We start from the raw sequence: 56,886 nt of genomic DNA, 5'->3' as shown, positions 1-56,886 counted from the left end.
AACGGAAGCTCATCTTCCAAGAGAAACCCGCCATCGAGCGGGTTTTTTGTTTTTGGGTTCTACGCATTGCGCGTATTTGACGGCGGCGATCGTGGGTTTCCCGCATCATGCGCTCATTTGACCAGCCCGAGCATCCACGACGTGCGCTTCCTTTCGCAGTAGTGCATCAGTCACGACCGGTTCGTATTCGACCGCTCCGGCTGTTCGCTTCGGCTTGTGTTGCCGAAGAGATGGACGCTTGTGGTCCGCTGTAGCGCGAGTGCATCGTCTATCACGGTTTTCAGCTCGCGCGAACAACTGCGCGAGTTTCACGCGCTGTTGTTCGCCTGCCTTCCGCTTCCCGATTGGTACCTCGACATCTTCCCGGCGGATGCCGTGACGGTGCAGTTCGTGAAACTCGGTATCGTCGCGCAGACGGGACAGTCAATTGATCCAGGCGCAATCGCATGTCCAGATCAAGTTATCGCAGCTGGCGTGATCACTGGCCCATTGCCTTCAACTTCAGCCATCTGAGCGGCGCGGTGACGCGCCAACTTGATGAGGCAAGGAGTGCATGCTTCTCGCGCTCAAGTTCGTCAATGCGCTTTGCACCGGAGGCAACTTGAATTTCGAGGCTATCCCGCTCTGCATCATGTGACGCGAGTTGCGATCGAAGCTGATTCGATTCCGCTTCGGCTGCCGCGCGATATGCATCGAAATCGGCTGCGACGCGATGCGCTTCGGCAAGCACGTATGAGGCCCGATCGAGAGTTGAAAGCCGTGCGATGAGGTCGGTCCGGTCGAACCCGGCGACGAGATTCGGAAATCGGAATTGCAGGGTATGCTCGTAGCCGACTACGTATGCATCGTCTTCTGCGGTCAGATCTAGATAACGAGTACCGTCGACGGCATATACGTACGGGAAGATGCTCAAAAGCCGCTCACGAAATTCCGGATAGGTGATGCGCCGGAACATATTGAGGCAGAAATGGTTCATTTCCAGCACAACACGAGGCTTGAAGCGCTGTAGCGTCTCGCGACCGCCTTCGAATACATCGAGTTCAAACCCTTCAACATCGATCTTTATGAAATCGATGCGGTCAAGTCCGAGCGAAGGGAATGCCTCGTCGAGCGTGCGCACCGGAACATCAACTTGGAAATACCCCGTATTGGCGATATGAAATTGGTTGGCGACGAATGCGCCAGCTGAATCGCCTTCGGAGCCTTGCATAGGCAGCGTTCCGGTCTGTTTTCCGAGGGCGAAATTATGTATCGCTACGTTGGAAATCATGCCAACGTTCTTGGACAGATTCGCGAATGTCCGCGGCACCGGCTCAAACGCGACCACTTTGCCGTCACTGACAATCTGCGAAAGCGCGAGCGCGGTGCAGCCGATATTGGCGCCTATATCGAGTACTTGCGCACCGCTGTCGCACAATACCGCAAGCATCGATACAAGTTGCGGTTCGAATGGGTCAGTCAGCTTTGCTATATAGCTGTCGCTGTCGTTGCCCTGGATGAGCCATCGTCTTCCGCCAATGCCAACACTGCGTTCCATAGTTATCTCTCGAAAGAAAGAAGTTTGTGGATTGCCGTTGAAGCCGGTCGAAAGTATAACGTCAACACTATCTCAAGCCGCCTCGCAGCCGCTTTTCCGTTACGGGGCTCGGCGAAGAGCGATCTTGCGAGGAGCGCCGCGAGGGTGAGGCCCATTCGACTTCTCGATGCCGCAACTCGGTGCCGTCACGCCATTCGAGCGTTGTTGCCCGGTCACCTCTGCGTCGTTCGTGGACCCGCAAAGCAAAGCGGTCGTCGCGGCATGCCCATTGCCCCGCACATTGGCGGAATAAGCCAGTGACTTGGCGTAAAGCGCCAATGCTTGACATACTTACATTCGTGTAATGTATCGGTTCCTCGTGCCCTCAGCTTTGCAGGGCCGTTCGGTCCCGACGACCTGGAAGGCGTCGGGGCATTTTTTTGGCGGCGGCGCCGTCGTGCGGCATCTCATGCGATTCGCGATTTGCGATTCGGCCCGCAGTCGAAACAATCGGCTTCTACGAGCACAACGGCTGGCGATTGACGGGCGTCGAAACCAGCTTCATCGACCGGACGTCGGTCACCGACCGGATTTACGTGATCGAGGCCTGGCGGCCTGTCGGCGTCGAATCGAACGGCTGCCCGCTGCACGACCCATTCCGCAAACGACGAAGCGTCGCGTCCGTCACTCGCCGCAATACCGCACGAGCAGATCCGCCTCCGTTTCATGCACCTCGACGGGCAGGCTCGTCGCCCCCGCATACGCCAGATAGCGCGCGCGATGCTGGCCGTTCCGGAACGACGCGACGCCGACTTTCGACAGGCCCGGAATGCCGAGCAGCGTCCGCGTTCTTGTTTCGCGAAACGTGATGAACGGCATGTCGGGAATCCGGGCCTTGGCCGGGTCGAGGAAATCGCGGATGCCGGCGGCCTTGCCGGGCGCCCAGTACTGAACCGACGGCAGCACGTAGTCGGTCGTGTCGCGGTCGGCGCAAGCGAGCAGTTTCGTCAGGTCGACCGTCACGACGCGATGCCGCGAGTCGTCGGATGCGAATACCCGCTTGAGATGCGTATAGGCATAGGCGGCATGTCCGGGAAGCTGGATGATCCAGACATCGACGCCGTCATGTTGTGCCCGAGCGAGTGTCATGGTTTCCTTGGGTGGGGCATGTGATCTTTGTGGCCCGAGTCTAGCAGTGCGGCGGCGGAGCACGCAGATGTCCGGAACAGCAGGAGTGAAATCACGCGCGAAAGAACGCGGCGCGGAATCGGACACGGAACGGATGCGGCCAGACATTTTCAGTCGATGTCGACAGTTTGCGAGATTATCGCGATATGACGGGAGCGTTCCGGTTGAAAGAGTGAGTTGCCGCACAGACGGTTGCACGGGCCACGATCACACTCTGGCCGGTTGACCGTTCTACCCCGGCCCGGTCAACCGTTTCCCCGCTCGCTCGCGCAGGAGCGGGGGCTTTTTGCCCGCCCGACGCATGCAGGCCGCGTCGGCAGAACCGGACAGGCGTTCGGCAGGCGGCGCTTCGCGTCCCGGCATCCGTTCGCCTGATCCGCATGAATCGCTTTCCTCGTGCCTGAGCAATCGCTTGGGCCCATCGCCGGTTACGGCCGGCGATGCCTGGGTCCCGGCGGCGCGCGATCGCGCTGCCGGGATGCTTTTTGACCCGGACCCGTCAAGGCCCGGTCGCGCGCAACGCGTGTGTCAGCCGGATCAGCCTGCCTGCTCGACGCTGGTTTCCCAGCCGTCGTATTCTCCGCCGAGCGAGCGGATCTCGCGATTGATCTCGAGCGTATGGTGCGTGATGTCGGCCAGCGCCATCGTGCCTTCGTGCGCAAACCGCACGGCCGATTTGCCATCCTCGGTCGGTGCGACCGATTCGACCAGGTAGCCTTTCGACTCGGCCCAGTCGGCGAACTGGTGCGCGTCGCTCGGCTCCGGGAAGTAGGCCCAGTGCATCACGCGCCGGCGGATATCGCTCACGTCGCCTTTCTGCCGCAGTGCTTCGAGCACGCGCATGTCGCGCATCAGCTGCCAGTCGTCGTCGGTCGGATAGAGCGTGCGCCAGTACGTTTCCTTGTCCGGATCGTCCTGGTATGCATACTGAAGTGCGTAGGTCGTCTGTTCGGCCAGCGAGTCGATGATCTCGGCCGCGGCTTCCTCGTCGAACGGCACGTAGAACAGGAAATCCTGGTTGCCGTCGACCGTGATGCGGCCGACCTGTACGCCGTTTTTCGCGGTCACGGCGGCGTCCAACAGATCCTCGATCTTCGTGAGATCGGCGAACTCGGCACCGCTCGGCAGGCCGTCGGGCGTCAGATGCGCAAGCGTGACGCGCACGCTGAGCAGCGACGTGCGCGGGTCGCTTTCGGCGATTTCCGCAAAGCCGTGATTGAAGCTGATGAAGGCCTGATGGTCGCCCATTCTGGCAGGGAAGGTTCCCCAGGCGTCGGTCATGTGTTTCTCCCGTGCACGATTGTCTGTTGACGGTTACAAAGCGTCCCAATGTATCATCGAAAATCGCGCTGGCCGACGCCGCGCGGACGATCCCGCATCCTGCCGGCCGCGGTGGCGGTCGAATTCGCGTGATATCGCGCGATCGCCGGCTTCCATCGTCAGGCGTTCGCTCGGCAGCAACCGTTTCGAAGGAGATTCCGATGTCGATGTTCGCGGTGAATGGTGTCCGAATCGATGTGCTCAGTGCGCGCGTGACGCATGTGCGCTGGGCAGCCGTCAATCCGGCGGACCGGTCGTGGGCGGCAACGCCGAGCGAGGCGTCGGTGGCGGAAGTGGCGCGCGCGCTTGCGGCGGGCAACGACGTTCACGCCGTATTCGACGAAGCGGACGGAACGGCGGTGGGGCCGAGGCTGAAGCGCGTGCTGTATCGCGACGCGTCGGAAGGGATCGAACTCGACATCGACGCCACGAACGAGTCGCGTACGCTGCGTGATCTTCCACAGATCTGAGCGGCGTTCGACGCGTGTTCACGCAAGCCGTCCACAAAAACGAATCACGCTGCCGCGCACGAAACCGCGGCCAGATACACAGTCACCCCGTTGGCCACTGCACTCTGCCTGATGCTCGCGGCCTGTCAGACTGAATCGGTACAGCCCTCTCGCGAGACCGCATCGGCCGCGGTTCCCGCATCGTCGCCGGCGATGCCGATTCGCGGAATCGGTCTCGCACCGCACCTCGCGGGCAGAGTCGCTGGGCGGTCGGTCAATGCACGTCCAACGGCGCGGTCAAGGTAGGCAATTGACGGGAGCGGCCGACGCGATGAACGAACAGGCAAGCGCAACCAAGGATTCCGTCTGGCATGTCGATCCGGTTGCGGGTACGGTGACCGGCGCGTTGCCGATGGCCCTGCGGGTCGACGGCCGCGGTTTCAGAAGCAAGGCGATCATCAGCGCGGTGCTGGCCGGCCTGTCGCGAGCGAATAAAAAAATCTCGGCACGCGTGTCGATTTCCGTCGAGCCCGTCCGTCGTGGCATTGGAGGCGTGCGCATCGTGCGTCCGTCCCGATTTTCGACACGACAACCGACTGAAGGAGCGACACCCATGGCCACGTCCGTCAACCCGATCCCGGAAGGGATGCGCACGCTGACGCCGCATCTGATCTGCGCCGGCGCAGCCGCAGCCATCGATTTCTACAAGCGTGCGTTCAACGCGACCGAACGGTTCCGCCTGCCGACCCCGGACGGCCGGCTTGCGCACGCGTGCCTCGCAATTGGCGATTCGACGCTGATGCTCGTGGATGAAATGCCGGAGCATGGCGCACTCGGACCGAAGGCGCTGAAAGGCACGCCGGTCTGCCTGCACCTGTTCGTGCCGGACACCGACGCGGCGATCGCGCAGGCCGTCGCGGCCGGCGCAACGGTCAAGATGCCGGCCGCCGACATGTTCTGGGGCGATCGCTATGGGCAGGTGGAGGATCCGTTCGGCCATCGCTGGTCGATGGCGACCCATCAACGCGATCTCACGCCCGAGCAGATCGCGGAAGCGATGGCGAGCGCGCCGCCGTGCGGAAGCTGACCGCGCCGGGCGAACCGGGCTGACGTGGCGCGCGGTTCGTCCGCGCTCAGGCGCCGGCGGCCTTGCTGCGTTGCTTGTCCTCGTACATGCGGCGATCGGCCGATTCGAGCAGGTCGGCCACCGTGTGATGCCGCGCGGGATCGTATGCGACGTGGCCGACACTGAACCGGATCGCATAGCCGCGTGCGTCGGCCGCGTTGCGCAGCGCGAGTGCCCGCGTGACGCGTTCGATCGGCTCGCCGACCTCGGCCGGATCGGCGGCGCTCGACAGCACGACGAATTCGTCGCCGCCGAGCCGGGCGATCACGTCGCTGTCGCGCAGCGCACCGGTCAGCGTGTCCGCGAAAGTCTTGAGCGCGCGGTCGCCTTCGGCATGACCGAAGCGATCGTTGATCGCCTTGAAGCCGTTCAGGTCGAAGAACAGCAATACCGCGTGCCGGCCCGTGCGATCACACAGGCTCAGCACGTGACGCGCGAGAATCTCGAAGCCGCGCCGGTTCGTCAGTTGGGTCAGCTCGTCGGTCGTCGCGAGATGCAGCGCCGCGATTTCGCGTTCGGTCATGTGCGCGAGATCGCCGAGCAGCGCGAGTTCCCGATACGGCCGCGTTCCACGACTGCATGTCGAACAGCATCGCGCATTCTCCATTGCACAGCCACGATGGGGCGGGGCAGGCCGTCGGTGCGATGCAGGTGCTTCACACGTCATGCGTAGCTGCACGACACGCAACTTGATGTCCGGTGCCTCAAGCTGTCCGACGTGACGCCGTAAACAGGGTGAGATCAATCGTTCATCTATCGCACCATGGTTCGGATTCTGTACGCGGGGTATCTCGCGTTTGCGCTGTACCTGCTCTATCCGATGGTCCAGAACACGCTGGCCATCAGCACGGACTGCGTACTCGGCGCGCTGCCGGGCGGCAATCGCGATCTGCCGAAGCTTTCGGCAAGCGATGCGCATGCGCGGGCGGGCCGGTGTGTCGTCGCGCAGATCGCCGAGCGAGCGCCCGACAATCACCGATTGCATTGATGCCGCTGATCGCGGTGCCGCCACGCCTGGCGTGCCGGCCACTCGGCCAGGTTGATTGGCGCGTCATGCACGCCGATCATTGACGACATCACGGAGCGAATGCATGCAACGACGCGCGTCGGCCGCGCCGCACGCCGATTGCGATCGCGTGCTGGCGATGCGTCAGTACGACGAGCGGTACGGCGCGCCCTGGTCGAAGCGGCTTTGCCAGTGCGCGAGGTAGCGCGACGCGAGCTGCGGATTGTTCCAGACCACGACGACGTTTTCGGAGTTGCGGCTGGCTGCCGATGCGCTGTAGTTGAACGAGCCGGTCTCGACATGTTCGGCATCGATCACGAGGTACTTGTCGTGGTGGATCGCGTAGGCGTCGATCGTGCGCGTCGGAATGCCGGCGTTGACGAGCAGGTTCAGCGCCTGCTTGCTGCTCTTCGCGCGATTGCCCTTGTCGTCCACGACGACCGCGACATTCACGCCGCGCCGCTTCGCGGCGAGCAGCGCGCGCGTGACGGGCGGCGACGTGAACGAATAGGCGGCCACGCGAATCGAGGTGCGCGCGGCGCCGATCGCCTTCAGCACGAGCGCCTCGGCACCGCCATCGGGCGAAAATGCCGATTCGACGGCTTGCGTCGCGGGTGCTTCATGGGTCGGGGCGGGCAGCAACTGCGCGATGAAGTCGATCGCCTGCTGCAGCAGCGATTCGTTGTGCGTCTTGCCGAAGGCGGCAAAGGGTGTGGCGAGCAGGGAAGCGGCGAGGCAGGCGGTGGCGAGGCGTTTGCGCGACAACATCGTGGACAGCGAATGATTTTGAGACAGCGGGCCGTGAGTGTAACGCAGACATGGCGGCGCGGTCACGTTCGGATGCGAACGGGAGCGATGACATGGTGGCCTGCAGTGGTCGACGTGGCGAAGCTCATCATGCCGCGTGGTATCTGCATCGGCCGGATGGTCGCGCCGGTTGGCGGATGTCGATGATGAACGGGCGCGTGCGCAAGTGGAACGACACGGCCCCGCATGACGAAATGCGCGCACGCGCTCGTGCAGATTCAATACGCTGTGCGATTGATGAGGTTGGAACAGCAGACCGGGCGCGGCAACACGAATGCTCGGCAGGTGCAAACGCATGCAACACGCGGATGCATGATGGCCGCGCTGCGATGCGATGCGCGCGCGGCAGGCTGCGCTGCAGCGCTGCATCAAGGGTCAGGCATCGAGCGGTCCCGTTGCCTCGCATGCGCGCCATCGAACCTGTCCGCGTTTTTGTGGGCGAGGCGGTTGAACGGCACGTTATCCGCGCGCCTGCATAAATCGCTCTCCGAACAGGATAGCAAACTGGTTCATCGCTGATTTCCAATCGAAGGCGGACCGCACGGTCTTGGCCAGCACGTTGCGCAGCGCCAGCCAGAGCAGCTTGATCGCCGCCTCGTCATTCGGGAAGTGGCCCCGGGTCTTGATGATCTTGCGCAACTGCATGTTCAGACTTTCTATGGCGTTTGTCGTATATACAAGTCGTCGAATCTCCGGCGGGAACACGTAGAACGGTACGACGTGCTCCCATGCTCGCTGCCACGATTGCACGATGGTCGGGTATTTCTCCCCCCAAGGGCCGTCAGCGAAGTCCTGTAACGCCTGCCTTGCGGCGTCTTCGCTGGCGGCCGCGTAGATCGGGCGCAGTGCTGCGGCGAGTACCTTCCGGTCCTTGTAGCTGGCGTACTCCAGACTGTTGCGGATCAGATGCACGATGCAGGTCTGAACGGTGGTCCGTGGATAGGCTGCGCTGATGGCCTCGGTCAGCCCCTTCAAGCCGTCGACCACGGCGATCAGGATGTCCTGGCAGCCGCGCGTCTTGAGTTCGTTGAACACCTTGAGCCAGAACTTGGCGCCCTCGGTCTGCTCGATCCAGAGGCCCAGCACGTCGCGCTGGCCATCGGCCTGAATGCCCAAGGCCAGATAGACGGCCTTGTTACTGACCACGCCGTCGTCGCGGATCTTGACCCGCAGCGCATCGAAGAACACGACCGGATACATCGTCTCAAGCGGGCGACTCTGCCAGCTCAACGCTTCGGCCATCACCTCGTCAGTGACCGAGCTGATGAAGTCGGGCGAAACCTCGGTGCCATAGTGCTCGGCCAGAAATCCCTGAATCTCGCGCACGCTCATGCCGCGGGCGTACATCGCGATGATGCGTTCGTCGAAGCCGGTGAAACGGCGCTCGTGCTTGGGGATCAGGATCGGCTGGAAACTGCCGTCCCGGTCACGGGGCACGTCGACCCGGACCGGACCACGATCGGTGATGACCGTCTTGCCGCTGGCGCCGTTGCGTTCGTTGGCCTGACCAGAAGGCTTGGGCTGGCCGGGAGGGTAGCCCAGATGCAGATTCATCTCGGCGCCCATCGCGCGCTCGATGACCGCCTTGTTGAACGCCAACATCAGGTCCTGCACCTCGGCCGGCGTCATCGGCCCCTTGACCAACTGGTCCAGCAGTTCCTTGGGCAGCTCAGGCAGCGGCCCTCGGGCCGCTGCCTGACGCGCTACAGTTTGTCTTTTCTTCTTCATCGGCATATCCATGGCCTTTACACCTCATGATATGCCTCGCCCACGAAATCACGGATAGGTCCGCGCCATCCGGGCCCGGGTTCCGGCTGCACGTCGTGCGCATCGAGTGGCTCGCCGCACGCCGAGCACACTGCAACTGCGTGCATCAGCTGACCACAGGTGCGATGGCGCAATTGCACCGGCGGCCCCTGGCCGTCGTCCTTCCAGCGGTCGCCCCATGTCATCAGCGCGAGCAGGGCCGGATAGAGGTCGAGGCCTTTTTCCGTCAACCGGTATTCGAAGCGCGGCGGGCGCTCCTGATACGCGCGCTTGACCAGCACGCCTTCGTCGACCAGGCGCGCGAGCCGCTCGGCCAGTACATGGCGCGTGAGGCCCAGTTGCGCCTGGAACGCATCGAAGCGGCGGCAGCCGAGAAACGCGTTGCGCAGGATCAGCATGGTCCAGCGATCGCCGAGCACGGCGAGCGTGCGCGCGACCGAACAGTTCAGCGTACCGATGTCATCCCATTTCATCGTCGAGTCTCTAGCGTCGGTTCAGCGAAATAGCGGGTTCGATTATAGAACCCGCCTTCGGTTGCAACAGGCGCGGCCGCGTTGACAATGGCCGGCACCGTTGCCGATAATGAGTTCCAATTTAGAACTTAATAGCGCGGCGACGCGCCTTCAACCCGGAGACAACCCGATGAATCCGCTTTCCCTGTCCGGTCTCGATCTGCTGCGTGCCGCGGCGGCCGGCGACGCGCCGCTCGCGTCGATTTCCGAGACGATCCCGATGCGTCCGCTGGGCGTCGAGCTCGGCTATGTGAAGTTTTCGGCGCGTGCGGACGGCCGCCACCTGAATCCGCTCGGCGGTGTGCACGGCGGGTTCGCCGCGACGGTGCTCGACTCCGTCACGGGCTGCGCGGTGCATTCGATGCTCGACGCGGGCGTTGGCTACGGCACGGTCGACCTGCATGTGAAGATGCTGCGCCCCGTGCCGCGCGACGTCGACCTGATCGCGGAAGGGCGCGTGATTCACCTGTCGCGTTCGCTCGGCGTCGCGGAAGGCACGCTGAAGACGCCGGACGACAAGATCGTCGCGCACGCATCGGCGACCTGCTTCATTCAGCGGCCGCAGTAACGGAGCGGGGGGTGACGTGCGCGCCGGCCCGGCCGTCCGACGTGATCCGAACGGCGCGCACGCCGAGGCGGTCGTAGCGGCGGTAACCTGCATGAGCGAGGCGCGCACCTTGGGCTGCGCGAAGCCGTGCGCATCGGCCATCTGAAGCATTCGCTTCAATGTGATAGCGTTCCTGCTTTCCACTGACGCGACAGGAACAGCATGGAATACCGCACACTCGGCGATTCGGGCATCGAGGTCAGCCTGGTCGGCCTCGGCACGATGACGTGGGGCGAGCAGAATTCGGAGCGCGACGCCCACGAGCAGATCGATTACGCGCTCGGGCAGGGCGTCACGCTGATCGATGCCGCGGAGATGTATCCGGTGCCGCCGAAGCCCGAAACCCAGGGCCGCACGGAGCAGTACATCGGCACCTGGCTCGCGCGGCATCGCGCGCAACGCGACCGGATCGTGCTCGCGACGAAGATCGCAGGCCCGGCGCGGCAGCCGCACAATCCGCGCCACATCCGCGGCGAAGGCAACCAGTTCGACCGCAAGAACCTGACCGAGGCGCTCGACGGCAGCCTCGAGCGCCTGCAGACCGACTATGTCGACCTGTACCAGCTGCACTGGCCCGATCGCAGCACGACGACGTTCGGCCGCCCTGCGTATCCGTGGGTCGACGATGCTTATACGGTGCCGATCGAGGAAACGCTGGGCGTGCTCGCGGAATTCGTGAAGGCCGGCAAGGTCCGAGCGATCGGCGTGTCGAACGAAACGCCGTGGGGCGTCGCGCAGTTCCTGCGCGCAGCCGAGAAGCTCGGGCTGCCGCGCATCGCGAGCATCCAGAACCCGTACAGCCTGCTGAACCGCACGTTCGAGAGCGGCCTGTCCGAATTCACGCACCGCGACGGCATCGGCCTGCTCGCATATTCGCCGCTCGCCTTCGGATGGCTGTCCGGCAAGTACGAGAACGGCGCGCGTCCGGCCGGCGCGCGCATCACGCTGTTCGAGCGCTTCCAGCGCTACAGCAAGCCTCAGGCCGTCGAAGCGACGTCGCGCTATGTCGCGCTCGCGAAGCGCCACGGGCTGTCGCCCGCGCAGCTTGCGCTCGCGTTCGTCAACAGCCGGCCGTTCGTGCGCAGCAACCTGGTCGGCGCGACGTCGCTCGCGCAACTGAAGGAGAACATCGGCAGCATCGACGTGAAGCTGTCCGACGAGATCCTTGCCGAGATCGACGCGCTGCACGAACTGCAGCCGAACCCTGCGCCGTAAACTGCGAGCGGCCCGCGCGGCAGGCATGCCGCGACGGGCCGCGCTCGACGCGCATCGCGGCGCAGTCGTTTCCTGCGTGACCGCGGTTACCGCATCCCGAGCCGCGTGCGCGCGACCAACAGCGCAGCGAGACTCAACACCGCGCAGCCCATCAGGTACAGCGCCGGCGACAGCCGGTTGCCGGTGGCGCTGATCAGCCACGTGATCACGAACGGCGCGAAGCCGCCGAACAGCGTGACGCCCGTGTTGTAGCTGACCGCGAGACCGGTCGCGCGGGTCTGCGCCGGGAACAGCTCGGCCATCAGCGCCGGCAGTGCGCCGCAGTACGTCGCCTTCAGCACACCGATCCAGATCAGCGCGGCGAGCATCGTCGCGAACGAAGCGTGATGCGTGAGCCACACGAACGTCGGCCAGACGGTGGCGAGCATCAGCACGGCGGCGGCTGCCATCACGCGGATCCGCCCGGTGCGATCGGACAGGTGGCCGACGAGCGGCGTGACCAGCGTCAGCACGAAGCCGGTCGCGAGCGTCGCGGCGAAGCCCGTCGATGCCGGCAGCCCGAGCTGCTTGATCGCATAGGTCGGCATGTACAGCACCATGTAGTTGATCGCGGTCGAGATCACGAGCACGCCGATCGACAGCAGCACGCGCATCTTCTGGTCCGCGAACAGCTCGCGCACGGGCGCTTCGGAGCGCGCCTGCGTCTTGAACTCGATCCCTTCGTCGACGTAGCGGCGGATGTAGAGCCCGACCGGGCCGATCGCGAGGCCGAACAGGAACGGCACGCGCCAGCCCCAGCTTTCGAGTTGCGCGGCGCTCAGCGTCGAGGTCAGCAGCGCGCCGAAACCCGATGCGAGCAGCGTCGCGAGCCCCTGGCTCGCGAACTGCCAGCTCGACATGAAGCCGCGCCGCTGCGGCGCATGTTCGACCAGGAACGCGGTCGAGCTTGCGAATTCGCCGCCGGCGGAAAAGCCCTGCATCAGCCGCGACAGCATGATTCCGAGCGGCGCGAGGATGCCGATCGACGCATAGGTCGGCATCAGCGCGATCAGGAGCGTGCCGGCCATCATCATCCCGATCGACAGCAGCAGCGATGCCTTGCGCCCCGCGCGGTCGGCATAGGCGCCGAGCACGAAGCCGCCGATCGGCCGGATCAGGTAGGACAGCCCGAACGTGCCGAGCGTGAGCAGCAGCGACGTCGCCTCGCTGGTCGCGGGGAAGAACAGCTTGGCGATCGTTACCGCGAAAAAGCCGTAGACGATCAGGTCGAACCATTCGAGCGCATTGCCGATCGACGCGGCGAAGATGATGCGCCGGATCTTTGCTGCGCTGGGGCGCGCGGCGTCCTGCGTGGTCAGGGTGGTCGTATTCATCGTGTGAGCAGGTCCCGAGAAAGGAGCGAAGCGCGTTACAGGGCGGCGCCGGCCGCGGCGGGTGCCGCGCGGCGAACGGGCGGCGCGGCGTCGCCGAGATCCCAGAAGAGGCCGGCCATCATCTGCAGTCCCTCGCGCACGACACTCGCGAGCAGGTGCTCGTCCGGCGCGTGCTGCGAGCACGCCGGATACGAGTGCGGCACCCACAGGGTCGGCAGCCGCAGCGTATCGGCGAACACTTCGTTCGGCAGCGTGCCGCCGAGGTTCGGCAGGATCGCGGGCTTCTTGCCGGTCGTGCGCGCGAGCGACGCGACGGCCCAGCGGACCCACGGATCGTCCGGCGGCAGGCGCGTCGCTGGTGCGCCGCGCTCGACGTCGATCTCGATGGCGGCGAAGCCGTGCGCATCGAGATGCGCGCGCAGATGCGCGTGCAGCGCTTCCCAGTCGGTGCCGACCACGAAACGCAGCTGGCAGTGTGCATACGCGACGGGCGGAATCGCATTGACCGGATGGTCGGGATTGCCGGCCTTGAACGCGAGGATCTCGAACGTGTTCCAGCCGAACACGCGCTCGGCGGCGGAGAGGCCGGGCTCGCCCCAGTCGGCGTCGAGCGCCGGATCGCCGGGGCCGCCGCCGACGGACAGGTCGGCGAGTGCGGCGCGCACGGCCGCCGGGATCGGCGGCGGGCGCAGCCCCGCGACGCGGATCGCGCCGCGCGCGTCGACGAGGCTCGCGAGCGCGTTCGCGAGCACGGTCGCCGGGTTGCGCAGCAGCCCGCCCCAGTTGCCGGAGTGATGGCCGCCGTCGCGTGCGCGCAGGCTCAGCTTGAAGTTGACGGCGCCGCGCGAGCCGAGGAACACGGTCGGGCGCTCTGCGGTGACGCGCGGTCCGTCGGACGCGATCAGCACGTCGGCCGCGAGTGCATCGCGCTCCTGTCGGCACAGCGCGTCGAGGCCCGGCGACCCCGTTTCCTCGCCCATCTCGATCAGCAGTTTCGCGTTGAAGCCGAGCCGGCCGCCGCGCGCGTCGAGCACGCTCGCCAGCGCGGCCAGGTTGATCGTGTGCTGGCCCTTGTTGTCGGCGCTGCCGCGCCCGTACCAGCGATCGCCGTCGACGGTCAGCGTCCACGGCGACAGCGGCGCGCGCCATTGTGCGTCGTAGCCGCGCACGACGTCGCCGTGGCCGTAGATCAGGACGGTCGGCAGCGCGTCGTCCTCGTGGCGCGACGCCAGCAGGAACGGGCTGCCGCCGTCGACGGGGTTCTCGACGATCCGCGACGTGAAACCGAGGCGCGCGGCCTCCGGTGCGATCTCGTCGGTCAGGTAGGCGCGCAGCGCGGCACCCGCGCCGCTGTCCTGGCTTTCGGTGCGCAGGCCGACGCGGCGGCTCAGGGTCGTGAAGAACGCGCCCGATTCGAACTGGTTCAGCGCGTGCTGGATGGCGGCGGTACGGCTCAAGACTGTCTCCTTCGTCGGTTTTCCGGCGGGCGCGGCGCGCGCAGCCGGGAGTGCGATCGATTCTAGAAAGCCGTTTTTTTTGTCACAATGATCGAATTTCGAACATTTCGTTGCCGAAAAGGCAAAGTAGAGCGGCCCGGACGTCGGGCTCGGAGACAGAACGATGGCGGCTTTCCTGCATGGTCTTGCACTGCGGTACTTCGTCGAAGTGGCGCGCACCGGGTCGATCAGCGACGCATCGGCGCGGCTGCACGTGGCCGTCTCGGCGATCAGCCGGCAGATCGCGAAGCTCGAGAGCGAGCTCGGCGCGCCGCTGTTCGAGCGCCGGCCGCGCGGGATGGCGCTGTCCGAGGCCGGCGAACGGCTGCTGGGCTTCGCGCAACGCAGCCTGCTGGAGGCCGAGCACGTGATGAAGGAAATCGGCGGGCTGGAGGCGCTGCACGGCAGCCTGCTGAAGATCGCCTGCTCGGAAGGGTTCGCGATCGATTTCCTGCCGGGCGCGCTTGCGGGCTTCAAGGCGCGCCACCCGGGCGTCGAGTTCTCGGTGTGGGTCGTGTCGCCGGCGGAGGCGACGCGGCGTGTGCGCGACGGCGATGCCGACATCGGGCTGACGTTCAGCCTGGCGCCGGAGCAGGGCGTGCGTGTCGAACACACGGAGCGTGCGCCGGTCTTCGTGCTCGTGCGGCGCGACCATCCGCTCGCGGCGCGTGACGCGGTGTCGCTCGCCGATGTCGCGCGGCATCCGCATGTATTGCCCGAGGCCGGCACGACGGTGCGCCAGCTGATCGACATCGCGTGCGTGCTCGACGGGATCATGCTCGAGCCGGAACTGACCAGCAACAACACCGCGGTGATGTACCGCTACGCGCAGCGCACCGGTGCGGTGATGTTCACGGGGCTGCTGTCGGTGCGCGACCGCTTCGACGCGGACGGCTTCGTCGTCGTGCCCGTCACGAACCCGCAGCTGCGCGAGCGCAGCATCCAGGTGCAGACCATGGCGGGGCGCGACCTGCCCGCGTCGGTACGCGCGTTCCGCGACCATCTGATCGACGCGATGAGCGCCGCGTCGCCCCCGCCGGTGGCCGCGCGCGGCCCGAGACGCCCGGGCGTGAGATAATCGCGAATCCGCCTTCCGTGTCCGTGCGGCTCACCGAGCCGCATCGCCCCTGTTCGACGCCAAATTGAAAAACCTGATTGTCACCCTCGATCGCGCCGGCGAGTTCGACGAGATCATCGACGTGCGTACGCCGCTCGAGTTCGCCGAGGACCATATTCCCGGCGCGCTGAACGCGCCCGTGCTCAGCAACGAGGAGCGCGTCATCGTCGGCACGATGTACCGCCAGGTGTCGCCGTACGAAGCGACGCGCGTCGGCGCGGCGATGGTCGCACGCAACATCGCGCGCCATCTCGACACCACGTTTGCCGACCGCCCGCGCAACTGGCGGCCGTTGATCTACTGCTGGCGCGGCGGCAAGCGCTCGGGTTCGATGACGAACTGGTTCAACCTGATCGGCTGGCAGGCGCGCCAGCTCGACGGCGGCTACAAGGCGTACCGCCAGTCGGTGTGCGCGACGCTCGGCACGCTGCCGACGCGGTTCCGCTACATCGCGCTCGTCGGTCATACGGGCTGCGGCAAGACGCGGCTGCTGAACGCGCTGCGCGACGAAGGGGCGCAGACGCTCGATCTCGAGGCGCTCGCGTGTCATCGCGGCTCGCTGCTCGGTGCGTTGCCGGGCAAACCGCAACCGTCGCAGAAGGGGTTCGATTCGGGGCTTGTCGAGACACTCGGGCGTTTCGACCCCGAATGGCCGGTGTTCGTCGAATCGGAAAGCCGCAGGATCGGGCTCGTGCACCTGCCGATCGCGTTGATCGACGCCTTTCACGCCGGGCCGTGGGTGCAGGTCGACGCGGCGCACGACGAGCGCATCGCGTTTCTCCTCGACGACTACGCCCACCTGTTCAACGAGCCGGCCGCGTTCAAGGCGCAGCTCCATCGGCTGATCGGCCTGCACAGCCGTGACCAAGTGGAGCACTGGAATGCGCTGATCGATGCCGACGCGCGGGCCGACCTGTTCACCGAACTGATCGACAAGCATTACGATCCCGCCTATGCGCGCACCTATCGCTCGACGTACAACAAGCCGAACCGCGCACTGACGTTCACGTTCCGGCCGAATGCGGCAGACGGGCGCCAGCAGGCGCGCGCGCTGCTCGACGCGCTCGCGCAGGCCGGGCTGCCGGCATCGCCCGCCGCCGGCGCGGCGGCGCGAGTCGACACCGACAACAACCCTACGACCACCACACGATGACGACCACACGCACCCAACCCAGTCCGGCACTCGGCTGGATGACCTTCCTGCTGATCGCGGTCGCGGGACTGTTCTACGTGAAATGGTTCCCGTACTACAACAAGGCGTTCGTCGCCGCCGAGCATCATTCGATCGGCCAGTCGATCCTGATGGGCTCGTCGGCGAGTGCCCCCGAGCCGTCGCTGAAGGCGGCGCTCGACTATGCGTGGGCGTACGGCAAGGCGATCTGGCAGGCCATGGTGCTCGGCCTGCTGCTCGGTTCTGCCGTGCAGGCGCTGCTGCCGGCGCACTGGGTTGCGCGCGTGCTCGGCCGCACCGGCTTCGGCAGTGTCGCCGCGGGCGGCCTGCTGTCGCTGCCCGGCATGATGTGCACGTGCTGCGCGGCGCCGGTCGTCGCGGGCCTGCGTGCGCGGCACGCGTCGCCCGGCGGCGCGGTCGCGTTCTGGCTCGGCAACACGGTGCTGAATCCGGCCGCGCTTGTGTTCATGGGCTTCGTGCTCGGCTGGCACTGGAGCGCGCTGCGGCTCGTGCTCGGCATCGCGATGGTGTTCGGGATCGGCTATCTGCTGAACGGTATCGCCCGTCCCGAGGACCGCAGCATCGACGACGCGCGGCTTGCCGCGCTGGTGGCCGAACAGGCCGCGGCCGGCAATCCGTTCATCCGCTGGATGAAGCTGCTCGCGCGCATGGCCGTGCGGCTCGTGCCCGAATACATCGTGCTCGTGCTGCTGCTCGGCGCGGCGCGCGCGTGGCTGTTCCCGCACATCGGCCCGGACATCGGCAACCATCTCGGCTGGATCGTCGCGTTCGCGGTCGCGGGCACGTTGTTCGTGATCCCGACGGCCGGCGAAGTGCCGATCATCCAGGCGATGCTGTCGCTCGGCATGGGCGTCGGCCCGGCCGCCGCGCTGCTGATGACGCTGCCGCCGATCAGCGTGCCGTCGCTCGCGATGCTCGCGCGTTCATTCAAGCCGACCATGCTGGCGATCGTCACGGGCCTTGTCGTCGCGTTCGGGATCGTGAGCGGGCTGCTCGCGATCGCGTTCGGGTTCTGACGGGCACGCGGACGGGACGGCAAGCGGGCGCGACAGCCGGACGACTCCGGCTCGCGTGCCCGATCGGCCAGCGGGGCACGACATGCCTGGCAGCTGCAACCCGCGTGATGGCTGCCGCGCCGCGCGCAGACCGATCCCGCCGCGCGATCGTCGTATTCATCCGGCACCGCCGCTTCGCACGTGCGGTGCCCTTTACAAGAAGCAAACAGGAAAACGCATGACCCAACCGAAGATTCATCCTCGACTCGAAAAGGCGCTGACGCGCGGCGATCTCGCGATCCGCCAGGCCAATTCCGCGCGGGCGACTGCCGTGCTGAACGCGCTCGGCACGATGATCATCGAAGCCTCCGCCACGATCGGCGTCGAGGCCAGCATCGAGATTCCGCAGGGCGACCGCATTTACGATCCGGTAAACGGCCTGTGGCCGCAGAAGATGCTGGTGTCGTTCGACGGCCCGGTCGACGAAGCCGACACGGAAGAACTGCGCGCGGTCTATCTGGTCGCCGACGATCCGGGTACGCAGTTCCGCGTCGAATGGCATCGCGCGGACGGCAAGCTCGGCCGCCAGGAAGGCGGCCCGCTGGCGACCGTCGCGTTCCTGACCGACGTCGAGATTCCGTGGAGCGACGACGACGAGTAACGGCGTCTCGATTTCGTGGTATCAAGCCGGCGCCGTCCGCGCCGGCCGTCAGCGCATCATCCGCCGCCGGAACAGCCACGCGGAGACCACGAATCCACCGACCGCATAGCCGGCGAGCACCGCGAGATGCAGGCCGACGTCCGTCGCCGGCCGGCCGAGCATCGCGGGCCGGATCAGTTCGACCGCGTTCGCGAGCGGCAGCACGTGCGCCGCGTGCTGCGCGATCGGCGGCAACTGCGTGATCGGGAAGAACACGCCCGACAGCAGCAGCATCGGCGTCAGCACGAGCGTCTGATAAAACATGAAGAAGTCGTAGGACGGCGCGAGTGCGGTGACGATCATCGCGGTGCTCGCGAACGCGAGGCCGGCGAGCGCGACCACGGGCAGCGCCGCGAGCATCGACGGAAACTGCGCATAGCCGAGCAGGCCCGCGACGAGCATGATCGCGACGCCCGACAACAGCGCCTTGCTTGCGCCCCAGACAATCTCCCCGAGCACGATGTCGCCCAGCGCGAGCGGCGTGTGCATGATCGCCTCCCAGGTGCGCTGCACGTGCATCCGCGAGAAGCCCGAATACATCGACTCGAAGCTCGCGGACATCATCACGCTCGAACCGACCGTGCCGGCCGCGAGGAACGCGATATACGACACGCCGTCGACGTGGCCGAGCATCAGGCCGAGCCCGAACCCCAGGCCGAACAGGTAAATCATCGGATCGGCGAGATTGCCGAACAGCGATGCGAGCGCGAGCTTGCGCCACACGAGATAGTTGCGCCGCCACACGGCGATCCAGTTGGTCGCATTCGCGGGCAGCGCGATCGCGAAGCGGGACTCGCGTGGCGGTGCGGACGGCGCGGCGGCGGAATAGTTGCGTACGTCCATGATCGGTCAGTCCTGCATTTCGCGGCCCGTGAGCCGCAGGAACACGTCTTCCAGATTGGCCGGACGATGCAGATAGCGCAATCCCGTGCGACCCTTGAGTCGCGCACTGAGCGGCTCGGGATCGGTCACGTAGCAGAACAGCGTCTCGCCGCTGATCTCGGTGTGCTTCGCGAACGGCGCCAGCTCGTCGCGCAGCGCGACCGGGTCGGGCCCGTAGATCTCGATCACGTCGCAGCCGATCTCCGATTCGATCAGCGCGTGCGGCGCGCCTTCGGCGATCTTGCGGCCTTCCTCGATCACGCACAGCCGGTCGCACAGGCGCTCGGCCTCCTCCATGAAATGCGTGGTGATCAGGATCGTCTTGCCGCGCGCGAGCAGCGAGCGCAACCGCTCCCACATCAGGTGGCGCGCCTGCGGATCGAGGCCCGTCGTCGGCTCGTCGAGCACCAGGACGTCCGGATCGTTGACGAGCGCGCGGGCGAGCGTCAGACGCCGTTTCATCCCGCCGGACAACTCGCCGACCTTCGCATCGGCCTTGTTTTCCAGCTTCGCGAATTCGAGCAGCGGCTGCACGAGCGCGCGTGAAGCCTGCGCCGATATCCCGAAATAGCGGCTGAACACGAGCAGGTTTTCGCGGACCGTGAAGTCGGGATCGAGGTTGTCGAACTGCGGGACGACACCGACGCGCTGGCGCGCATGCCGCGCGCGCGACGGAACCGGTTCGCCGCACAGTGAAATGGCCCCGGCATCGGGATACGCGAGGCCGAGCAGCATCTTCAGCGTCGTGGTCTTGCCGGCGCCGTTCGGCCCGAGCAGGCCGTAGCATTCGCCGGCCTGCACGTGGAAGGACAGGTCGTTGACGACGAGCTTGTCGCCATAGCGCTTTTCGACGTTCCGGAAATCGATCGGTGCAACGGACATGGGCAGGTTGTCGTTGTAAGCGGGCGCGGACGCGTTTCGCGGCGGGCCGGATGGGCATGCCGGCCGGCGAACGGATCGGGCGAATGCGTGTCACATGGGCATGACCGGGGCGAATGCGCGTCGACGGCACGAACGGGCCATTCTAGTGCATTGGCTGCGTCTCTTCAGGGCATGCCCGCGCGGCAGGGTGCATGCGCGCACGGATCGTGCACTGCATCATCGCCGACGCGCCCCGCGTGGCGAATCAGCGTTTTCCATCCCTTGCGTCCGGAATTGCGGCGCACCATGATGAGTGCATAGGGCACGTAGTCGCGATAGGGAGGTTTCATGGCTAGCTACAACAAGATTCTGCTGTGCTACGACGGCACACTCGAAGGACGCAAGGCATTGCGGTGCGGTGCCAATCTCGCGCTGGACCTGAAGGCGGAAACGCATTTGCTGTCGGTCGTCGACATGCGCTCGAGCATCGCGCAAAGCGCGGGGCTGCTGACCGACGTCGCGTGCGGCCGCTTCGAGGAAACCGCGCGCGAGATCCTGCAGGAAGGCGTGAACTGGCTGCGCGAGCGTGGCGTTCAGGCGGAAGGCCATTTCGCGTTCGGCTATCCGATCGACGAAATCGCGAATCTCGCGACGGAGTTGAAGGCCGACCTCGTCGTCGTCGGCCATCGGTGCCGCAGCGGGTTGTCGAGATGGTGGATGGGGTCGGGCAACACGCAACTGCTTGATCGCGTGAGTTGCAGCATTCTGGTCGCGTGTTCGTCGGCGGAAGAGCAAAAGGCCGAGATCGCGCGCGAACGCGAAGCGGCCACCTCGAACGGCAAGTGACGCTGCGATTGCGTGGCCGGCCGGGTTGTGCCGCGATTCAGGCCGATCGCGCGTTGTGTCGCATCAGCGGCATCGACCGCGATCGCGACTGCTCAGGCGTGCAGGTCAATCGCGGATAGTTTCCACGAGAACAGGCCGAAGCGGTGGAAGATCGCCGCATAGCGCGTGCCGTCGGCGTTGCGCTGGTAGGTTACGACGAATTCATCGATATTCCGGTAGCCGGCATGCGTTTGCTGCGGATGACCGGCATCGCTCGGGCTCGCTGGCGCGGGTGCCGGCGCAGCCGAGGCGGTGGCGTTGCTGCCCGGTAGGGGTGCGCTCGCCGGATTGGCCGGCGGCGTGGCCGGTGCGTTGCCGGGCGCACCGCCTGACGGCGGGCCCGGCCATTCAGGTGGCCGCTCGCCCGGATTGCCGCGCGGCGGGATGCCGCTCATCAGCGCGGCCACACCTTCCGGTGTCGCATAGACATCGACCAGCGGGCCGATCAGTGCAGATCCGATCAGCGCGCCAATCACCGCGAACGGATTGTCCTTTTTCACCGCATCGATCCGGCGCATCAACTCTTCCGTGACCTGCTGCTTCAGGCTGATGCGCAGCGACGGAAAATCGACATATCCGCTGACCGCTTGCGCATCGCGCGCATCGATCGCCGATTTCAGGCGACCGAGCGCGACGTACGGCGAGGCGTACGCATAGCCGATCGCCATCAGGACGGCGACGACCAGCGTGACGATCAGCAGGGGCTTGAGCCGCCATGCGCGGCCCGAAGATCCAGTCACGATGCCTCCGGTGCGGACAGGTTCCGCAATCAGAGACCGCCGTGCGTGGCCGATCGTTCCTCGGCAATGCAGCGATCGATCATCCGGCACACGGCATCGATCGTCCCGACCATGATCAGGCGCGACCGACCGTGATAGACGCGCACGGGCGCACGGCGCGCCGGTTCCGCGTGATTCAGGCCGGCGTTCAGCGACACCCGCGCGAATGCGGGAAGCGCCGACGGCAGCAGCGACGCCTGCCGTTCAACTGCGACTTCTTGGCTCACCACGGGCGCTGTGGCGGACAGCGGCGCGCAGGGCGTGCGGCCGCGCAGGTGACGCAGGCGACCGAATTGACGGAAAGGCAGCAGACGGGAAAGGCGTTCCATGGTGTTCTCCTCAGCGAGACCGATTGTCAGAGTTCGCCCGAGCGGATCAGCCCGACGGCGATGCCTTCCAGCGCGAATTCCGCGCTGCCGGCCTTGACGAAGATGTTTTCGTAATCCGGGTTCTCCGCGATCAGCTCGAGGCCGCCGGGCCGGCGCATCAGGCGCTTGACCGTGACGTCGTCGCCGAGACGCGCGACGATGATCTGGCCGTCCTTCGCTTCGGTGCGCTTCTGCACGGCGAGGAGGTCGCCGTCGAGAATGCCGGCGTCGCGCATCGACAGGCCGCGCACCTTCAGCAGGTAGTCGGGCTTGCTGGTGAACAGTGCGGGATCGCACACGTAATGCTGCGAGATGTGTTCCTGCGCGAGGATCGGGCTACCGGCCGCCACCCGGCCGACGAGCGGCAGCGACAGCTGCATCAGGCCGGCATGCGGCAGCGTGAACTGGTGCGGCGCATCGTCGATGCCAAGCAGGCGGATGCCGCGCGACGCGCCGGCGGCCAGCTCGATCACGCCTTTACGCGCCAGCGCACGCAGGTGTTCCTCGGCCGCATTCGGCGAGCTGAAACCCAGCTCGGCCGCGATCTCGGCACGCGTGGGCGGGAAACCGGAGCGCTCGATCGCGCGGCGGATCAAGTCGAACACTTGCTGCTGACGGGCGGTGAGTTTGGTCATGGCTCAACTGTATGGATAGACAGTGAGCTGTATTTTTATACAGTACTTCGAGAATTTCAAGTGTTACTTGAGGTTCGACGCGATCGCGCCGGTTCCGGCGCGATGTCGCGACGTCCGGACGCCGGTTCGTCCGCCGCAACCGTCCGTCCCGTCTGCGTTAGCACTTTTGAGTATTAAAAAATGAAGAACGATTATTTTTAATCATGTAACCCGTTCGTTAGACTGGCCCGACATCGCAATACCGACAACACTGGAGAACCAAGGATGGCGAAGCGCAATACGGGGCTGGTGGGCGGAGTGGGCCGCCTGATCGCAACACTCGCGCTGGGCGCGGCGGCGGCGCTGGGCGTCGCGACGCATGCCCAGGCCGATACGACGTTCCTGAACGTATCGTACGACCCGACGCGCGAGTTGTATCAGGACTTCAACCAGGCGTTCGGCAAGGAGTGGAAGGCGAAGACGGGCGAGACGGTCAACTTCAAGCAGTCGCATGGCGGCTCGGGCGCGCAGGCGCGCTCGGTGCTCGACGGCCTGCAGGCCGACGTCGTCACGCTGGCGCTCGCCTACGACATCGATGCGCTCGCCAACAAGGGGCTGGTGAACAAGGATTGGCAGAAGCGCCTGCCGGACAACGCATCGCCGTACACGTCGACGATCGTGTTCCTGGTGCGCAAGGGCAACCCGAAAGGGATCAAGGACTGGGACGACCTGACCAAGCCGGGCATCTCGATCGTCACGCCGAACCCGAAGACGTCGGGCGGCGCGCGCTGGAACTACCTGGCCGCATGGGCGTACGCCGTGCACAAGCCGGGCGGCAACGAGCAAAGCGCGAAGGAATTCGTGACGAAGCTCTACAAGAATGCAGGCGTGCTCGATTCGGGCGCGCGAGGCGCTACGACGAGCTTCGTGCAGCGCGGCATCGGCGACGTGCTGATCGCGTGGGAGAACGAGGCGTTCCTGTCGATCAAGGAATTCGGCACCGACAAGTTCGAGATCGTCGTGCCGTCGGTGAGCATCCTGGCCGAGCCGCCCGTCGCGGTGGTCGACAAGGTGGTCGACAAGAAGGGCACGCGCAAGCTGGCCGAGGCCTACCTGAATTTCCTGTACAGCCCGCAGGGCCAGGAAATCGCGGCGCGCAACTACTATCGTCCGCGTTCGAAGAACGTGCCGGCAGAGCTGACGAAGCAGTTTCCGAAGCTGAAGCTGTACACGGTCGACGACACCTTCGGCGGCTGGACGAATGCGCAGAAGACGCATTTCGCGGACGGCGGCGTGTTCGACTCGATCTACAAGCCGCAGTAACGCCAGGCAGCAACCCATAACGACAGCGGCGCGCCACGACAGCGCGCCGTATCCCCGGCGCAAACGCCGGCGCGGCTCACCGCGCCGGCGTTTGTGCCGGACCCGTGAGCAGCATCGACCCAGCAAGAGCATCCGATGACGACGTACACCTTTCGCAAGCCGAGCGCGCTGCCCGGTTTCGGCGTGACGCTCGGCATCACGGTGGCCTATTTGAGCCTCGTGGTGCTGATCCCGCTCGCCGCCACGTTCCTGAAGACCGCGACGCTGTCGTGGGACCAGTTCGTCACCGCCGTCGCGTCGCCGCGCGTAGTCGCGTCGTACCGGCTGACGTTCTCCGCGGCGCTCGGCGGCGCATTGATCAACGCCGTGTTCGGCTTTCTCGTCGCGTGGGTGCTGGTGCGCTACACGTTCCCGTTCAAGCGCCTCGTCGATGCGATCGTCGACCTGCCGTTCGCGCTGCCGACGTCGGTCGCCGGCATCTCGCTCGCTGCCGTCTATGCGACCAACGGCTGGGTCGGCCAGTATCTCGCGCCGTTCGGCATCAAGATCGCGTTCACGCCGGTGGGCGTGCTGGTGGCGCTGACCTTCATCGGGCTGCCGTTCGTCGTGCGCACCGTGCAGCCCGTGCTCGAGGATTTCGAGCGCGAGCAGGAAGAGGCCGCCGCGTGCCTCGGCGCGTCGCGCTGGCTGACGTTCCGCCGCGTCGTGCTGCCGGCCGTGCTGCCGGCGCTGCTCACCGGGTTCGCGCTCGCGTTCGCGCGCGCGCTCGGCGAATACGGGTCGGTGATTTTCATTGCCGGCAACGTGCCGATGAAATCCGAGATCACGTCGCTGCTGATCATCACGAAGCTCGAGCAATACGACTACGCGGGCGCGACCGCGCTGGCGGTCGTGATGCTGGTCGTGTCGTTCCTGATGCTGCTGCTGATCAACACGCTGCAGTGGTATCTGCAGCGCCGGACGAGCCGTGGCTCGTCCGGCAAGGGAGCGAGCGGCCCCGCGCCGTCGACCGTCACCGTTGCCGCGACCGCGGCAGGAGGCCAGCAATGAGCCAGGAGTCCAGCGCCGTGCTCAACCACCCGTCCGCCGCGCGCGTGCGCGCCGCGAAACAGCTCGACCCCGTCAGCGAGCCGCGCGCCGTGCGCTGGCTGCTGATCGGCGTCGCGCTGGCGTTCCTCGCATTCTTCCTCGTCGTGCCGCTCGCCGCGGTGTTCTTCGAGGCGCTGCGCAAGGGCGTCGGCTTCTATCTCGAATCGCTCGCCGATCCCGACGCATGGTCGGCGATCAAGCTGACGCTGACCGTCGCCGTGATCGCGGTGCCGCTGAACCTCGTGTTCGGCGTGTGCGCATCGTGGGCGATCGCGAAGTTCGAATTCCGCGGCAAGGCGTTGCTGACCACGCTGATCGACCTGCCGTTCTCCGTGTCGCCGGTGATCTCGGGCCTGGTCTACGTGCTGCTGTTCGGTGCGCAGGGCTGGCTCGGGCCGTGGCTGCAGGACCACGACGTGCAGATCATCTTCGCGGTGCCGGGCATCGTGCTTGCGACGATCTTCGTCACGTTCCCGTTCGTCGCGCGCGAACTGATCCCGCTGATGCAGGCGCAGGGCACCGACGAGGAAGAGGCCGCGCGCGTGCTGGGCGCGTCGGGCTGGCAGATCTTCCGGCGCGTGACGCTGCCGAACGTGAAGTGGGGCCTGCTGTACGGCGTGATCCTGTGCAACGCGCGCGCGATGGGCGAGTTCGGCGCGGTGTCGGTCGTGTCCGGTCATATTCGCGGCGTAACCGACACGATGCCGCTGCACGTCGAGATCCTGTACAACGAATACAACTTCGCGGCGGCGTTCGCGGTGGCGTCGGTGCTGGCGCTGCTCGCGCTCGTCACGCTCGCGCTGAAGCTGCTCGCCGAGCGTCATCTTGCTGCCGAGCTGGCCGGCGCACGCGATGACGTTCCCGCTCATGCCGGCCCCGTCGCCGCCAATTCGTCGAATTCGTAAAGAGGCAATCAGAATGGGTATCACCGTCCGTCACCTTCACAAGCGCTTCGGCGATTTCACCGCCCTCGACAACGTGTCGCTCGACTTTCCGCCGGGCGAGCTCGTCGCGCTGCTCGGGCCGTCCGGCTGCGGCAAGACCACGCTGTTGCGCGTGATCGCGGGCCTCGAGCACGCGGACGCCGGCCAGGTCGTGCTGCAGGGGCTCGACGTCGCGTCGGTCGGCGCGCGCGACCGCCAGGTCGGCTTCGTGTTCCAGCATTACGCGCTGTTCCGCCACATGACCGTATTCGAGAACGTCGCGTTCGGGCTGCGCGTGAAGCCGCGCCGCGAGCGGCCGTCGGAAGCGGTGATCCGCGACAAGGTGCACGAACTGCTGAAGCTGGTGCAGCTCGACTGGCTCGCGCAGCGCTATCCGTCCGAGCTGTCGGGCGGCCAGCGCCAGCGGATCGCGCTGGCCCGTGCGCTCGCGGTCGAGCCGAAGGTGCTGCTGCTCGACGAGCCGTTCGGCGCGCTCGACGCGAAGGTGCGCAAGGAATTGCGCGGCTGGCTGCGGCGCCTGCACGACGACCTGCACATCTCGACGATCTTCGTCACGCACGACCAGGAGGAAGCGCTGGAAGTGGCCGACCGCATCGTCGTGCTGAACCGCGGTCACGTGGAGCAGGTCGGCAGCCCGCAGGACGTCTACGATCATCCTGAAAGCGCGTTCGTCTACGAGTTCCTGGGCGCGGCGAACCGGCTGCCGGGCACGGTCGCCGGACGCGGCTTCGTCGCGGAAGGCGCGGCGGCGCCGATCGCGGTCGACGCCGATTTCGCGGGCCCCGCGAACGCGTACGTGCGGCCGCACGATCTGCAGCTGTGGCCGGCCGGCGACGGGCATCGCGACGGCATCGCGGTCGACGTGCGCCGCGTGATCCCGCTCGGCGGCTCGGTGCGGGTCGAGCTCGAGGCGCGCACGGGCGGCGCGCTCGAAGCGGAACTCGATCGCGACGCGTGGCGTGCGCTCGCGCTGCAGGTCGGCGACGGCGCGACGGCCGTGCCGCGCGCGGTCCGCGTATTTCCCGCACACTGACGCCCGAACCCGATAAAGAGAAGAGGGCGGCTACCGCTCCGAATCGACATTCGAACAACGACAGCCTAAGAGGCATACCCATGAATTTTCAGCAATTGCGTTTCGTGCGCGAAGCCGTGCGCCAGAACATGAACCTGACGGAGGTCGCGAACGTGCTGTACACGTCGCAGTCGGGCGTGTCGAAGCAGATCAAGGATCTCGAGGATGAACTGGGCGTCGACATCTTCATCCGGCGCGGCAAGCGGCTCACGGGGCTCACCGAGCCCGGCAAGGCCGTGCACCAGCTGATCGAGCGGATGCTGCTCGACGCGGAAAACCTGCGCCGCGTCGCGCGCCAGTTCGCGGACCAGGACAGCGGCCACCTCGTCGTCGCGACGACGCACACGCAGGCGCGCTACGCGCTGCCGAAGGTGATCCGGCAGTTCACCGACGTGTTCCCGAAAGTGCATCTCGCGCTGCGCCAGGGCAGCCCGCAGCAGATCGCGCAGATGATCCTGAACGGCGAAGCCGATCTCGGCATCTCGACCGAGGCGCTCGATCGCTATCCGGACATCGTCACGTTCCCGTGCTATTCGTGGCACCACACGGTCGTCGTGCCGAAGGGGCATCCGCTCGTCGGCCGCGAGAACCTGACGCTCGACGAAATCGCCGAGTACCCGATCATCACGTACGACCAGGACTTCACGGGCCGCTCGCACATCGACCAGGCGTTCGCGCAAGCCGGCGCCGTGCCCGACGTCGTGCTGACCGCGATCGACGCGGACGTGATCAAGACCTACGTCGAGCTCGGGATGGGGATCGGCGTCGTCGCGGCGATGGCCTTCGATCCGCAGCGCGACACCGGGCTCGTCGCGCTCGACACGCAGCACCTGTTCGAGGCAAGCACGACGCGCGTCGGGTTGCGCAAGGGCGCGTTCCTGCGCGCGTATGCGTACCGGCTGATCGAGATGTTCGCGCCGCACCTGAACGAAGCGGAAATCGCCGGGCTGCTGCGCGAAGCGGTCTGACGGCGGGGCGATGTTCCGGGGGCGCGGCAAGCACCCGCCGGACGCGTTGCATGGGGGCCGCCATGACGCCGGTTCCGTGCCGTCATGGTGTGCCGGCGCGTCGAACCTTCGATCGAAGTCGTCGCTGGCAGTCCGGTTGGCCGCCAGCGGCGGCCGCCGCGTGTTCGCCGATCAACAGAAAAACAAGACGGCAGATCCGAATGCCTCGTTGCGACCATGTCGAACGGGTCATTCTCATGAAGATATGATCTAATTCGCGGAAACGCCGGTCGGCGAACCGCGTCGGCGCTGCGTCGCACCGCGAATCCTGCGTCACGCATGACCAAGAGGCGATCAATGAACCTGAAATGGTTTCTCTTTTCCTTCGAAGGCCGGATCGGACGTTTGCCGTGGTGGATCTACGCGGTGGCCTACGGCGCGCTCAGCGCGATCTTCGATGCGGGGTCGCGCGGCTCGTCGCACGAGGATCTGCCGCTGCTGGTGATGCTCGTGCTGTTCGCGATTGCGGTCGTGTCGGTGTGGTCGTCGATCGCGGTCGGCGTGAAGCGGCTGCACGACATCGACAAATCGGGGTGGTGGATGCTGCTGATCGTCGTGCCGGTCGTCGGTGCGATCGTGCTGTTCGTGATGAACGGCTTCATCGCCGGCACGCCGCACGCGAATCGCTTCGGCGAGCCGCCGTCGGACGATCGCGACGAAGCGGCGCCGCGCAACCCGGTGTAACGCGCGGCAATCGGCACGCGCGGCCGTGTGCTCCGAATAAACCCTTAAATATTGATCAGACGGGTTGCGCGTCGAACCGAAACGGTACAGCATAGCCTCCACTCCGCCGGCGTCCCGCCGGCGGTGGCGCGTCGACGACAGCACGCGCCAGGCAGTCGGCCGTCTGCCTCGCTTCCATTCCGTGGTACCGACAAGCAGCATTGATGGCCAATGCCCGGGTAGTGTGGCGCAAACGTTTGCTCACATTAAAACAACAGTCCGGCCCGTCGGGCCAGTCGCCAGGAGATGTGTATGAATGTCCTCTTTCGCCGTCGCTTCCTGACCGCCGCGCTTGCCGCCGTCGCGGTCGCCGCCGCGCCGGCCGTCCATGCGCAATCCACGGCCAAGCCGAAGGTCGCGCTCGTGATGAAGTCGCTCGCCAACGAGTTCTTCCTGACGATGGAAAACGGCGCGAAGGAATACCAGAAGCACAACGCCGGCCAGTTCGACCTGATCACGAACGGCATCAAGGACGAGACCGACACCGCGAACCAGATCCGCATCGTCGAGCAGATGATCGTATCGAAGGTCGATGCGATCGTGATCGCGCCGGCCGATTCGAAGGCGCTCGTGCCGGTCGTGAAGAAGGCGGTCGACGCGGGCGTCATCGTCGTGAACATCGACAACCGGCTCGATCCGGACGTGCTGAAGTCGAAGAACCTGAACGTGCCGTTCGTCGGCCCGGACAACCGCAAGGGCGCGCGCAAGATCGGCGACTACCTCGCGAAGCGGCTGAAGGCGGGCGATCAGGTCGGCATCCTCGAAGGCGTGTCGACGACGACCAACGCGCAGCAGCGCACGGCCGGCTTCCAGGATGCGATGAAGGCGGGCGGGATGAAGGTCGTGTCGGTGCAGTCGGGCGAATGGGAGATCGACAAGGGCAATGCGGTCGCGGCCGCGATGCTCAACGAATACCCGAACCTGCGGGCGCTGCTGTGCGGCAACGACAACATGGCGATCGGCGCCGTGTCGGCCGTGCGGGCGGCGGGCAAGCAGGGCAAGGTGTTCGTGGTCGGCTACGACAACATCAACGCGATCAAGCCGATGCTGAAGGACGGCCGCGTGCTCGCGACCGCCGACCAGTACGCGGCGAAGCAGGCCGTGTTCGGCATCGACACGGCGCTCAAGGCGATCGCCGAGCATCGCAAGCAGGCCGACATGACCGGCGTGGTCGAGACGCCGGTGGATCTCGTGACGAAGTAACGCCGCCCCGCCACGGCCGCCGCCCTCAAGAATCCGGGCAGGCGGCCGTTATACGGAGTGAGCGCGATCACGGCCACTGCATGCACTTGTGAGCGTCATACCCGCGCGCCGCGTGCGCGCGGCCGCAACCAGGATCGCGATGGAACCGACCTTCCAACCCTCCCGTTCAGCCGTTCCCGTGCTGTCGGTCTCCGGCGTGGGCAAGACCTACGCCGAACCCGTGCTCGCCGACGTCACGCTGACGCTCGCGCCGGGTGAAGCGCTCGCGCTGACGGGCGAGAACGGCGCAGGAAAGAGCACGCTGTCGAAAATCATCGGTGGGCTCGTCGACCCGACGACCGGCACGATGCAGCTCGGCGGCGAGGCCTATGCGCCGGCGAGCCGCACGCAGGCCGAGGCGCTCGGCGTGCGCATGGTGATGCAGGAGCTGAACCTGCTGCCGACGCTGACGGTCGCCGAAAACCTGTTTCTGAACCGTCTGCCGCGACGCTTCGGCATCATCGACCGCGCGCGGCTGCGTGACGACGCGCGTGCGGCGATGGCGCAGGTCGGGCTCGACGCGGTCGACCCCGATACGCCGGTCGGCGCACTCGGCATCGGCCACCAGCAGATGGTCGAGATCGCGCGCAACCTGATCGGCGACTGCCGCGTGCTGATTCTCGACGAGCCGACCGCGATGCTGACCGCACGCGAGGTCGAGCTGCTGTTCGCGCAGATCGACCGGCTGAAGGCGCGCGGCGTGGCGATCGTCTACATTTCGCACCGGCTCGAGGAGCTCGCGCGCGTCGCCGAGCGCGTCGCGGTGCTGCGCGACGGCCGGCTCGTGCACGTCGGCGACATGGCCGCGACGACGTCCGACGGGCTCGTCACGCTGATGGTCGGCCGCGAGCTCGGCGAGCACATCGATCTCGGCACGCGCCGGATCGGCGCGCCGCGACTCGTCGTGTCGGGCATGACGCGCGGCACGGCCGTGCAGGACGTGTCGCTCGAAGTGCGCTCGGGCGAAATCTTCGGCATCTCGGGGCTGATCGGCGCGGGGCGCACCGAATTGCTGCGGCTGATCTACGGCGCGGATACGCCGGATGCCGGGATGATCGCGGTCGGCGATCCGCTGAAGCCGGCGCGTATCGGGTCGCCGGTCGACGCTGTCAAGCACGGCATCGCGCTGATCACCGAGGACCGCAAGGGCGAAGGTCTGCTGCTGTCGCAGTCGGTCACGTCGAACGTGTCGCTCGGCCAGCTCGACCGGCTCGCGCGCGGCGGCATCGTCGACATGACGCGCGAGACGGCGCTCGCCGAGCAGCAGATCGACGCGTTGCGGATCCGCACGCACGGCGCCGCGCAGCCGGTCGGCGAATTGTCGGGCGGCAACCAGCAGAAGGTCGTGATCGGCCGCTGGCTCGCGCGCGACATGGACGTGCTGCTGTTTGACGAGCCGACCCGCGGGATCGACGTCGGCGCCAAGTTCGAGATCTACACGCTGATGGGCGCGCTCGCGCGCGAGGGCCGCGCGCTGGTGGTCGTCTCGAGCGACCTGCGCGAGCTGATGCTGATCTGCGACCGGATCGGCGTGATGTCGGCCGGCCGCATGACCGCCGTGTTCGAACGCGGCAACTGGACCCAGGATGCGCTGCTGGCTGCGGCGTTCGCCGGCTTCGGCCGCGAAGCGCTGCCGGAAGGCACGCGGCATCCGGATGCGGAAAGCGCGCCGCGCGCGGCTTCCGGCACTTCGACGACAGGACGACAGCAATGACCCAGCCTCCCGTATCCCCGACCGACGCAGGCGCGCAGCAGGACGTGACGGGGCGCCGCGCGCGCACGCTGTCCGGCACGCGGCTCGGCCTGTCGAACTATCTCGGGCTCGCCGGCGCGCTCGCCGCGATGATCGCGTTGTTTTCGGTGCTGAGTTCGCATTTCCTGACCTACGATACGTTCAGTACGATCGCGAACCAGATCCCCGATCTCGTCGTGATGTCGGTCGGGATGACCTTCGTGCTGATCATCGCCGGCATCGACCTGTCGGTCGGCTCGGTGCTCGCGCTGGCTGCGTCGATGGTCAGCGTGGCCGCGCTGAAATGGCAATGGGGGCCGCTGCCGGCCGCGCTGATCGGGATCGCGGTCGCGACCGTGACCGGCTCGCTGACGGGCGCGATCACGGTCGGCTGGCGGATTCCGTCGTTCATCGTGTCGCTCGGCGTGCTCGAGGCCGCGCGCGGCGTCGCATACCAGCTGACGAATTCGCGCACGGCCTACATCGGCGACGCATTCGATTTCCTGTCGAACCCGATCGCGCTCGGCATCTCGCCGGCGTTCCTGATCGCGGTCGCGGTGATGATCGCGGCACAGTTCGTGCTCACGCGTACCGTGTTCGGGCGCTATCTCGTCGGGATCGGCACGAACGAGGAGGCCGTCCGGCTTGCCGGGGTTAACCCGCGGCCGTATAAAATCCTCGTATTCGCGTTGATGGGCGCGCTCGCGGGGCTCGCGTCGCTGTTCCAGATTTCGCGGCTCGAGGCCGCCGACCCGAACGCGGGCGCGGGCCTCGAGCTGCAGGTGATCGCAGCCGTCGTGATCGGCGGCACGAGCCTGATGGGCGGGCGCGGCTCGGTGATCAGCACGTTCTTCGGCGTGTTGATCATCTCCGTGCTGGCCGCGGGGCTGGCGCAAATCGGCGCGAACGAGCCGACCAAGCGGATCATCACCGGGGCGGTGATCGTGGTGGCGGTCGTGCTCGACACGTATCGCAGCCGGCGCGCGCGCGCCCGGTAAAACTACACAGAAAGCAGACCAGAGAGAAACGGGAAATGGCGACGATCAAGGATGTGGCGGCCATGGCGGGCGTGTCGTTTACGACCGTCTCGCACGTGGTGAACAATTCGCGGCCGGTGTCCGCGGATGTGCGTGCGAAGGTCGAGGGCGCAATCCGCGAGCTGAACTACGTGCCGTCGGCGGTGGCGCGCTCGCTGAAGGCGCGCTCGACGGCGACCATCGGCCTCGTCGTGCCGAACAGCACGAATCCGTACTTCGCGGAGCTTGCGCGCGGTATCGAGGACCAGTGCGCGGCCAACGGCTATTGCGTGTTCTTCTGCAATTCGGACGACGATCCCGTCAAGCAGCGCAACTACCTGCGCGTGCTGCAGGAAAAGCGCATCGACGGGCTGATCGTCGCGTCGGCCGGCGAGGACGCAGTGCTCGCGCAGACGCTCGCGGACGCGCATGCGCCGCTCGTCGTCGTCGACCGTAACATCGAGGGGCTCGCGGCCGACCTCGTGCAGATCGATCACGAACGCGGCGCGTACCTGGCGACGCGTCACCTGCTCGAACTCGGGCACGCGAAGATCGGCTGCATCACCGGGCCGACCGACACGGCCGTCAGCGCGATGCGCGTGCACGGCTTCATCCGCGCGATGGCCGAGCGCGGCGTCGACATCGTGCCGGGCGCGATCGCGGAAAGCGATTTCTCGTGCCTCGGCGGCTATCACGCGGCGTCGCGGCTGTTCGAGTCGGTGCATCCGAGCGCGATCTTCGCGGGCAACGACCTGATGGGCGTCGGCGCGCTGCGCGCGGCGGCCGAGCGCGGGATGCGCGTGCCGGACGACTGCTCGATCATCGGTTTCGACGACATCGAATTTTCCCGCTACACGTATCCGGCGCTGTCGACGGTCGGCCAGTCGGTGCGCGCGCTCGGCGAAATGGCCGCGCAGACGCTGATCGAGCGGATCGGCGGTGGCTCGACGGCCGCGCCGAGCCGTCGTCGCGTCGTGTCGCCGCGCCTCGTGCTGCGCGAATCGACGGCGGTCTACCGCGAGCCGGCAGTGCCCGGCGGCCGCCCATGACGGCGCGTGCAGCGGGCGCCGGCCGCGTGACGGTGGTCGGCAGTCTCAACATGGATCTCGTCGTGCGGGCGCCGCGGCTGCCGCAGCCGGGCGAAACGCTCGCCGGCCATGCCTACGCGCAGGCGGCGGGCGGCAAGGGCGGCAACCAGGCCGTCGCGGCCGCGCGGCTCGGCGCGCAGGTCACGATGATCGGCTGCGTCGGCGCGGATGCGCACGGCACCGCGCTGCGGGCCGGCCTCGAGGCCGAAGGCATCGATTGCACGCGGCTCGCGACGAGCACGTCGGCGTCGACCGGTGTCGCGCTGATCGTCGTCGACGACGCGAGCCAGAACACGATCGTGATCGTCGCGGGTGGCAACGGCGAAGTCACGACCGATACGGTGGCGCAGCACGAGGCCGCGCTGGCCGAGGCCGACGTGCTGATCTGCCAGCTCGAGACGCCGCCGGACGCCGTGTTCGCTGTGCTGTCGGCCGGCCGGCGGCTCGGCCGCACCGTGGTGCTCAATCCGGCGCCGGCCGTCGCGCCGCTGCCGGACGGCTGGCTGCCGCTCGTCGATTACCTGATCCCGAACGAAGTCGAGGCGGCCGCGTTGACCGGGCTGCCGGTGCGTGATCCGGCCGAGGCGGAAGCCGCGGCACATGCGCTGCGGGCGGCCGGCGCGCGCAACGTGCTGATCACGCTCGGCGCGCGCGGCGTGCTTGCGCTGACGGCCGGTGGCGCGGCGCGCCACTATCCGGCGCCCGTCGTGCAGCCGGTCGACACGACCGCGGCCGGCGATACCTTCATCGGCGGCTTCGCCGCGCGGCTCGCGGCCGGCGAGGACGTCGACGCCGCGATCCGCTTCGCGCAACGCGCGGCGGCGCTGTCGGTCACGCGCGCAGGCGCGCAGCCGTCGATTCCCACCCTCGCCGAACTGGCCGAATAGGGCGGATCGCTCATCGCGGCCGGCGCCTGCATCAGCAGGCGGCCGGCCCTCTCCCGCTGATCAGCCGGAATTCGACATTCGCCCCGTCATTTGCAGCGCAAGCCGCAATGTTCCGCACCTATTATTCAAAAAAAGGTAATAAACAGACGGATTGCGGGGAAAATTGACGTCAATACCATCAAGTTGTGTTGCGGATGGTCGTAAATGCATCGGAACGGAACAGTGTTTCGAAAAACGGGCCCGGCCCGTCCATGACGACGCAACACAGGAAAAATGATGGTGATCGGAAATCTGACGATACGTGCGCGCATCGGTTTGACGATGGCGTTTCTCGCGGTACTGCTCGGGGTGATCGGCGTGCTCGGCCTGTACGGGATGACACGCTCGAACGACTCGACGCGCGAAATCTTCACGAACCAGATGCCGAGCGCGGCCGATGTGGCCGTTGCGGAGATCTACGCGGCCCGCGAGCGCCTGGCGCTCGATCGCGCCGCGCTGCTGGCGGGGACGCCCGACTCGGCTGCTGCGGTGGAGCGTAGCCGCGCGATGCGTGCGCAGTCCGATTCGTGGTGGAAAAAGTACCTTGCGCTGCCGCGCGACGCGGAAGAGGACCGACTCGCGCAGGACGTCGCCGCGAAGCGGCAGGCGCTGCAGCGCAGTTGCGACGCGTTCGGCGGCCTTGTCGCGACGGGCGACCACGACCGGATCGGCGAGGGCGCCAAGCAGCTCCAGGTGCTTTACAACGATCTCGCGGTTGCGAGCGAGGCGCTGCGCAATTTCCAGTTCGGCGCGGCGCAGACGAGCTTCGATCAGTCGGAATCGGCGTACGAAACGCTGCGCGTGCTGACGATCGTCGTGCTGGCGGCCGGTCTGGTCGCGGCGGTGCTGTCGTGGCTGACGCTCAGCCGTGCGATCGGCCGTCCGCTCGCTGACGCGCTCGCGCATTTCGACGCGATCGCCGCGGGCGACCTGCGCCGCGCGATCGTCGTGCATCGGCGCGACGAAATGGGCCAGCTCCTCGACGGCCTCGCGAAGATGCAGCGGGGCCTCGTCGACACGGTGCGCACCGTGCGCGGCGGCAGCGAGTCGATCGCGACCGCGGCCCGGCAGATCGCCGCCGGCAACATCGACCTGTCGTCGCGCACGGAAGAACAGGCGTCCGCGCTGCAGGAGACCGCATCGAGCATGGAACAGCTGACCGGTACCGTGAAACAGAACGCGGACAATGCGCGGCAGGCAAGCTCGCTGGCCGCGAATGCGTCGGAGATTGCAGACAAGGGCAATACGGTGGTCGGCCAGGTGGTCGGCACGATGGGCGAGATCAACGACAGCGCTGCGAAGATCGCGGACATCATCGCGATCATCGAGGGAATCGCGTTCCAGACCAACATCCTGGCGCTGAATGCGGCCGTCGAAGCCGCGCGTGCCGGCGAGGAAGGACGCGGCTTCGCGGTCGTCGCGGGCGAGGTGCGCAGTCTCGCGCAGCGTTCGTCGAGCGCGGCCAAGGAGATCAAGGTGCTGATCGACGCGTCGGTGGAGCGCATCCGCACGGGTTCGACGCTGGTCGACGAAGCCGGTCGCACGATGAGCGACGTGATCGGTGCGGTGCAGCGCGTCACGGACATCATGGGCGAGATCGCGGCGGCATCCGAGGAGCAGAGCAGCGGCATTGACCAGGTCGCGCGCGCGGTCACGCAGATGGACGAGGTCACGCAGCAGAACGCCGCGCTCGTCGAGGAAGCGGCGGCCGCCGCGCAATCGCTCGACGAACAGGCCGCGCGCCTGCGCGAAACGGCGTCGGTGTTCCGGATCGACGACGACGCGGGGCGGCCGGTGGCCGCGGCCGCTGCACGGCAGGCGCCGCGCGCGGTTCCCGCACCGGCTGTCGTGCCGGTGTCGCCGTCCGCACCGGCCGCTGCGCGCGACGAGCGCGATGCAGCGCCGAAGCGGCCGGTGCCGGCGCGCAAGCCGGCCGCCGCCGCGGCTGCCGGCGCCGACGACTGGGAGACGTTCTGAATCGCGCGCGCCGCGCATCTATCCCCATTTGGTGGTACACGACGCCCGCGGCCTGCGGGCGTCGTCGTTTCGGCAACCGATGGAATGTGACAGCGCGCGTGACGGTTCATGCGTCGCCGCGCGTTGCATGTGCGCCCTGCGCGCTACGGGTATCTCCGGACGATGCGAAAAAAATTTGTAACGGCGCGCGCGACGTGTCGTCGCAAACGTCGGCTCGAACGTCTAGGGATGAAGGGGAGCGTGAAGGCGCAGCGACGACGACGGAGGTGTCCAACGCACGAGACGTTCCGATGCTCGACGAGACGTGGCGGATGCAGTTTCTGCGACACGGGAGATCGATTGTAAAGCGTCGAAATGCGTTGTCCAACCGGTGTTGTCGAGAATGACGAACTTCATACGAAGAGTTCGTGAAAAAAAATAAGAAAGGGTTTAGGATGAATTCGAACGCGCTTGCTTCTGCGCAGTCATAGAAGGCAAGCACGTCTTCAGACTCAGGCGAGGGAGGTAGCATGGATATTTACAGCAGCTTCGCGAACCGCTTCGAAAAAACGCGAGAGGAAGAGTTCTCGCTGGAGGAGTACCTCGCGCTCTGCAAGAACGATCCGTCGGCGTACGCCACGGCAGGCGAACGCATGCTGGCTGCAATCGGGGAACCGGAACAAATCGATACCCGCAACGAGCCGCGCCTGTCGCGGATCTTCGCTAACAAGGTTATCAAGGTCTATCCCGCGTTCCGTGAGTTCTACGGCATGGAGGAAGTGATCGAGCAGGTGGTCGCCTACTTCCGCCACGCCGCGCAAGGGCTCGAAGAGAAGAAGCAGATCCTCTACCTGCTCGGTCCGGTGGGCGGCGGCAAGTCGTCGATCGCCGAGCGCCTGAAGCAACTGATGGAGCGCGTGCCGTTCTATGCGCTGAAGGGTTCGCCCGTCAACGAATCGCCGCTCGGGCTGTTCGACTACGACGAAGACGGCCCGATCCTCGAAGAGCAATACGGCATTCCGCGCCGTTATCTGAAGAACATCCTGAGTCCGTGGGCCGTCAAGCGCCTGCACGAATACAACGGCGATATCCGCCAGTTCCGCGTGGTGCGCCGCTATCCGTCGATCCTGCGGCAGATCGGCATCGCGAAGACGGAGCCTGGCGACGAGAACAACCAGGATATTTCCTCGCTCGTCGGCAAGGTCGACATCCGCAAGCTCGAGCAGTACGCGCAGGACGATGCCGATGCGTACAGCTACTCGGGCGGCCTGTGCCTCGCGAACCAGGGCCTGCTCGAATTCGTCGAAATGTTCAAGGCGCCGATCAAGGTGCTGCACCCGCTGCTGACCGCGACGCAGGAAGGCAACTTCAAGGGCACCGAAGGATTCGGCGCGATTCCGTTCGACGGGGTGATCCTCGCGCACTCGAACGAGTCGGAGTGGAAGGCATTCCGCAACAACCGCAACAACGAGGCACTGCTCGACCGGATCTTCGTCGTGAAGGTGCCGTACTGCCTGCGCGTGTCGGAAGAGGTCAAGATCTACGAGAAGCTGATCCGCAACTCGTCGCTCGCCGAAGCCGTGTGCGCACCGGGCACGCTGAAGATGATGTCGCAGTTCTCGGTGCTGTCGCGCCTGCACGAGCCGGAGAATTCGAGCCTGTTCTCGAAGATGCAGGTGTATGACGGCGAAAACCTGAAGGACACCGATCCGAAGGCGAAGTCGTATCAGGAGTATCGCGACTACGCGGGCGTGGACGAAGGGATGACGGGCGTGTCGACACGCTTCGCGTTCAAGATCCTGTCGCGCGTGTTCAATTTCGACTCGAGCGAGGTCGCGGCCAACCCCGTGCACCTGATGTACGTGCTCGAGCAGCAGATCGAACGCGAGCAGTTCCCGCCGGAAACCGAGCAGAAATACCTGTCGTTCGTGAAGGACGTGCTCGCGTCGCGCTACGCGGAATTCATCGGCAAGGAGATCCAGACGGCGTACCTCGAATCGTATTCCGAATACGGGCAGAACATCTTCGACCGCTACGTCACGTATGCGGATTTCTGGATCCAGGACCAGGAATTCCGCGATCACGACACGGGCGAGAGCTTCGACCGCGCCTCGCTGAACGCGGAGCTGGAGAAGATCGAGAAGCCGGCCGGCATCAGTAATCCGAAGGATTTCCGCAACGAGATCGTGAACTTCGTGTTGCGTGCGCGGGCGGCCAACGCGGGCAAGAACCCCGTATGGACGAGCTACGAGAAACTGCGTGTCGTGATCGAGAAGAAGATGTTCTCGAATACCGAGGAACTGTTGCCGGTCATTTCGTTCAACGCGAAGGGTTCGGCGGAGGAGCAGCGCAAGCATGAGGACTTTGTGAACCGGATGGTCGCGAAGGGCTATACGCCGAAGCAGGTGAGGCTGCTTTGCGACTGGTACCTGCGCGTGCGCAAGTCGTCATGACGCGCGCGGTACCGCGCCCGTGCGGTTCGTCCGCGCGGGCGCCCTCAGAGACGCCGCCCGCATGACGGCAGACGGCATGTGCGGCGAGCGTCCCGGCATATCGACTTTCGAGCGGGAGACCGGGAGTGCTTCATCAAATCATCGACCGCAGGCTGGCCGGCAAGAACAAGAGCATCGCCAACCGCGAACGCTTTCTGCGTCGCGTCAAGAACTACATTCGTCGTGCCGTATCCGATGCGGTGCGCGACCGTAGCATCAAGGATATCCAGAGCACGCAGAGCATCACGATCCCGCGCAAGGACATCGCGGAGCCGAATTTCCGGCACGCGCCGGGCGGGCGTCGTGAATACGTGCACCCGGGCAACGCGGACTACGTCCGCGGGGACAAGATTCCGCGTCCGCAGGGCGGCTCGGGCGGCGGCGGCAGCCAGGCGAGCAACGAGGGCGAAGGGCAGGACGACTTCGTGTTCGAGCTGTCCCGTGACGAATTCATGCAGTACTTCTTCGACGATCTCGAGCTGCCGCGCCTCGTGAAGACGCACCTGCTGACGGTGCCGAGCTGGAAGAACGTGCGCGCGGGCTGGTCGGCGGAAGGCACGCCGAACAACATCGACGTCGTGCGCTCGCTCAGAAGCGCGCTTGGCCGGCGCATCGCGCTCGGCTCGCCGCTCGTCAACGAATTGCGCGAGCTGGAGGCCCGGCTCGAGGCGCTGAAGGCCGACACCGAGGACCGCCGCGAGGAAATCGCGACGCTCGAGGCGGAGATCCATCACCTGAAAGGGCGCATCTGGCGAATCCCGTTCATCGATCCGTTCGACCTGCGCTACATCAACCGCGTGAAGCAGCCGCAGCCGTCGAGCCAGGCCGTGATGTTCTGCCTGATGGACGTATCGGGCTCGATGGACGAGCAGCGCAAGGATCTCGCGAAACGCTTCTTCATCCTGTTGTACCTGTTCCTGAAGCGTAACTACGAGCGCATCGAGGTCGTGTTCATCCGTCATCACACGCGCGCCGAGGAAGTCGACGAGGACACCTTCTTCCATTCGACCGAAAGCGGCGGCACCGTCGTGTCGAGCGCGCTCGAACTGATGCGCAAGGTGATGAACGAGCGCTACTCGCCGACCGAATGGAACATCTACGGCGCGCAGGCGTCCGACGGCGACAACTGGACCGACGATTCACCGAAGTGTCGCAAAATCCTGGAAGAGGATATCCTCACCAAGACGCGCTATTTCGCGTATATCCAGGTCGCACCGGAAGAGCAGAACCTGTGGCTTGAGTATGCGCAGCTGGCGCTGTCGCAACCGCATCTCGCGATGAAGAAAGTCGAATCGGCTGCCGATATTTACCCGGTATTTCGCGAATTGTTCGAAAAGCAGGTGGAAATGTCATGACGACCCGCCATCTGCACAACGAGTCGCGCGGCTACGCGCCGCGCCCTTCCGGTGACGACACGGCTGGCCCTGCCGCATCGCAGCAAAGCGGCCGGACCGAACCGGCGGCGCCGGCCGCCGACTTGCCCGGTGCCGGGCAGAAGGAAGCGCGTATGAACGTTGCCGAACGCAAGCCGCTGCCGTGCCCGTCCGACTGGACGTTCGAACTGCTTGAGGAATACGACACGCACATCTCGCAGGTCGCCGAGCAATACGAGCTCGATGTCTATCCGATCCAGCTCGAACTGATCAGCGCCGAGCAGATGATGGACGCGTACGCGTCGGTCGGGATGCCGGTCAACTATCGCCACTGGTCGTTCGGCAAGCACTTCCTCGCGACCGAGAAGAGCTATCGCCGCGGCCAGATGGGCCTCGCGTACGAAATCGTCATCAACTCGAATCCGTGCATCGCGTATCTGATGGAAGAGAACACGATGACGATGCAGGCGCTCGTCATCGCGCACGCGGCGTACGGGCACAACTCCTTCTTCAAGGGCAACTACCTGTTCCGGCTGTGGACCGACGCGCACGCGATCATCGACTATCTCGTGTACGCGAAGAACTACGTCGCCGAATGCGAGGAGCGCTACGGCCTCGATCGCGTCGAGGAACTGCTCGATTCGTGCCATGCGTTGATGAACTACGGCGTCGACCGCTACAAGCGGCCGCAGAAACCGTCGCTGTCGAAGGAGGCCGCGTTGCGGCGCGAGCGCGAGGCGTACCTGCAGTCGCAGGTCAACGAGCTGTGGCGCACGCTGCCGGGCAAGAAACCCGAGCAGATGGAGGAGCAGGAGGGCCGCTATCCGCCTGAGCCGCAGGAGAACCTGCTGTATTTCGCGGAGAAGAATGCGCCGCTGCTCGAGCCGTGGGAGCGGGAAGTGATCCGCATCGTGCGCAAGATCGGCCAGTACTTCTATCCGCAGCGGCAGACGCAGGTGATGAACGAAGGCTGGGCGACGTTCTGGCACTACACGCTGCTGAACACGCTGTACAACCAGGGCAAGCTGGAAGACGGCTTCATGATGGAGTTTCTGCATTCGCACAGCAACGTGGTCTACCAGCCGCCCGTCACGAAACCGTACTACAGCGGGATCAACCCGTATGCGCTCGGCTTCTCGATGATGAGCGACATCCGCCGGATCTGCGAAGCGCCGACGGAAGAGGACTACAAGTGGTTTCCGGAGATCGCGGGCACCCCGTGGCTGCCGGCGATGCACTACGCGATGCGCAACTTCAAGGACGAGAGCTTCATCGCGCAGTACCTGTCGCCGAACCTGATCCGCGAGATGCGGCTGTTCTCGGTGCTCGACGACGACATGCGCGATTCGCTCGAGGTGTCGGCGATCCACGACGAGTCAGGCTACCAGTATGTGAGGCAGGCGCTGTCGCGGCAGTACGACATCCATCACCGCGAGCCGAACATCCAGGTGTGGGCCGTGAACACGCGCGGCGACCGCAGCCTCACGCTGCGCCACTTCATGACTGACAACCGCCATCTGTCGAACGACAGCGAGGAGGTGCTCAAGCACATGGCGCGGCTCTGGCAGTTCGACGTGTATCTCGAAAGCGTCGATGAGGCCGGTACCGTGCGCAAGCGCTACGAGTGCCGCTACGTGCCGCCCGAGGTGCGTGCCTGACTCGCGTGACGAGTTTGCATCGGACGCCAGCCTGACGGCTGGCGTTTTCATATGACGAACACGTGGCGAGAGAAAATTCTTCTACATCCGGACGAACCCGGAAAGCCCGTTACTTTACATTTCGCTAAAATCCCGTAGCGCCGTGCGCCGGAACCGGTGCCACGTGCGACCGCACGCGGCGGCCCCGAGCCGTCTCGCCCAGCAAGCACTAAAAGGAACAGACCAACCCATGGACGTCCAGACCGACCAAGCTGCGCTGACCGCGCATGACACCCGGCGGCGCGTGTTCGCCATCGTCGGCGCCTCATCGGGCAACCTCGTCGAGTGGTTCGATTTCTACATCTACTCGTTCTGCGCGCTGTACTTCGCGCCGGCGTTCTTCCCGAGTGGCAACACGACGACGCAGCTGCTGAACACGGCCGGCGTGTTCGCGGCCGGCTTCCTGATGCGTCCGATCGGCGGCTGGCTGTTCGGCCGCATCGCCGACCGTCACGGCCGCCGCGCGGCGATGATGATCTCGGTGCTGATGATGTGCGGCGGCTCGCTCGTGATCGCGGTGCTGCCGACCTATGCGCAGATCGGCGCGCTGGCGCCGGCGCTGCTGCTGGTCGCGCGCCTGTTCCAGGGGCTGTCGGTGGGCGGCGAATACGGCACGAGCGCAACCTACATGAGCGAGGTCGCGCTGAAGGGGCGGCGCGGCTTCTTCGCTTCGTTCCAGTACGTGACGCTGATCGGCGGCCAGCTGTGTGCGCTGCTCGTGCTCGTGATCCTGCAGCAGGCACTGTCGAATGACGAACTGAAGGCGTGGGGCTGGCGCATTCCGTTCGTGTGCGGTGCGGCGGCCGCGCTGATCTCGCTGTACCTGCGCAAGTCGCTCGACGAGACGTCGACGAGCGCATCGCGCGACAAGAAGGACGCGGGCACGATCCGCGGCGTGTGGCAGCACAAGGGCGCATTCTTCACGGTGGTCGGCTTCACGGCCGGCGGCTCGCTGATCTTCTACACGTTCACCACGTACATGCAGAAGTACCTCGTGAACACGGCCGGCATGCATGCGAAGACGGCCAGCAACGTGATGACCGTCGCGCTGCTCGTGTACATGCTGATACAGCCGGTGTTCGGCGCGCTGTCCGACAAGATCGGCCGCCGCACGTCGATGATCCTGTTCGGCACGTTCGCGGTGATCGGCACGGTGCCGCTGATGCACGCGCTGAAGACGGTGACGAGCCCGACGGCCGCGTTCGTGCTGATCACGATCGCGCTGGCAATCGTCAGCTTCTACACGTCGATCAGCGGCCTCATCAAGGCCGAGATGTTCCCGCCCGAAGTGCGCGCGATGGGCGTGGGCCTGTCGTATGCGGTCGCGAACGCGATCTTCGGCGGCTCGGCCGAGTACGTCGCGCTGTGGTTCAAGTCGATCGGCAGCGAGGAAACCTTTTACTGGTACGTGACGGTGCTGTGCGCGATCTCGCTGATCGTGTCGTGGCGAATGCGCGACCCGAGCAAGGAAGGGTATCTGCGTCACGAACCGTGATGGAAGGGGCAGCCCGGCCGGGGCTGCCTGCATCGACCGGCAACCTGCAACAGGACGGCGCTCCGCCACGCAGGCGGCGCGCCGTTTTTTCATGCATGGCATCTTCGCATCGGAGCGCGTGCAAGCTCATCGCGGGACGCGCGATATCGATATCGCAATCGCTTCGTTGTCCGCCGCGGGCGATGCTCTTATTCTGAACCCGTAGTTCGTGTGACACCTCCTTGACTGGGATTCGCGCCCGCTGCGTGCAGCGGGCGTTTTTTTGCGCGCACGCCTTGCATGCGGCCCGCACGCCTCATCACGAAACCCGCTGAGCAAAGCACCATTCGTTGGTTCGGAATTGCCGCGCGCGCTGATACGTTAGCGGCTTCGCGACGACACACGGCGTCGCGATGTTCCTCGAACCGGCCGCCGTGCGATCCGCGGCGGCCTTCATGACAAATCAGGTCGTGCTCATGAAAATCCACACTCTCGCCACATGGCTCGTCGGGGCCGCGCTCGTCACGGCCGGCACGGTCGCGCACGCGGACCGGCTCGACGACATCAGGAAGGCCGGCGTGCTGCGCGTTGCAACCTTCGACAGCAATCCGCCGTTCGGCTATGTCGACGGCAAGAGCAATCACATCGTCGGTCTCGACGTCGACTATGCGAAGGCGCTGGCCGACAAGCTCGGCGTCAAGCTGCAGCTGCAGCCGACCAATCCCGCGAACCGCATTCCGTTCCTGACCTCCGGCAAGGTCGACCTGGTGCTCGCGAACTTCACGATCACCGACGAGCGCGCGAAGCAGGTCGACTTCAGCATCCCGTACTTCTCGTCCGGCCAGCAGTTCCTCGCGAAGAAGGGTGTGCTGAAATCGGCCGACCAGCTGAACAACCTGCGCGTCGGCGCGGACAAGGGCACGACGAACGAGATCACGCTGCGCGAGAAATTCCCGAAGGCGACGATCGTCGCGTACGACGACACGCCGTTCGCGTTCGCCGCGCTGCGAGCCGGCAACGTGCAGGCGATCACGCAGGACGGGCCGAAACTGATCGGGCTGCTCGCGAACGTGCCCGACAAGCAGAACTACGAGATCCCGGCGTTCACGATCTCGAACGACTACATGGGCGTCGGCGTGCCGAAAGGCGAGACGCGCCTGCTCGGTTTCGTGAACGACACGCTCAAGGGGTTCGAGGCGAACGGCCGCGCGGGGCAGATCTACGATGCGTGGTTCGGGCCGACGACGAAGACGCCGCTCACACGCATCTTCCGCATCGGCGACAAGACCTGAGCCGCGCGCCAGATGCGTCGCGATCCGCCGCCGGCCGTGCCGGTGTGCGCCGGTCGCGGCGCTTTCCATTTTTCTTCGCTTCTTTCGATCGCGCGCTCCGCGCCCGCACCACGGCATGCTCGGGTTGGCTCCCAAATATCTGTCCTGGCTCTGGCAGGGCTTCCTGCTGACGCTCGGCCTCGCGGCCGCGTCGGCACTCGCCGCGACCGTCGGCGGGCTGCTGCTCGCCGTCATGCGGCATGCGCGCGGCACGGCGCCGCGCACGGCGGCGGCCGGCTACGTCGTCGCGTTCCGCAATACGCCGCTGCTCGTGCAATTGCTGTTCTGGTACTTCGGCGTCGCATCGTTGCTGCCCGGTACCTGGGTCGAGTGGCTGAACGCGCGCCATGAGCTGAGCGCGGGCCCGCTCACGCTCGCGTGGCCGTCGTTCGAGTTCATCGCCGGCTGGGTCGGGTTGAGCGCGTATACGGCCGCGTTCGTCGCCGAGGAATGTGAAGCTGGGCTGCGCGGCGTGCGCCGCGCGCAACACGACGCGGCTGCGGCGCTCGGCCTCACGCCGATGCAGTCGCTGCGCTACGTGGTGCTGCCGCAGGCCGTGCGCATCGCGCTGCCGCCGCTGTTCGGCCAATACATGAATCTCGTGAAGAACTCGTCGCTTGCGATGGCGATCGGCGTCGCGGAGCTGTCGTATGCGTCGCGGCAAGTCGAGACGGAGACGTTCAAGACCTTCGCCGCGTTCGGTGTCGCGACCGTGCTGTACGTCGCCGCGGTGGCCGCGATCGAGGCCGGCGCGTACGTGGCCACGCAATGGCGTGACCGGCTCGGGGCGGGGCGGTGACGATGGATTTCTCGCTGCTGCTCGACAACCTGCCGTACCTGCTCGTCGGCGCGTTTCCGGACGGCCCGCTCGGCGGCGCCGCGCTGTCGCTCGTGCTCGCGATCGCGTCGGCCATCGCGTCGGCGGTGCTGGGCGTGGCGCTCGGCGTCGCGATGGCGCTTGCGCGCGGCCCGCTGCGCGTGCTGCTGCTCGCGTTCATCGGCTTCTTCCGCGCGATTCCGGTGCTGATGCTGATCTTCTGGACGTACTTCCTGATGCCGATGCTGCTGCACCTGGACGTGCCGGGGCTCGCGACGGTCGTGTGCGCGCTGGCGCTGATCGGCGGTGCGTATCTCGCGCATGCGGTGCATGCGGGCATCGTCGCGGCCGGCGACGGGCAGTGGCAAGCCGGGCTGTCGCTCGGGCTCACGCGCTGGCAGACGGTGCGCTACGTGCTGCTGCCGCAGGCGATCCGGATCATGACGCCGTCGTTCGTCAATCAGTGGGTCGCGCTCGTGAAGGACACGTCGCTCGCGTATATCGTCGGCGTGCCGGAACTGTCGTTCGTCGCGACGCAGGTGAACAACCGGCTGATGGTGTATCCGGCACCGGTCTTCCTGTTCGTCGCGGCGCTTTATCTGGTGCTGTGCACGTCGCTCGACGGCGCGGCGCGCTGGCTGCTGACGCGCCGCCCGCGTGCGGCGCGCGTCGCGCAGGCGACGGCCGAACGCACGGAACCCGTGCGGTGACGGCGTGCCGCGTGCGACGCACGCGGCGCGTTCCCGGTGATGGAAGGTCGGTGTGATGCGGCGGGCCGCGTCGCCGCTGCTCGAGCGGCGACGGGCGTGATGGGCGTGACGGTGCTTCGGCGCGCAGCGTCAGGACGCGCTGTAGTGCGTATCGAAGACCGAGCGCAGCGTCGACGGGCCGGTCGCGAAGTCACCCCACAGCGGGCCGTCGCTCTGCGCGAACGCGAACGGCGACGTATTGATCGATGCGAGGCGGAAGCGCCATTGCGCCGCTTCCTGGCGGAACGCGGTGAGCTGCATGTCGGACAGCCCCGTCTGCGCGTTCGCGAGCGTGACGAGCGGATCGACCGGATCGTTCGCGACGCGCACTTCGAAGTGCAGGTGCGGGCCGGTGGCCGCACCGGTCATCCCGACCGAGCCGATGCGCTGGCCCTGTTTCACGGGTTCGCCCGTCTTCAGCCCGCGCGCATACGCGGACAGATGTGCGTAGTAGGTCGAATAGCCGTCCGCGTGATCGACGACCACGTAGCGGCCGTAGCCGCCCGGATCGGTTCCTACGAACGACACGACGCCGTCGGCCGCCGCATTGACGGGCGTGCCGGACGGCGCGGCGAGATCGACGCCCGTATGGAACGCCATTGCCTGCGACAGCGGGTGGATGCGCTCGCCGAAGAACGAGCTGATGCGGGTCCACTTCACCGGCATCGTGAACGCGGCGGCCTCGAGCGGTGCGCCGTCGAGCGTGTAGTACGCGCCGTGGTCGGCGCCCGGTGCGCGGAACCAGATCGCACCGAACGTGCGGCCTGCGACGCGTAGCTCGAGCGCGGTGAGGTGCGGCGTGCCGCTGTTCGTGTCGTACGCGATGCGGTAGTAGTCGCCGCGCTGCGCGCTGGCGCGCATCGCGACCTTGCCGGTGACGAGATCGCCGAGCTGGATGCGCACCTCGGGCGGCACGTCGAGACGGTTCAGCGTATCGGACAGCGTGAGTTCGATGTCGCCGGCGCGCATGCCGTGCTGGTTTTCGGGCGCCGCGTACTCGAACAGGCTCGTATAGCCGAGCATGTCGTTGCGGTGCGCGCTGAGCGGCGCGAACAGGCCCGGCTGCGGGTTGCGGTCGCTGCGTTCGTTGCGCTCGCCGAGCGTACGCGCGAGTTCACTTGTCACGAAATGCTGCGCGGTGGGAAACGGCGTGTCGGACAGCACGCGCTGCGGCAGTGCGGCCGTGCCCGAATCGACTGCGCCCGGCAGTTGCGAGACGGCCGGCAGCGCGGCGGCGAGACCGAAGGCGGCGAGGGCGCCAAGCACGGCGGCCGGCACGAGCGCGCGCACGAGGCGCTGCGCGCGGCCGGGCGCGAAAGCATCAGGGGTTGCGGCAGGCTTGACCAAAGGTGTCCACATCCAGGAAAGCGGTTCAAAGAGGTGTGGGCAGGAGCCATCGGCGGCGAATCCGTCGGGCGGCGACGGGGCGGGCGACGGGCGTGCAACAAAACAGGCCCCGGCGGGGCCTGTGTCGTTCCCGTTCGACCCAACTCGCGGGCGGGCCCGCTTCGAACGGCGGCGTGAACTTTCCGGGTCGCACCCGGATTATCACGAAGACGCTAAAGAAAGATGACAGCGACAGTCTACCGATGTTCCGCGAAACGTTAAAAATTTTAAAGAGGGTCGGCGCATTCGTTTCGCAGTGCGGTAAATCGGGGTTAAATCAGTATTTATTGCGTATCTTTCGTCAGGCAGGCAATTTTTGCGTGCGCACGCGCAGTGCGCCGGAGCGCCTGACCGCGTCGAAACCGGCGTCGAGCATCGCTTCCGCGTCGTTCCACAGATTGCCGCGCAAGCGGTTGGTCCAGATCATCGACGCGAACACGCCCTCGAGCAGCGACACGAGATAGACGGCCGCGAGATGCACGTCGAGATCGGCGGCGATTTCGCCGGCCGCGATCGCGCGGCGCAGCAGCGCCTTCGTGATGCGCAGCATCTGCAATTCGAGCAGCATGCGGCGCCGCAGCAGCGCACCGTTCTCCTCGCTCTGCTCGCACTTCGTGTAGAGGATCACGAGCACGCGCTGCATCGCGCCGGGCTCGCCGCATTGCCGCAGGTAATGCGACGCCGCGCGGCGCAGCGTGGCGAACGCGGGCAGGCTGTCGACTGCCTCGAACCCTTCCGACGTCCGCGCGAACGCGCGGTCGCACATCGCGAGACACACTTCCATCTTGTTGCGGTAGTGGCCGTACACGGCGCCCCGCGACATCCCGGCGGCCTCGGCGAGGTCCGCCATCGCGGTTTGCGCGACGCCTTTCTCGAGCAGCACGAGCTCGGCGGCGTCGAGGATCCGGTGCTTGATGGCGAGCGATTCTTCCCGGGTCTTGCGGGCCATGTCATGAATTTCCTTACAGTTCGCTGTCGCTTTATTGAGACAGTGGGGCGGCCGGATTGCATCCGCATGTATTTAATCAGTCGTGACTGATTATAATCGGCCACCCTGAGCCGCCGCATTGTATCGGCGGCGAACGATCCGAGGTCACCTATGAATGACAAACGCACCCTGGGGCGCCGCCTTCGGCTGGCGCCGTTCGCGCTCGCGGCCATGCTGGCCGTGGCCGGATGCGGAAAGGGCGGACAAGACAACGCGCCGGAGGCCATTCAGAGCGCGACGGTCGTGACGGTGCGTCCGACGCCCGTGCCGATGACCGTCGAATTGCCGGGCCGGCTCGACGCGTATCGGCAGGCGGAAGTGCGCGCGCGGGTCGCGGGCATCGTCACCGCGCGGACTTACGACGAAGGCCAGGAAGTGAAGCAGGGCGCGGTGCTGTTCCGCATCGATCCCGCGCCGCTGAAGGCCGCGCGCGACGCCGCGCAGGGCGCGCTCGCGAAGGCGCAGGCCGCCGCGCTCGCGGCGAGCGACAAGCGCCGCCGTTACGACGATCTCGTGCACGACCGCGCCGTCAGCGAGCGCGACCACACCGAGGCCGTCGCGGCCGACACGCAGGCGAAGGCCGAGGTTGCATCGGCGAAGGCCGAGCTCGCGCGCGCGCAATTGCAGCTCGACTACGCGACCGTCACCGCGCCGATCGCCGGCCGCGCACGGCGCGCGCTCGTGACGGAAGGCGCGCTCGTCGGCCAGGACCAGGCGACGCCGCTCACGACCGTCGAGCAGCTCGATCCGATCTACGTGAATTTCTCGCAGCCGGCGGCCGACGTCGATGCAATGCGCCGCGCGGTGAAGAGCGGGCGCGCGACGGGCATTGCGCAGCACGACGTCGCGGTGACGCTGCTGCGCGCCGACGGCACCGCGTATCCGCTGAAGGGCAAGCTGCTGTTCAGCGATCTCGCGGTCGATCCGACCACCGACACCGTCGCGATGCGCGCGCTGTTCCCGAATCCGGAGCGCGAGCTGCTGCCGGGCGCGTATGTGCGGATCGCGCTCGACACGGCCGTCGACCAGCGGGCGATCCTCGTGCCGCGCGACGCGCTGCTGCGCACGGCCGACCGCACGTCGGTGCGCGTCGTCGGTGCGAACGGCAAGGTGAAGGACGTCGAGGTCACGGCCGACCAGATGAGCGGCCGTGACTGGCGTATCACGCGCGGCCTCGCGGGCGGCGAGCGCGTGATCGTCGACGACGCCGCGCAGTTCGCGCCCGATACGGCCGTCAAGCCCGTCGAAAAGGCGCCGCCGTCGAAGGCGGCGCCGGCAGCGGCCGCATCGCACGCGGCCGCCCGTCAAACCTGACCGGTTCGAACCACCATGGCACGTTTCTTCATCGATCGCCCCGTCTTCGCGTGGGTGATCGCACTCTTCATCACGATGGGCGGCATGTTCGCGATTCGCGCGCTGCCGGTTGCGCAGTACCCGGACATCGCGCCGCCCGTCGTCAGCATCTATGCGACCTATCCGGGCGCGTCCGCGCAGGTCGTCGAGGAATCGGTGACCGCGCTGATCGAGCGCGAGATGAACGGCGCGCCGGGGCTGCTGTATACGTCGGCGACGAGCAGCGCCGGGGCGGCGTCGCTGTACCTGACGTTCAAGCAGGGCGTCAACGCCGATCTCGCGGCCGTCGAGGTGCAGAACCGGCTGAAGACGGTCGAGGCGCGGTTGCCCGAGCCGGTGCGGCGCGGCGGCATCCAGGTCGAGAAGGCTGCCGACAACATCCAGTTCGTCGTGTCGCTGACGTCCGACGATGGCCGGATGACCGACGTGCAGCTCGGCGAGTACGCGTCGGCGAACGTCGTGCAGGCGCTGCGCCGCGTGGACGGCGTCGGGCGCGTGCAGTTCTGGGGCGCTGAATATGCGATGCGGATCTGGCCCGACCCGGTGAAGATGGCCGGGCACCGCCTCACCGCATCGGATATCGCATCGGCCGTGCGTGCGCACAACGCGCGCGTGACGGTCGGCGACATCGGCCGCGGCGCGGTGCCGGACAGCGCGCCGATCGCGGCGACGGTGTTCGCCGACGCGCCGCTGAAGACGCCGGCCGATTTCGGCGCGATCGCGCTGCGCACGCAGCCGGACGGCTCCGCGCTCTACCTGCGCGACGTCGCGCGCATCGAATTCGGCGGCAACGACTACAACTATCCGTCGTACGTGAACGGCAAGGTCGCGACCGGGATGGGCATCAAGCTCGCGCCGGGCTCGAACGCGGTGTCCACCGAGAAGCGCGTGCGGGCGGCGATGGACGAGTTGTCCGCGTATTTCCCGCCGGGCGTGACCTACCAGATCCCGTACGAGACGTCGTCGTTCGTGCGCGTGTCGATGAACAAGGTCGTCACGACGCTGATCGAGGCCGGCGTGCTGGTGTTCCTCGTGATGTTCCTGTTCATGCAGAACCTGCGCGCGACGCTGATTCCCACGCTCGTCGTGCCGGTCGCGCTCGCGGGCACGTTCGGCGTGATGTATGCGGCCGGTTTCTCGATCAACGTGCTGACGATGTTCGGGATGGTGCTCGCGATCGGCATCCTCGTCGACGATGCGATCGTCGTCGTCGAGAATGTCGAGCGGCTGATGGTCGAGGAAGGGCTCGGCCCGTACGACGCGACGGTGAAGGCGATGCGGCAGATCAGCGGCGCGATCGTCGGCATCACGGTCGTGCTGACGTCGGTGTTCGTGCCGATGGCGTTCTTCGGCGGCGCGGTGGGCAACATCTACCGGCAGTTCGCGCTGTCGCTCGCGGTGTCGATCGGCTTCTCGGCGTTTCTCGCGCTGTCGCTGACACCCGCGCTGTGCGCGACGCTGCTCAAGCCGGTGTCCGGCGAGCATCACGAGAAGCGCGGCTTCTTCGGCTGGTTCAACCGCTTCGTCGCGCGTTCGACGCAGCGTTATGCGGCGCGCGTCGGCGCGATGCTGAAGAAGCCGCTGCGCTGGCTCGTCGTGTATGGCGCGCTGACCGCGGCCGCCGCGCTGATGCTCACGCAACTGCCGACCGCGTTCCTGCCCGACGAGGACCAGGGCAACTTCATGGTGATGGTGATCCGGCCGCAGGGCACGCCGCTCGCGGAAACGATGCAGAGCGTGCGCGAGGTCGAATCGTATATTCGTCACGACGAGCCGGCCGCGTACACGTTCGCGCTCGGCGGCTTCAACCTGTACGGCGAGGGGCCGAACGGCGGGATGATCTTCGTCACGCTGAAGAACTGGACGGCGCGCAAGGCCGGGCGCGATCACGTGCAGGCGATCGTCGCGCGCATCAACGAGCGCTTCGCGGGCACGGCGAACACCACGGTGTTCGCGATGAATTCGCCGGCGCTGCCCGATCTCGGTTCGACGAGCGGCTTCGACTTCCGGCTGCAGAACCGCGGCGGGCTCGACCATGCGGCGTTCAGCGCCGCGCGCGAGCAACTGCTGGCGGCGGGCGGCAAGGACGCGGCGCTCGCCGACCTGATGTTCGCCGGCACGCAGGACGCGCCGCAACTGAAGCTCGACATCGATCGCGCGAAGGCGTCGGCGCTCGGCGTGTCGATGGAGGAGATCAACACGACGCTCGCGGTGATGTTCGGCTCCGACTATATCGGCGACTTCATGCACGGCACGCAGGTGCGCCGTGTGGTCGTGCAGGCCGACGGGCTGCACCGGCTCGATCCGGACGACGTGAAGAAGCTGCGCGTGCGCAACGCGCGCGGCGAGATGGTGCCGCTCGCGGCGTTCGCGACGCTGCACTGGACGCTCGGGCCGCCGCAGCTCACGCGCTACAACGGCTATCCGTCGTTCACGATCAACGGCTCGGCCGCGCCCGGGCACAGCAGCGGCGAAGCGATGGCCGCGATCGAGCGGCTCGCCGCGAAGCTGCCGGCCGGCATCGGCCACGCGTGGTCGGGACAGTCGTTCGAGGAGCGGCTGTCGGGTGCGCAGGCGCCAATGCTGTTCGCGCTGTCGGTGCTCGTCGTGTTCCTCGCGCTCGCGGCGCTGTACGAGAGCTGGTCGATCCCGTTCGCAGTGATGCTGGTCGTGCCGCTCGGCGTGATCGGCGCGGTGCTCGGCGTCACGCTGCGCGCGATGCCGAACGACATCTATTTCAAGGTGGGGCTGATCGCGACGATCGGGTTGTCCGCGAAGAACGCGATCCTGATCGTCGAGGTCGCGAAGGATCTGGTCGCGCAGCGCATGTCGCTCGTCGACGCCGCGCTCGAGGCCGCGCGCCTGCGGTTGCGGCCGATCGTGATGACGTCGCTCGCGTTCGGCGTCGGCGTGCTGCCGCTCGCGTTCGCGTCGGGCGCCGCGTCCGGCGCGCAGATGGCGATCGGCACCGGCGTGCTCGGCGGCGTGATCACGGCGACGGTGCTCGCGGTGTTCCTCGTCCCGCTGTTTTTCGTGATCGTCGGCCGCCTGTTCGACGTCGGCCCGCGCCGGCGCGGCGGATCGCAGCCGGCGACGATGGAGGGTTCTCGATGATGTTTGCGTTGAATGCACGCGCCGCGCCAAGGGTTCAGCTCGCGCTGGCCGCCGCGCTCGCGCTCGCGGGCTGCTCGCTCGCGCCGCGTTACGAGCGGCCGGCGCCGCCGGTGCCGGCCAGCTATGCGCCGGTCGATGGCGGCACGCAGCAGGCGGTTGAAGCGGCTGCTGCTGCTGACGCTGCTGACGCCGCGCTGCTCGACGACTGGCATGCGTATTTCACCGATCCGGCGCTGCAGGCCTGGATCGACGCGGCGCTCGCGAACAACCGCGACCTGCGGATCGCGGCCGGCCGGCTCGACGAGGCGCGCGCGCTGTACGGCGTGCAGCGCGCGGACCTGATGCCGTCGGTCGACGCGAACCTCGGCTACGAACGCACGCGCCAGTACGATCCGGTCGTGCGCCAAAGCGCGATCAGCGGGCTGTATCGCGCGGGCGTCGGCATCAGCGCGTACGAGCTCGACCTGTTCGGCCGCGTGCGCAACCTGTCCGATGCGGCGCTCGCCGAGTATTTCGCGACGGCCGATGCGCAGCGCACGGTGCGCATCGGCGTGATTGCCGAAGTCGCCGGGGCGTACGTGTCGGAGCGATCGTTGCACGAGCAACTGGCGCTGGCACAGCGCACGCTCGACGCGCGCGAGCGTATCGCCGCGCTCACGCAGCGCCGCTACGCGGCCGGCACGAGCGACGCGATCGAGCTGCGGTCGGCCGAGATGCTGGTCGCGTCCGCGCGTGCGTCGCAGGCCGCGCTGCAGCGCCAACATGCGCAATCGGTGCGCGCGCTGCAATTGCTCACCGGCGATTTCGCGCGCAACGTGCCCGCCGACGGCACCGCGCTCGATACGCTCGTGATCGCGCCGGTGGCGCGCGGCGTGCCGAGCACGCTGCTCGAGCGGCGGCCGGACATCCGGCAGGCCGAGTCGCGGCTCAAGGCCGCGAACGCGCAGATCGGCGCCGCGCGCGCGGCGTTTTTCCCGCGCATTGCGCTGACGACCGACTACGGTTCGGTCAGCGACGCGTTCTCGAACCTGTTCGCGGGCGGCACGAGCGTGTGGACGTTCGCGCCGCGCATCACGCTGCCGATTTTCGCGGGCGGCCGCAATCGCGCGAATCTCGACGTCGCGAACGCGCGCAAGCACATCGCGGTCGCCGAGTACGAGAAAACCGTGCAGACCGCGTTCCGCGAAGTGGCCGACGCATTCGCCGCGCGCGACTGGATCGATCGCCAGCTCGCCGCGCAGCAGGACGTCTACGCGGCCGACGGCGCGCGGCTCAAACTCGCCGAGCGCCGCTACGCGGGCGGCGTCGCGACGTATCTCGAACTGCTCGACGCGCAGCGCAGCACGTACGAGTCCGGGCAGGAGCTGATCCGGCTCAAGGAGCTGAGGCTCGCGAATGCGATTGCGCTGTATCGCGCGCTGGGCGGCGGGTGGGCGGCGGCAGGGGCGTCCGTCGCGTGATGTCTTGGCCGGGGCCGGCCAGGTGGCGGCGCATTGCGAGGCGTCGACGCCGCCTCGGCCGGTGTTTCTGCCGACGGGCCACCGGCGGCGCTCGAGGATAAGTGCAAGCGCGCATCGTCGACCCCGTCTTTCCTCCAGGCTGTCGAGTCGAAGGGCCTCCTTCGACTCGACACGCATCCCGGCGGCCGATCGCGTTGCCACTGGCCTCCGATCATGCCGGACTTCCTCCTGTTTCGATTCCATCCAGTACCCCGAATGTCGTCTTGGCACACGGCTTGATACGCGGCCTTAATCCGGGCTTGACGATTGGATTGATTCGCGCATTCCGAATAATGCAGGGCGGCAAAGTGTCGCGGTAAAACGTTTGTATGGATTTGGCAATCGTTTGCGCAAGAAATTCAAGATGGTGAAAATCGCCTGTTAATTTCCTCTCGGTTGAAAATCGCCAATCATTTTCGTTGCACTCGGGCAACGATGGCGGGATTGGACAGAATTTTGTCATTTCGGCGCGGTTATCAGCCAAAGCCATGGCCAGCAAGGAAGTGCGGGGTGGCTGCAATTGCGAACGGGAAATTTCTTTAAATTTCAGACGGTTCCTGAAAATAGAAAAGGACTGCGGAAGAAAATATCCGGATTGAGGATTTTCGGGAAAGAGTCATTCGGAAGAACGTAAATCAAACATTGTCATGTTCGATTTGACAATGATTTACAAAATTCTTTCATTCTTATCTCGATAATGCCGCCTCGTGACGGACGGGAGCCAACCACACGCTGCCTTTTGTATCCGCCACGTCGTCCATTCCCTTTGCAATTCTCACGGAAAACGTCATGAAAAAATCCCTCCTGACCGCTGTCGCGCTCGCGGCCCTGTCCACCTCGGCCTTCGCAGAGGGCACCGGCACGATCAACTTCACGGGTGAGATCGTCGCGGGCGCATGCGGCATCGACTCGGGCTCGGTCAACCAGACCGTGAACCTCGGCAAGGTGCCGACCCATACGTTCAAGCAGGCCGGCGACAAGTCCACGCCGACCAACTTCGACATCAAGCTGACCGACTGCGACACCAGCATCGCCCAGAACGCGTACTTCACGTTCACGGGCACGTCGAGCGCCGGCCAGCCGAAGCTGCTCGCCACGATCGGCTCGGCAACCAACGTCGGCATCCGCCTGCAGGCCGCGTCGGGCGAATACCTCGACAACGGCGCCGAGCAGAAGGCACCGACCGTGCTGCAAAACGGCACCAACGTCGCGCGCTTCGCGGCGATGTACGAAGCCACGGCAGCCGGCGTGACGCCGGGTACCGCCGACGGCGTCGCGAACTTCACCGTCCGCTACCAGTAAGCGTTCATACCGGAGAAGGGGGGGTGCGCACCCTTTCTCCGTCTTCCTTGCCTTCCCGTTTCTTCTTACTCGGATTTCCGGTAGCGCCGCGTGCGAATCAGACATTCCTTCCTTTGCGTCTCCGTGCTGGTCGTCGGCAGCCAGAGCCATGCGACGGAATTCAATTCGTCGTTCCTCGACATCGACGGCACGAACAATGTCGACCTGTCGCAGTTCTCGCAGGCCGACTTCACGCTGCCGGGCGAGTACATGCTCGACGTGCAGGTCAACGACCTGTTCTACGGGCTGCAGGCGATCCGGTTCATCGCGCTCGACGCATCGGGCGCGGGCAAGCCGTGCCTGCCGCCGGAACTCGTCGCGCAGTTCGGGTTGAAGCCGTCGCTCGCGAAGGACCTGCCGCGCTTCCAGGGCGGGCGTT

At 66.3% G+C, this 56,886-nt stretch carries 50 protein-coding genes and 2 pseudogenes (1 of these 52 running past the window's edge); 35 read left to right on the top strand and 17 right to left on the bottom strand.

Annotation, left to right across the window (positions count from 1 at the left end; genetic code table 11):
• Positions 1-478: 478 nt before the first annotated feature.
• The 3 genes from DIE22_RS06785 to DIE22_RS06770 form a co-directional block, all read right to left on the bottom strand.
• On the bottom strand, positions 479-1,537 hold the full coding sequence (locus tag DIE22_RS06785) for an FkbM family methyltransferase (protein WP_124497496.1): 1,059 nt from the start codon (positions 1,535-1,537) through the stop codon (positions 479-481).
• Positions 1,538-2,200: 663 nt separating this feature from the next.
• Complete coding sequence (locus DIE22_RS06775) at positions 2,201-2,665, bottom strand: plasmid fertility inhibition factor family protein (protein WP_124497618.1); 465 nt, start codon at positions 2,663-2,665, stop codon at positions 2,201-2,203.
• Between the two features lie 576 nt (positions 2,666-3,241).
• Positions 3,242-3,985: a DUF695 domain-containing protein gene (locus tag DIE22_RS06770; protein ID WP_124604772.1), complete on the bottom strand. Its 744-nt coding sequence runs from the start codon at positions 3,983-3,985 to the stop codon at positions 3,242-3,244.
• A 200-nt stretch (positions 3,986-4,185) separates the two neighbouring features.
• Here DIE22_RS06770 and DIE22_RS06765 point away from each other — a divergent pair, with 200 nt between their 5' ends.
• The 3 genes and pseudogenes from DIE22_RS06765 (at position 4,186) to DIE22_RS06755 (ending at position 5,560) form a co-directional block, all read left to right on the top strand.
• Entirely contained in the window at positions 4,186-4,494 is a 309-nt protein-coding gene (locus DIE22_RS06765; RefSeq protein WP_124497619.1) for a phosphatidylserine/phosphatidylglycerophosphate/cardiolipin synthase, read from the top strand.
• A 111-nt stretch (positions 4,495-4,605) separates the two neighbouring features.
• A pseudogene (locus tag DIE22_RS39165) lies at positions 4,606-4,787 on the top strand (hypothetical protein).
• Between the two features lie 299 nt (positions 4,788-5,086).
• A complete protein-coding gene (locus DIE22_RS06755; protein WP_124604771.1) occupies positions 5,087-5,560 on the top strand; it encodes a VOC family protein in 474 nt (157 codons plus the stop codon).
• A 46-nt stretch (positions 5,561-5,606) separates the two neighbouring features.
• Here the strand turns inward: DIE22_RS06755 and DIE22_RS06750 are convergent.
• Positions 5,607-6,155 (bottom strand): annotated as a pseudogene (locus tag DIE22_RS06750) (GGDEF domain-containing protein); the annotation flags it as partial.
• A gap of 207 nt (positions 6,156-6,362) precedes the next feature.
• Between DIE22_RS06750 and DIE22_RS06745 the strand changes: the two are divergent.
• Positions 6,363-6,587 (top strand): hypothetical protein, encoded by a 225-nt coding sequence (locus tag DIE22_RS06745; RefSeq protein WP_124604770.1) that lies wholly within the window; start codon positions 6,363-6,365, stop codon positions 6,585-6,587.
• 162 nt (positions 6,588-6,749) lie between these two features.
• On the opposite strand, the gene DIE22_RS06740 is transcribed toward DIE22_RS06745, so the two are convergent.
• From DIE22_RS06740 to DIE22_RS06730, 3 genes are all read right to left on the bottom strand, one after another.
• Positions 6,750-7,373 (bottom strand): phospholipase D family protein, encoded by a 624-nt coding sequence (locus tag DIE22_RS06740; RefSeq protein ID WP_409364625.1) that lies wholly within the window; start codon positions 7,371-7,373, stop codon positions 6,750-6,752.
• A gap of 498 nt (positions 7,374-7,871) precedes the next feature.
• Entirely contained in the window at positions 7,872-9,146 is a 1,275-nt protein-coding gene (locus DIE22_RS06735) for an IS256 family transposase (RefSeq protein WP_409364680.1), read from the bottom strand.
• A gap of 11 nt (positions 9,147-9,157) precedes the next feature.
• Positions 9,158-9,652 (bottom strand): winged helix-turn-helix transcriptional regulator, encoded by a 495-nt coding sequence (locus DIE22_RS06730; protein ID WP_124604769.1) that lies wholly within the window; start codon positions 9,650-9,652, stop codon positions 9,158-9,160.
• Positions 9,653-9,821: 169 nt separating this feature from the next.
• Here DIE22_RS06730 and DIE22_RS06725 point away from each other — a divergent pair, with 169 nt between their 5' ends.
• A complete protein-coding gene (locus tag DIE22_RS06725; protein WP_124604768.1) occupies positions 9,822-10,259 on the top strand; it encodes a PaaI family thioesterase in 438 nt (145 codons plus the stop codon).
• 201 nt (positions 10,260-10,460) lie between these two features.
• Positions 10,461-11,513 carry an NADP(H)-dependent aldo-keto reductase gene (locus tag DIE22_RS06720; protein WP_124604767.1) on the top strand — a complete coding sequence of 351 codons (1,053 nt, stop codon included), beginning with the start codon at positions 10,461-10,463 and terminating at the stop codon, positions 11,511-11,513.
• A gap of 86 nt (positions 11,514-11,599) precedes the next feature.
• Here DIE22_RS06720 and DIE22_RS06715 read toward each other — a convergent pair whose 3' ends face one another.
• Positions 11,600-12,886 carry an MFS transporter gene (locus DIE22_RS06715; protein WP_124497504.1) on the bottom strand — a complete coding sequence of 429 codons (1,287 nt, stop codon included), beginning with the start codon at positions 12,884-12,886 and terminating at the stop codon, positions 11,600-11,602.
• 35 nt (positions 12,887-12,921) lie between these two features.
• Positions 12,922-14,343: a M20 family metallopeptidase gene (locus tag DIE22_RS06710; protein WP_124497505.1), complete on the bottom strand. Its 1,422-nt coding sequence runs from the start codon at positions 14,341-14,343 to the stop codon at positions 12,922-12,924.
• A gap of 163 nt (positions 14,344-14,506) precedes the next feature.
• Here DIE22_RS06710 and DIE22_RS06705 point away from each other — a divergent pair, with 163 nt between their 5' ends.
• The 4 genes from DIE22_RS06705 to DIE22_RS06690 all read left to right on the top strand — a co-directional run bounded on the left by DIE22_RS06705 (position 14,507) and on the right by DIE22_RS06690 (position 18,347).
• Positions 14,507-15,460, top strand: coding sequence for a LysR family transcriptional regulator (locus DIE22_RS06705; RefSeq protein ID WP_124497506.1), 954 nt, complete (start codon positions 14,507-14,509; stop codon positions 15,458-15,460).
• A 64-nt stretch (positions 15,461-15,524) separates the two neighbouring features.
• A complete protein-coding gene (gene mnmH, locus DIE22_RS06700; protein WP_124604766.1) occupies positions 15,525-16,652 on the top strand; it encodes a tRNA 2-selenouridine(34) synthase MnmH in 1,128 nt (375 codons plus the stop codon).
• The gene (locus DIE22_RS06695; protein WP_124604765.1) at positions 16,649-17,707 is read left to right on the top strand and encodes a permease; all 1,059 of its coding nucleotides are present in this window, start codon (positions 16,649-16,651) and stop codon (positions 17,705-17,707) included. Before mnmH ends, DIE22_RS06695 begins: the two co-directional genes overlap by 4 nt.
• 217 nt (positions 17,708-17,924) lie before the next feature.
• Complete coding sequence (locus DIE22_RS06690) at positions 17,925-18,347, top strand: hypothetical protein (protein ID WP_185640564.1); 423 nt, start codon at positions 17,925-17,927, stop codon at positions 18,345-18,347.
• Positions 18,348-18,395: 48 nt separating this feature from the next.
• Here the strand turns inward: DIE22_RS06690 and DIE22_RS06685 are convergent, their stop codons facing one another.
• The 3 genes from DIE22_RS06685 to DIE22_RS38105 form a co-directional block, all read right to left on the bottom strand.
• Positions 18,396-19,229 carry an ABC transporter permease gene (locus DIE22_RS06685; RefSeq protein WP_124497509.1) on the bottom strand — a complete coding sequence of 278 codons (834 nt, stop codon included), beginning with the start codon at positions 19,227-19,229 and terminating at the stop codon, positions 18,396-18,398.
• 6 nt (positions 19,230-19,235) lie between these two features.
• Positions 19,236-20,150, bottom strand: a complete 915-nt coding sequence (gene nodI, locus DIE22_RS06680; RefSeq protein ID WP_124497510.1) for a nodulation factor ABC transporter ATP-binding protein NodI — start codon at positions 20,148-20,150, stop codon at positions 19,236-19,238.
• Between the two features lie 164 nt (positions 20,151-20,314).
• The gene (locus DIE22_RS38105) at positions 20,315-20,479 is read right to left on the bottom strand and encodes a hypothetical protein (protein ID WP_185640570.1); all 165 of its coding nucleotides are present in this window, start codon (positions 20,477-20,479) and stop codon (positions 20,315-20,317) included.
• On the opposite strand from DIE22_RS38105, the gene DIE22_RS06675 reads away from it, so the two are divergent.
• Entirely contained in the window at positions 20,478-20,975 is a 498-nt protein-coding gene (locus tag DIE22_RS06675) for a universal stress protein (RefSeq protein ID WP_124497511.1), read from the top strand. The genes DIE22_RS38105 and DIE22_RS06675 overlap by 2 nt on opposite strands.
• 92 nt (positions 20,976-21,067) lie before the next feature.
• On the opposite strand, the gene DIE22_RS06670 is transcribed toward DIE22_RS06675, so the two are convergent.
• From DIE22_RS06670 to lexA, 3 genes are read right to left on the bottom strand one after another with little or no spacing between them, the layout of a single operon-like run.
• Positions 21,068-21,754, bottom strand: coding sequence for a DUF2939 domain-containing protein (locus DIE22_RS06670; protein WP_124604797.1), 687 nt, complete (start codon positions 21,752-21,754; stop codon positions 21,068-21,070).
• A gap of 29 nt (positions 21,755-21,783) precedes the next feature.
• The gene (locus tag DIE22_RS06665) at positions 21,784-22,122 is read right to left on the bottom strand and encodes a hypothetical protein (RefSeq protein ID WP_124497513.1); all 339 of its coding nucleotides are present in this window, start codon (positions 22,120-22,122) and stop codon (positions 21,784-21,786) included.
• Between the two features lie 26 nt (positions 22,123-22,148).
• A complete protein-coding gene (lexA, locus tag DIE22_RS06660) occupies positions 22,149-22,796 on the bottom strand; it encodes a transcriptional repressor LexA (RefSeq protein WP_124497514.1) in 648 nt (215 codons plus the stop codon).
• A gap of 264 nt (positions 22,797-23,060) precedes the next feature.
• Between lexA and DIE22_RS06655 the strand changes: the two genes are divergently transcribed.
• The 19 genes from DIE22_RS06655 to DIE22_RS06560 all read left to right on the top strand — a co-directional run bounded on the left by DIE22_RS06655 (position 23,061) and on the right by DIE22_RS06560 (position 46,787).
• Positions 23,061-24,098 (top strand): sulfate ABC transporter substrate-binding protein, encoded by a 1,038-nt coding sequence (locus DIE22_RS06655; protein ID WP_124497515.1) that lies wholly within the window; start codon positions 23,061-23,063, stop codon positions 24,096-24,098.
• A 135-nt stretch (positions 24,099-24,233) separates the two neighbouring features.
• Positions 24,234-25,148, top strand: a complete 915-nt coding sequence (gene cysT / locus DIE22_RS06650) for a sulfate ABC transporter permease subunit CysT (RefSeq protein ID WP_124604764.1) — start codon at positions 24,234-24,236, stop codon at positions 25,146-25,148.
• Positions 25,145-26,092, top strand: coding sequence for a sulfate ABC transporter permease subunit CysW (gene cysW / locus DIE22_RS06645; RefSeq protein WP_124604763.1), 948 nt, complete (start codon positions 25,145-25,147; stop codon positions 26,090-26,092). The genes cysT and cysW overlap by 4 nt, the downstream gene beginning before the upstream one ends.
• A gap of 13 nt (positions 26,093-26,105) precedes the next feature.
• Entirely contained in the window at positions 26,106-27,164 is a 1,059-nt protein-coding gene (locus DIE22_RS06640; protein WP_124497518.1) for a sulfate/molybdate ABC transporter ATP-binding protein, read from the top strand.
• Positions 27,165-27,244: 80 nt separating this feature from the next.
• Positions 27,245-28,171, top strand: coding sequence for a CysB family HTH-type transcriptional regulator (locus tag DIE22_RS06635; protein WP_059606665.1), 927 nt, complete (start codon positions 27,245-27,247; stop codon positions 28,169-28,171).
• 336 nt (positions 28,172-28,507) lie between these two features.
• A complete protein-coding gene (locus DIE22_RS06630; protein ID WP_185640563.1) occupies positions 28,508-28,894 on the top strand; it encodes a DUF805 domain-containing protein in 387 nt (128 codons plus the stop codon).
• Between the two features lie 291 nt (positions 28,895-29,185).
• Entirely contained in the window at positions 29,186-30,136 is a 951-nt protein-coding gene (locus tag DIE22_RS06625) for a sugar ABC transporter substrate-binding protein (protein WP_124497520.1), read from the top strand.
• 139 nt (positions 30,137-30,275) lie between these two features.
• Positions 30,276-31,889 (top strand): sugar ABC transporter ATP-binding protein, encoded by a 1,614-nt coding sequence (locus DIE22_RS06620; RefSeq protein ID WP_124497521.1) that lies wholly within the window; start codon positions 30,276-30,278, stop codon positions 31,887-31,889.
• Entirely contained in the window at positions 31,886-32,905 is a 1,020-nt protein-coding gene (locus DIE22_RS06615) for an ABC transporter permease (protein ID WP_124497522.1), read from the top strand. The genes DIE22_RS06620 and DIE22_RS06615 overlap by 4 nt, the downstream gene beginning before the upstream one ends.
• Before the next feature lie 35 nt (positions 32,906-32,940).
• Positions 32,941-33,972: a LacI family DNA-binding transcriptional regulator gene (locus tag DIE22_RS06610; protein WP_124497523.1), complete on the top strand. Its 1,032-nt coding sequence runs from the start codon at positions 32,941-32,943 to the stop codon at positions 33,970-33,972.
• Positions 33,969-34,898 (top strand): ribokinase, encoded by a 930-nt coding sequence (rbsK, locus tag DIE22_RS06605; protein ID WP_124604762.1) that lies wholly within the window; start codon positions 33,969-33,971, stop codon positions 34,896-34,898. Before DIE22_RS06610 ends, rbsK begins: the two co-directional genes overlap by 4 nt.
• A 276-nt stretch (positions 34,899-35,174) precedes the next feature.
• Positions 35,175-36,914, top strand: coding sequence for a methyl-accepting chemotaxis protein (locus tag DIE22_RS06600; RefSeq protein ID WP_124497525.1), 1,740 nt, complete (start codon positions 35,175-35,177; stop codon positions 36,912-36,914).
• Positions 36,915-37,423: 509 nt separating this feature from the next.
• Positions 37,424-39,346: a PrkA family serine protein kinase gene (locus DIE22_RS06590; RefSeq protein ID WP_124497526.1), complete on the top strand. Its 1,923-nt coding sequence runs from the start codon at positions 37,424-37,426 to the stop codon at positions 39,344-39,346.
• 125 nt (positions 39,347-39,471) lie between these two features.
• A complete protein-coding gene (locus DIE22_RS06585; protein WP_124497527.1) occupies positions 39,472-40,740 on the top strand; it encodes a YeaH/YhbH family protein in 1,269 nt (422 codons plus the stop codon).
• A complete protein-coding gene (locus DIE22_RS06580) occupies positions 40,737-42,416 on the top strand; it encodes a SpoVR family protein (protein ID WP_124497528.1) in 1,680 nt (559 codons plus the stop codon). The genes DIE22_RS06585 and DIE22_RS06580 overlap by 4 nt, the downstream gene beginning before the upstream one ends.
• Before the next feature lie 229 nt (positions 42,417-42,645).
• Entirely contained in the window at positions 42,646-43,950 is a 1,305-nt protein-coding gene (locus tag DIE22_RS06575) for an MFS family transporter (RefSeq protein ID WP_124497529.1), read from the top strand.
• A 455-nt stretch (positions 43,951-44,405) separates the two neighbouring features.
• Entirely contained in the window at positions 44,406-45,221 is an 816-nt protein-coding gene (locus DIE22_RS06570) for an ABC transporter substrate-binding protein (RefSeq protein ID WP_124497530.1), read from the top strand.
• 115 nt (positions 45,222-45,336) lie between these two features.
• Positions 45,337-46,059: an amino acid ABC transporter permease gene (locus DIE22_RS06565; protein WP_124497531.1), complete on the top strand. Its 723-nt coding sequence runs from the start codon at positions 45,337-45,339 to the stop codon at positions 46,057-46,059.
• Positions 46,060-46,061: 2 nt separating this feature from the next.
• On the top strand, positions 46,062-46,787 hold the full coding sequence (locus tag DIE22_RS06560) for an amino acid ABC transporter permease (RefSeq protein ID WP_124497532.1): 726 nt from the start codon (positions 46,062-46,064) through the stop codon (positions 46,785-46,787).
• Between the two features lie 129 nt (positions 46,788-46,916).
• Here DIE22_RS06560 and DIE22_RS06555 read toward each other — a convergent pair whose 3' ends face one another.
• Together DIE22_RS06555 and DIE22_RS06550 are read right to left on the bottom strand one after the other, a co-directional pair.
• Positions 46,917-48,185: a M23 family metallopeptidase gene (locus DIE22_RS06555; protein WP_124497533.1), complete on the bottom strand. Its 1,269-nt coding sequence runs from the start codon at positions 48,183-48,185 to the stop codon at positions 46,917-46,919.
• Positions 48,186-48,513: 328 nt separating this feature from the next.
• Complete coding sequence (locus tag DIE22_RS06550) at positions 48,514-49,161, bottom strand: TetR family transcriptional regulator (RefSeq protein ID WP_124604761.1); 648 nt, start codon at positions 49,159-49,161, stop codon at positions 48,514-48,516.
• 150 nt (positions 49,162-49,311) lie between these two features.
• Here DIE22_RS06550 and DIE22_RS06545 point away from each other — a divergent pair, with 150 nt between their 5' ends.
• From DIE22_RS06545 to DIE22_RS06525, 5 genes are all read left to right on the top strand, one after another.
• Complete coding sequence (locus DIE22_RS06545) at positions 49,312-50,514, top strand: MexX/AxyX family multidrug efflux RND transporter periplasmic adaptor subunit (protein ID WP_124604760.1); 1,203 nt, start codon at positions 49,312-49,314, stop codon at positions 50,512-50,514.
• A gap of 15 nt (positions 50,515-50,529) precedes the next feature.
• A complete protein-coding gene (locus tag DIE22_RS06540; protein WP_124604759.1) occupies positions 50,530-53,667 on the top strand; it encodes a multidrug efflux RND transporter permease subunit in 3,138 nt (1,045 codons plus the stop codon).
• Positions 53,667-55,127 carry an efflux transporter outer membrane subunit gene (locus DIE22_RS06535; protein WP_124497621.1) on the top strand — a complete coding sequence of 487 codons (1,461 nt, stop codon included), beginning with the start codon at positions 53,667-53,669 and terminating at the stop codon, positions 55,125-55,127. The genes DIE22_RS06540 and DIE22_RS06535 overlap by 1 nt, the downstream gene beginning before the upstream one ends.
• Before the next feature lie 828 nt (positions 55,128-55,955).
• Positions 55,956-56,468 carry a fimbrial protein gene (locus DIE22_RS06530; protein ID WP_124497537.1) on the top strand — a complete coding sequence of 171 codons (513 nt, stop codon included), beginning with the start codon at positions 55,956-55,958 and terminating at the stop codon, positions 56,466-56,468.
• 123 nt (positions 56,469-56,591) lie between these two features.
• Positions 56,592-56,886, top strand: the 5' portion of a protein-coding gene (locus DIE22_RS06525) for a fimbria/pilus outer membrane usher protein (RefSeq protein ID WP_124604796.1). It continues 2,159 nt past the right edge of the window; the window shows 295 of its 2,454 coding nt (coding positions 1-295); its start codon is at positions 56,592-56,594; the stop codon falls past the right edge of the window.

The sequence above is a fragment of the Burkholderia sp. Bp9142 genome, from assembly GCF_003853415.1.
Classification (GTDB): Bacteria; Pseudomonadota; Gammaproteobacteria; order Burkholderiales; family Burkholderiaceae; genus Burkholderia.
Note: the sequence above shows the minus strand (reverse complement) of the source record. Positions and strands in the feature narration are given on the sequence as shown.

Bases quoted from the DNA above. Each gene is read 5' to 3' on its own strand.
- DIE22_RS06785 (WP_124497496.1), bottom strand. From the start codon at position 1,537: ATGGAACGCAGTGTTGGCATTGGCGGAAGACGATGGCTCATCCAGGGC.
- DIE22_RS06775 (WP_124497618.1), bottom strand. From the start codon at position 2,665: ATGACACTCGCTCGGGCACAACATGACGGCGTCGATGTCTGGATCATC.
- DIE22_RS06770 (WP_124604772.1), bottom strand. From the start codon at position 3,985: ATGACCGACGCCTGGGGAACCTTCCCTGCCAGAATGGGCGACCATCAG.
- DIE22_RS06765 (WP_124497619.1), top strand. From the start codon at position 4,186: ATGTCGATGTTCGCGGTGAATGGTGTCCGAATCGATGTGCTCAGTGCG.
- DIE22_RS06755 (WP_124604771.1), top strand. From the start codon at position 5,087: ATGGCCACGTCCGTCAACCCGATCCCGGAAGGGATGCGCACGCTGACG.
- DIE22_RS06745 (WP_124604770.1), top strand. From the start codon at position 6,363: ATGGTTCGGATTCTGTACGCGGGGTATCTCGCGTTTGCGCTGTACCTG.
- DIE22_RS06740 (WP_409364625.1), bottom strand. From the start codon at position 7,373: ATGTTGTCGCGCAAACGCCTCGCCACCGCCTGCCTCGCCGCTTCCCTG.
- DIE22_RS06735 (WP_409364680.1), bottom strand. From the start codon at position 9,146: ATGCCGATGAAGAAGAAAAGACAAACTGTAGCGCGTCAGGCAGCGGCC.
- DIE22_RS06730 (WP_124604769.1), bottom strand. From the start codon at position 9,652: ATGAAATGGGATGACATCGGTACGCTGAACTGTTCGGTCGCGCGCACG.
- DIE22_RS06725 (WP_124604768.1), top strand. From the start codon at position 9,822: ATGAATCCGCTTTCCCTGTCCGGTCTCGATCTGCTGCGTGCCGCGGCG.
- DIE22_RS06720 (WP_124604767.1), top strand. From the start codon at position 10,461: ATGGAATACCGCACACTCGGCGATTCGGGCATCGAGGTCAGCCTGGTC.
- DIE22_RS06715 (WP_124497504.1), bottom strand. From the start codon at position 12,886: ATGAATACGACCACCCTGACCACGCAGGACGCCGCGCGCCCCAGCGCA.
- DIE22_RS06705 (WP_124497506.1), top strand. From the start codon at position 14,507: ATGGCGGCTTTCCTGCATGGTCTTGCACTGCGGTACTTCGTCGAAGTG.
- DIE22_RS06695 (WP_124604765.1), top strand. From the start codon at position 16,649: ATGACGACCACACGCACCCAACCCAGTCCGGCACTCGGCTGGATGACC.
- DIE22_RS06690 (WP_185640564.1), top strand. From the start codon at position 17,925: ATGACCCAACCGAAGATTCATCCTCGACTCGAAAAGGCGCTGACGCGC.
- DIE22_RS06685 (WP_124497509.1), bottom strand. From the start codon at position 19,229: ATGGACGTACGCAACTATTCCGCCGCCGCGCCGTCCGCACCGCCACGC.
- nodI (WP_124497510.1), bottom strand. From the start codon at position 20,150: ATGTCCGTTGCACCGATCGATTTCCGGAACGTCGAAAAGCGCTATGGC.
- DIE22_RS06675 (WP_124497511.1), top strand. From the start codon at position 20,478: ATGGCTAGCTACAACAAGATTCTGCTGTGCTACGACGGCACACTCGAA.
- DIE22_RS38105 (WP_185640570.1), bottom strand. From the start codon at position 20,479: ATGAAACCTCCCTATCGCGACTACGTGCCCTATGCACTCATCATGGTG.
- DIE22_RS06665 (WP_124497513.1), bottom strand. From the start codon at position 22,122: ATGGAACGCCTTTCCCGTCTGCTGCCTTTCCGTCAATTCGGTCGCCTG.
- lexA (WP_124497514.1), bottom strand. From the start codon at position 22,796: ATGACCAAACTCACCGCCCGTCAGCAGCAAGTGTTCGACTTGATCCGC.
- DIE22_RS06655 (WP_124497515.1), top strand. From the start codon at position 23,061: ATGGCGAAGCGCAATACGGGGCTGGTGGGCGGAGTGGGCCGCCTGATC.
- cysT (WP_124604764.1), top strand. From the start codon at position 24,234: ATGACGACGTACACCTTTCGCAAGCCGAGCGCGCTGCCCGGTTTCGGC.
- cysW (WP_124604763.1), top strand. From the start codon at position 25,145: ATGAGCCAGGAGTCCAGCGCCGTGCTCAACCACCCGTCCGCCGCGCGC.
- DIE22_RS06640 (WP_124497518.1), top strand. From the start codon at position 26,106: ATGGGTATCACCGTCCGTCACCTTCACAAGCGCTTCGGCGATTTCACC.
- DIE22_RS06635 (WP_059606665.1), top strand. From the start codon at position 27,245: ATGAATTTTCAGCAATTGCGTTTCGTGCGCGAAGCCGTGCGCCAGAAC.
- DIE22_RS06630 (WP_185640563.1), top strand. From the start codon at position 28,508: ATGAACCTGAAATGGTTTCTCTTTTCCTTCGAAGGCCGGATCGGACGT.
- DIE22_RS06625 (WP_124497520.1), top strand. From the start codon at position 29,186: ATGAATGTCCTCTTTCGCCGTCGCTTCCTGACCGCCGCGCTTGCCGCC.
- DIE22_RS06620 (WP_124497521.1), top strand. From the start codon at position 30,276: ATGGAACCGACCTTCCAACCCTCCCGTTCAGCCGTTCCCGTGCTGTCG.
- DIE22_RS06615 (WP_124497522.1), top strand. From the start codon at position 31,886: ATGACCCAGCCTCCCGTATCCCCGACCGACGCAGGCGCGCAGCAGGAC.
- DIE22_RS06610 (WP_124497523.1), top strand. From the start codon at position 32,941: ATGGCGACGATCAAGGATGTGGCGGCCATGGCGGGCGTGTCGTTTACG.
- rbsK (WP_124604762.1), top strand. From the start codon at position 33,969: ATGACGGCGCGTGCAGCGGGCGCCGGCCGCGTGACGGTGGTCGGCAGT.
- DIE22_RS06600 (WP_124497525.1), top strand. From the start codon at position 35,175: ATGGTGATCGGAAATCTGACGATACGTGCGCGCATCGGTTTGACGATG.
- DIE22_RS06590 (WP_124497526.1), top strand. From the start codon at position 37,424: ATGGATATTTACAGCAGCTTCGCGAACCGCTTCGAAAAAACGCGAGAG.
- DIE22_RS06580 (WP_124497528.1), top strand. From the start codon at position 40,737: ATGACGACCCGCCATCTGCACAACGAGTCGCGCGGCTACGCGCCGCGC.
- DIE22_RS06575 (WP_124497529.1), top strand. From the start codon at position 42,646: ATGGACGTCCAGACCGACCAAGCTGCGCTGACCGCGCATGACACCCGG.
- DIE22_RS06570 (WP_124497530.1), top strand. From the start codon at position 44,406: ATGAAAATCCACACTCTCGCCACATGGCTCGTCGGGGCCGCGCTCGTC.
- DIE22_RS06565 (WP_124497531.1), top strand. From the start codon at position 45,337: ATGCTCGGGTTGGCTCCCAAATATCTGTCCTGGCTCTGGCAGGGCTTC.
- DIE22_RS06560 (WP_124497532.1), top strand. From the start codon at position 46,062: ATGGATTTCTCGCTGCTGCTCGACAACCTGCCGTACCTGCTCGTCGGC.
- DIE22_RS06555 (WP_124497533.1), bottom strand. From the start codon at position 48,185: ATGTGGACACCTTTGGTCAAGCCTGCCGCAACCCCTGATGCTTTCGCG.
- DIE22_RS06550 (WP_124604761.1), bottom strand. From the start codon at position 49,161: ATGGCCCGCAAGACCCGGGAAGAATCGCTCGCCATCAAGCACCGGATC.
- DIE22_RS06545 (WP_124604760.1), top strand. From the start codon at position 49,312: ATGAATGACAAACGCACCCTGGGGCGCCGCCTTCGGCTGGCGCCGTTC.
- DIE22_RS06540 (WP_124604759.1), top strand. From the start codon at position 50,530: ATGGCACGTTTCTTCATCGATCGCCCCGTCTTCGCGTGGGTGATCGCA.
- DIE22_RS06535 (WP_124497621.1), top strand. From the start codon at position 53,667: ATGTTTGCGTTGAATGCACGCGCCGCGCCAAGGGTTCAGCTCGCGCTG.
- DIE22_RS06530 (WP_124497537.1), top strand. From the start codon at position 55,956: ATGAAAAAATCCCTCCTGACCGCTGTCGCGCTCGCGGCCCTGTCCACC.